This window comes from Pandoraea sp. (genome assembly GCF_041919235.1).
Classification (GTDB): domain Bacteria; phylum Pseudomonadota; class Gammaproteobacteria; order Burkholderiales; family Burkholderiaceae; genus Pandoraea.
In genome coordinates, this window is sequence record NZ_JAYRUC010000003.1 from 81,745 (window position 1) to 137,581 (window position 55,837).

The 55,837-nt window shown below is 63.9% G+C and carries 52 protein-coding genes (1 of these 52 cut by a window edge); 33 read left to right on the top strand and 19 right to left on the bottom strand.

Translation table 11 applies throughout. The annotated features are described in order from the left end of the window. Window positions 1-98: 98 nt before the first annotated feature. Complete coding sequence (rsgA, locus tag ACE3UG_RS03175; protein WP_374619516.1) at window positions 99-1,040, bottom strand: ribosome small subunit-dependent GTPase A; 942 nt, start codon at window positions 1,038-1,040, stop codon at window positions 99-101. Continuing rightward, complete coding sequence (locus ACE3UG_RS03180) at window positions 1,037-2,284, bottom strand: M48 family metallopeptidase (protein ID WP_374619519.1); 1,248 nt, start codon at window positions 2,282-2,284, stop codon at window positions 1,037-1,039. Before ACE3UG_RS03180 ends, rsgA begins: the two co-directional genes overlap by 4 nt. 102 nt (window positions 2,285-2,386) lie before the next feature. On the opposite strand from ACE3UG_RS03180, the gene orn reads away from it, so the two are divergent. Then, window positions 2,387-3,025, top strand: coding sequence for an oligoribonuclease (gene orn / locus ACE3UG_RS03185; protein WP_374619521.1), 639 nt, complete (start codon window positions 2,387-2,389; stop codon window positions 3,023-3,025). A gap of 111 nt (window positions 3,026-3,136) precedes the next feature. Here orn and mog read toward each other — a convergent pair whose 3' ends face one another. Further along, window positions 3,137-3,757, bottom strand: a complete 621-nt coding sequence (gene mog / locus ACE3UG_RS03190; protein ID WP_374619524.1) for a molybdopterin adenylyltransferase — start codon at window positions 3,755-3,757, stop codon at window positions 3,137-3,139. After that, entirely contained in the window at window positions 3,757-4,362 is a 606-nt protein-coding gene (gene yjgA, locus ACE3UG_RS03195; RefSeq protein WP_374619527.1) for a ribosome biogenesis factor YjgA, read from the bottom strand. The genes mog and yjgA overlap by 1 nt, the downstream gene beginning before the upstream one ends. A gap of 114 nt (window positions 4,363-4,476) precedes the next feature. Here yjgA and pmbA point away from each other — a divergent pair, with 114 nt between their 5' ends. The 6 genes from pmbA to ACE3UG_RS03225 all read left to right on the top strand — a co-directional run bounded on the left by pmbA (window position 4,477) and on the right by ACE3UG_RS03225 (window position 10,635). Next, entirely contained in the window at window positions 4,477-5,835 is a 1,359-nt protein-coding gene (pmbA, locus tag ACE3UG_RS03200) for a metalloprotease PmbA (protein ID WP_374619530.1), read from the top strand. 218 nt (window positions 5,836-6,053) lie between these two features. Continuing rightward, window positions 6,054-7,205 (top strand): ABC transporter substrate-binding protein, encoded by a 1,152-nt coding sequence (locus ACE3UG_RS03205; RefSeq protein ID WP_374619533.1) that lies wholly within the window; start codon window positions 6,054-6,056, stop codon window positions 7,203-7,205. A 130-nt stretch (window positions 7,206-7,335) separates the two neighbouring features. After that, window positions 7,336-8,217, top strand: a complete 882-nt coding sequence (locus ACE3UG_RS03210) for a branched-chain amino acid ABC transporter permease (protein WP_374619536.1) — start codon at window positions 7,336-7,338, stop codon at window positions 8,215-8,217. Between the two features lie 13 nt (window positions 8,218-8,230). Then, window positions 8,231-9,106 carry a branched-chain amino acid ABC transporter permease gene (locus ACE3UG_RS03215; protein WP_374619539.1) on the top strand — a complete coding sequence of 292 codons (876 nt, stop codon included), beginning with the start codon at window positions 8,231-8,233 and terminating at the stop codon, window positions 9,104-9,106. An 18-nt stretch (window positions 9,107-9,124) separates the two neighbouring features. Beyond that, a complete protein-coding gene (locus ACE3UG_RS03220) occupies window positions 9,125-9,925 on the top strand; it encodes an ABC transporter ATP-binding protein (protein WP_374619542.1) in 801 nt (266 codons plus the stop codon). Next, complete coding sequence (locus ACE3UG_RS03225; protein ID WP_374619545.1) at window positions 9,922-10,635, top strand: ABC transporter ATP-binding protein; 714 nt, start codon at window positions 9,922-9,924, stop codon at window positions 10,633-10,635. Before ACE3UG_RS03220 ends, ACE3UG_RS03225 begins: the two co-directional genes overlap by 4 nt. Before the next feature lie 195 nt (window positions 10,636-10,830). Here ACE3UG_RS03225 and ACE3UG_RS03230 read toward each other — a convergent pair whose 3' ends face one another. From ACE3UG_RS03230 to ACE3UG_RS03240, 3 genes are all read right to left on the bottom strand, one after another. After that, window positions 10,831-11,319, bottom strand: coding sequence for a dihydrofolate reductase (locus ACE3UG_RS03230; RefSeq protein ID WP_374619548.1), 489 nt, complete (start codon window positions 11,317-11,319; stop codon window positions 10,831-10,833). After that, the gene (locus ACE3UG_RS03235; protein WP_374619550.1) at window positions 11,316-12,110 is read right to left on the bottom strand and encodes a thymidylate synthase; all 795 of its coding nucleotides are present in this window, start codon (window positions 12,108-12,110) and stop codon (window positions 11,316-11,318) included. Before ACE3UG_RS03235 ends, ACE3UG_RS03230 begins: the two co-directional genes overlap by 4 nt. 71 nt (window positions 12,111-12,181) lie before the next feature. Continuing rightward, window positions 12,182-13,345 carry an ABC transporter ATP-binding protein gene (locus ACE3UG_RS03240; RefSeq protein ID WP_374619553.1) on the bottom strand — a complete coding sequence of 388 codons (1,164 nt, stop codon included), beginning with the start codon at window positions 13,343-13,345 and terminating at the stop codon, window positions 12,182-12,184. Window positions 13,346-13,688: 343 nt separating this feature from the next. Between ACE3UG_RS03240 and ACE3UG_RS03245 the strand changes: the two genes are divergently transcribed. The 10 genes from ACE3UG_RS03245 to ACE3UG_RS03290 all read left to right on the top strand — a co-directional run bounded on the left by ACE3UG_RS03245 (window position 13,689) and on the right by ACE3UG_RS03290 (window position 25,480). Further along, entirely contained in the window at window positions 13,689-15,515 is a 1,827-nt protein-coding gene (locus tag ACE3UG_RS03245) for an ABC transporter permease (protein ID WP_374619556.1), read from the top strand. A 137-nt stretch (window positions 15,516-15,652) separates the two neighbouring features. Further along, window positions 15,653-15,781, top strand: coding sequence for a hypothetical protein (locus ACE3UG_RS03250; protein ID WP_374619559.1), 129 nt, complete (start codon window positions 15,653-15,655; stop codon window positions 15,779-15,781). 195 nt (window positions 15,782-15,976) lie between these two features. Continuing rightward, window positions 15,977-16,900: a LysR substrate-binding domain-containing protein gene (locus tag ACE3UG_RS03255; protein WP_374619562.1), complete on the top strand. Its 924-nt coding sequence runs from the start codon at window positions 15,977-15,979 to the stop codon at window positions 16,898-16,900. Between the two features lie 167 nt (window positions 16,901-17,067). Further along, window positions 17,068-18,144 carry an ABC transporter substrate-binding protein gene (locus tag ACE3UG_RS03260; protein ID WP_374619565.1) on the top strand — a complete coding sequence of 359 codons (1,077 nt, stop codon included), beginning with the start codon at window positions 17,068-17,070 and terminating at the stop codon, window positions 18,142-18,144. A 128-nt stretch (window positions 18,145-18,272) separates the two neighbouring features. After that, window positions 18,273-20,300, top strand: coding sequence for an aconitase family protein (locus ACE3UG_RS03265; protein WP_374619568.1), 2,028 nt, complete (start codon window positions 18,273-18,275; stop codon window positions 20,298-20,300). 3 nt (window positions 20,301-20,303) lie between these two features. Continuing rightward, window positions 20,304-21,587, top strand: a complete 1,284-nt coding sequence (locus ACE3UG_RS03270; protein WP_374619571.1) for a CaiB/BaiF CoA transferase family protein — start codon at window positions 20,304-20,306, stop codon at window positions 21,585-21,587. Between the two features lie 103 nt (window positions 21,588-21,690). Beyond that, entirely contained in the window at window positions 21,691-22,764 is a 1,074-nt protein-coding gene (locus ACE3UG_RS03275) for a CaiB/BaiF CoA transferase family protein (RefSeq protein ID WP_374619573.1), read from the top strand. 262 nt (window positions 22,765-23,026) lie between these two features. Then, window positions 23,027-23,716, top strand: a complete 690-nt coding sequence (locus tag ACE3UG_RS03280; RefSeq protein WP_374619947.1) for a hypothetical protein — start codon at window positions 23,027-23,029, stop codon at window positions 23,714-23,716. 71 nt (window positions 23,717-23,787) lie between these two features. Then, window positions 23,788-24,918, top strand: coding sequence for a DNA polymerase IV (gene dinB / locus ACE3UG_RS03285; protein WP_374619576.1), 1,131 nt, complete (start codon window positions 23,788-23,790; stop codon window positions 24,916-24,918). A 25-nt stretch (window positions 24,919-24,943) separates the two neighbouring features. Beyond that, on the top strand, window positions 24,944-25,480 hold the full coding sequence (locus ACE3UG_RS03290) for an MgtC/SapB family protein (protein WP_374619579.1): 537 nt from the start codon (window positions 24,944-24,946) through the stop codon (window positions 25,478-25,480). 251 nt (window positions 25,481-25,731) lie between these two features. Here the strand turns inward: ACE3UG_RS03290 and ACE3UG_RS03295 are convergent, their stop codons facing one another. Beyond that, complete coding sequence (locus ACE3UG_RS03295) at window positions 25,732-26,187, bottom strand: hypothetical protein (RefSeq protein ID WP_374619582.1); 456 nt, start codon at window positions 26,185-26,187, stop codon at window positions 25,732-25,734. A gap of 100 nt (window positions 26,188-26,287) precedes the next feature. On the opposite strand from ACE3UG_RS03295, the gene ACE3UG_RS03300 reads away from it, so the two are divergent. Further along, complete coding sequence (locus ACE3UG_RS03300) at window positions 26,288-27,805, top strand: deoxyribodipyrimidine photo-lyase (RefSeq protein ID WP_374619585.1); 1,518 nt, start codon at window positions 26,288-26,290, stop codon at window positions 27,803-27,805. On the opposite strand, the gene ACE3UG_RS03305 is transcribed toward ACE3UG_RS03300, so the two are convergent. The 3 genes from ACE3UG_RS03305 to ACE3UG_RS03315 form a co-directional block, all read right to left on the bottom strand. Beyond that, window positions 27,732-28,733 (bottom strand): urea transporter, encoded by a 1,002-nt coding sequence (locus ACE3UG_RS03305; protein ID WP_374619588.1) that lies wholly within the window; start codon window positions 28,731-28,733, stop codon window positions 27,732-27,734. The two genes, ACE3UG_RS03300 and ACE3UG_RS03305, sit on opposite strands and share 74 nt — an antisense overlap. 256 nt (window positions 28,734-28,989) lie before the next feature. Further along, complete coding sequence (locus tag ACE3UG_RS03310) at window positions 28,990-30,708, bottom strand: glutamine--tRNA ligase/YqeY domain fusion protein (RefSeq protein WP_374619590.1); 1,719 nt, start codon at window positions 30,706-30,708, stop codon at window positions 28,990-28,992. Between the two features lie 109 nt (window positions 30,709-30,817). Beyond that, a complete protein-coding gene (locus tag ACE3UG_RS03315; protein ID WP_374619593.1) occupies window positions 30,818-31,015 on the bottom strand; it encodes a hypothetical protein in 198 nt (65 codons plus the stop codon). 148 nt (window positions 31,016-31,163) lie between these two features. Here ACE3UG_RS03315 and ACE3UG_RS03320 point away from each other — a divergent pair, with 148 nt between their 5' ends. From ACE3UG_RS03320 to ACE3UG_RS03360, 9 genes are all read left to right on the top strand, one after another. Next, window positions 31,164-31,679, top strand: a complete 516-nt coding sequence (locus tag ACE3UG_RS03320) for a hypothetical protein (RefSeq protein ID WP_374619596.1) — start codon at window positions 31,164-31,166, stop codon at window positions 31,677-31,679. A 556-nt stretch (window positions 31,680-32,235) separates the two neighbouring features. Then, entirely contained in the window at window positions 32,236-32,469 is a 234-nt protein-coding gene (locus ACE3UG_RS03325; RefSeq protein ID WP_374619599.1) for a hypothetical protein, read from the top strand. Window positions 32,470-32,569: 100 nt separating this feature from the next. Beyond that, window positions 32,570-33,037 carry a GNAT family N-acetyltransferase gene (locus ACE3UG_RS03330; protein WP_374619602.1) on the top strand — a complete coding sequence of 156 codons (468 nt, stop codon included), beginning with the start codon at window positions 32,570-32,572 and terminating at the stop codon, window positions 33,035-33,037. A 93-nt stretch (window positions 33,038-33,130) separates the two neighbouring features. Next, complete coding sequence (locus tag ACE3UG_RS03335; RefSeq protein ID WP_374619605.1) at window positions 33,131-35,062, top strand: ATP-binding cassette domain-containing protein; 1,932 nt, start codon at window positions 33,131-33,133, stop codon at window positions 35,060-35,062. A gap of 318 nt (window positions 35,063-35,380) precedes the next feature. After that, window positions 35,381-37,360 carry a DNA topoisomerase IV subunit B gene (locus ACE3UG_RS03340; RefSeq protein WP_374619609.1) on the top strand — a complete coding sequence of 660 codons (1,980 nt, stop codon included), beginning with the start codon at window positions 35,381-35,383 and terminating at the stop codon, window positions 37,358-37,360. Window positions 37,361-37,468: 108 nt separating this feature from the next. Further along, on the top strand, window positions 37,469-37,891 hold the full coding sequence (locus tag ACE3UG_RS03345) for a DUF4399 domain-containing protein (protein WP_374619612.1): 423 nt from the start codon (window positions 37,469-37,471) through the stop codon (window positions 37,889-37,891). A gap of 7 nt (window positions 37,892-37,898) precedes the next feature. Then, on the top strand, window positions 37,899-38,798 hold the full coding sequence (locus ACE3UG_RS03350; RefSeq protein ID WP_374619615.1) for a lytic transglycosylase domain-containing protein: 900 nt from the start codon (window positions 37,899-37,901) through the stop codon (window positions 38,796-38,798). 262 nt (window positions 38,799-39,060) lie between these two features. Then, window positions 39,061-41,397 carry a DNA topoisomerase IV subunit A gene (gene parC / locus ACE3UG_RS03355; protein WP_374619618.1) on the top strand — a complete coding sequence of 779 codons (2,337 nt, stop codon included), beginning with the start codon at window positions 39,061-39,063 and terminating at the stop codon, window positions 41,395-41,397. 12 nt (window positions 41,398-41,409) lie between these two features. Further along, on the top strand, window positions 41,410-41,862 hold the full coding sequence (locus ACE3UG_RS03360) for a CopD family protein (RefSeq protein ID WP_374619620.1): 453 nt from the start codon (window positions 41,410-41,412) through the stop codon (window positions 41,860-41,862). Between the two features lie 19 nt (window positions 41,863-41,881). On the opposite strand, the gene ACE3UG_RS03365 is transcribed toward ACE3UG_RS03360, so the two are convergent. Continuing rightward, window positions 41,882-42,805 (bottom strand): LysR substrate-binding domain-containing protein, encoded by a 924-nt coding sequence (locus ACE3UG_RS03365; protein ID WP_374619622.1) that lies wholly within the window; start codon window positions 42,803-42,805, stop codon window positions 41,882-41,884. 131 nt (window positions 42,806-42,936) lie between these two features. Between ACE3UG_RS03365 and ACE3UG_RS03370 the strand changes: the two genes are divergently transcribed. After that, window positions 42,937-44,205 (top strand): MFS transporter, encoded by a 1,269-nt coding sequence (locus tag ACE3UG_RS03370; RefSeq protein WP_374619623.1) that lies wholly within the window; start codon window positions 42,937-42,939, stop codon window positions 44,203-44,205. Here the strand turns inward: ACE3UG_RS03370 and ACE3UG_RS03375 are convergent. Both ACE3UG_RS03375 and ACE3UG_RS03380 read right to left on the bottom strand, forming a co-directional pair. After that, a complete protein-coding gene (locus tag ACE3UG_RS03375; protein ID WP_374619626.1) occupies window positions 44,181-44,387 on the bottom strand; it encodes a hypothetical protein in 207 nt (68 codons plus the stop codon). The genes ACE3UG_RS03370 and ACE3UG_RS03375 overlap by 25 nt on opposite strands. 26 nt (window positions 44,388-44,413) lie before the next feature. Next, window positions 44,414-45,358, bottom strand: a complete 945-nt coding sequence (locus tag ACE3UG_RS03380) for a LysR family transcriptional regulator (RefSeq protein WP_374619629.1) — start codon at window positions 45,356-45,358, stop codon at window positions 44,414-44,416. A 138-nt stretch (window positions 45,359-45,496) separates the two neighbouring features. Here ACE3UG_RS03380 and ACE3UG_RS03385 point away from each other — a divergent pair, with 138 nt between their 5' ends. Both ACE3UG_RS03385 and ACE3UG_RS03390 read left to right on the top strand, forming a co-directional pair. After that, window positions 45,497-46,261 carry an SDR family oxidoreductase gene (locus tag ACE3UG_RS03385; protein ID WP_374619632.1) on the top strand — a complete coding sequence of 255 codons (765 nt, stop codon included), beginning with the start codon at window positions 45,497-45,499 and terminating at the stop codon, window positions 46,259-46,261. 75 nt (window positions 46,262-46,336) lie between these two features. Next, on the top strand, window positions 46,337-47,128 hold the full coding sequence (locus ACE3UG_RS03390) for an SDR family NAD(P)-dependent oxidoreductase (RefSeq protein WP_374619635.1): 792 nt from the start codon (window positions 46,337-46,339) through the stop codon (window positions 47,126-47,128). A 169-nt stretch (window positions 47,129-47,297) separates the two neighbouring features. On the opposite strand, the gene ACE3UG_RS03395 is transcribed toward ACE3UG_RS03390, so the two are convergent. The 5 genes from ACE3UG_RS03395 to ACE3UG_RS03415 form a co-directional block, all read right to left on the bottom strand. Then, on the bottom strand, window positions 47,298-47,753 hold the full coding sequence (locus ACE3UG_RS03395) for a RidA family protein (protein ID WP_374619638.1): 456 nt from the start codon (window positions 47,751-47,753) through the stop codon (window positions 47,298-47,300). Between the two features lie 141 nt (window positions 47,754-47,894). After that, on the bottom strand, window positions 47,895-49,085 hold the full coding sequence (locus tag ACE3UG_RS03400; protein WP_374619640.1) for a PLP-dependent aminotransferase family protein: 1,191 nt from the start codon (window positions 49,083-49,085) through the stop codon (window positions 47,895-47,897). Window positions 49,086-49,226: 141 nt separating this feature from the next. After that, window positions 49,227-50,123 (bottom strand): DMT family transporter, encoded by an 897-nt coding sequence (locus ACE3UG_RS03405; RefSeq protein ID WP_374619643.1) that lies wholly within the window; start codon window positions 50,121-50,123, stop codon window positions 49,227-49,229. Between the two features lie 77 nt (window positions 50,124-50,200). Next, window positions 50,201-50,893, bottom strand: coding sequence for a VOC family protein (locus tag ACE3UG_RS03410; RefSeq protein ID WP_374619646.1), 693 nt, complete (start codon window positions 50,891-50,893; stop codon window positions 50,201-50,203). A gap of 54 nt (window positions 50,894-50,947) precedes the next feature. After that, complete coding sequence (locus ACE3UG_RS03415; protein ID WP_374619649.1) at window positions 50,948-51,301, bottom strand: DUF2917 domain-containing protein; 354 nt, start codon at window positions 51,299-51,301, stop codon at window positions 50,948-50,950. A gap of 191 nt (window positions 51,302-51,492) precedes the next feature. Here ACE3UG_RS03415 and ACE3UG_RS03420 point away from each other — a divergent pair, with 191 nt between their 5' ends. The 3 genes from ACE3UG_RS03420 to ACE3UG_RS03430 form a co-directional block, all read left to right on the top strand. Next, on the top strand, window positions 51,493-52,938 hold the full coding sequence (locus tag ACE3UG_RS03420; RefSeq protein ID WP_374619652.1) for a PLP-dependent aminotransferase family protein: 1,446 nt from the start codon (window positions 51,493-51,495) through the stop codon (window positions 52,936-52,938). A gap of 321 nt (window positions 52,939-53,259) precedes the next feature. Continuing rightward, window positions 53,260-55,146 (top strand): molecular chaperone HtpG, encoded by a 1,887-nt coding sequence (gene htpG / locus ACE3UG_RS03425; RefSeq protein ID WP_374619655.1) that lies wholly within the window; start codon window positions 53,260-53,262, stop codon window positions 55,144-55,146. Between the two features lie 218 nt (window positions 55,147-55,364). Beyond that, a protein-coding gene (locus ACE3UG_RS03430; RefSeq protein WP_374619658.1) for a chorismate lyase crosses the window boundary here: on the top strand, window positions 55,365-55,837 show its 5' portion. It continues 136 nt past the right edge of the window; the window shows 473 of its 609 coding nt (coding positions 1-473); it begins with the start codon at window positions 55,365-55,367; its stop codon lies off the right edge, out of view.

Here is a 55,837-nt window from a genome sequence, read left to right on the forward strand (position 1 = left end):
CGACAGGACGTCTGGGCAGGAACGCAGCAGCACGTAGAAAAAACCCCGCAGAGAAGACCAATGCGGGGTTTTTTTATCGATGCGCTTTGGCCGAGGCGTCAGTAGGGGATCTGTTGCTCCGACTCGTGGACGAGTTGTGCATAGAGCGTGTGGCGTTGCTGCGAGATCTGCCCATCGGCGACGGCTTCGAGAATCGCGCAGCCGGGTTCTTTCAGGTGATGGCAATTATAGAAGCGGCACCCGGTGAGTCGCGGGCGAAACTCGGGGAAGGCGCGCTCCAGCGCCCCCTCCTTGAGGTGATGCAGACCAAACTCCTGAAAGCCCGGTGAATCGATGAGGAGTCCGCCTTCGGGCAGGTGGAAGATTCGCGTGAAGGTCGTCGTGTGCTTGCCGGAGTTCAACACCGTGGAGATCTCGCGCGTTGCGGCATCGGCATCGGGTACAAGCAGGTTCACGAGGCTGGACTTGCCCATGCCCGACTGCCCAAGCAGCAGCGACGCCTGATGCGCCAGGCGCGGTAGCAACAATGCCTTCGCGGCTTGCGCGTCCGCGCGCACGGAAAGCTCCAGCACTTCATAGCCCAGCGCGCGATAGGGGGCCAGACGCTCGCGCGCGACGGGCAGGGCATCGACCACATCGGTCTTGTTGAGCACGATCAGCGGGCGCAGCCCATTGGCCTCGGACGCGACGAGCGCCCGGCCGAGCAGATCTTCGCTGAAGTACGGCTCGGTCGCCAACATGATGACCAATTGATCGATGTTTGCGGCGAAGAGCTTGCTCTTGAACTGGTCCGACCGGTAGAGCAAATTGCGCCGCGGCAGGATTTCCTCGATCACCCCCTGGTCGCCGGTACGCGCCCAGGCCACTTCATCCCCGACCGCGATTTCGCTCTTCTTGCCACGGGGAAAACACAGCACCGTTTCGCCATCGTCCGCTTCCACCACGTAGTGACGGCCGTGCGCCGCCGCCACACGGCCATGGCGTCGTTCCAGCGCGGTCGTCTCGACCGGCGCCGCCTTCCCCTTGCTGCTGTGCTTCATGCGTGCCCCATCAGGCGGTCGATACGTTCAGACGCAGGCGGATGCGAATAGTAGAACGCCGTGTAGATCGGGTCGGGCGTGAGCGTCGACGCGTTGTCCTGGTAGAGCTTCACGAGTGCATTGACCAGATCGCTCGCTTGCGTCTGGCCGGCCGCGAACGCATCGGCCTCGAATTCGTGTTTGCGCGAGGTCAGGCTGTTCAGCGGACTGGCGAAAAAGCCGAACACCGGCAGCACCAGGAAGAACAGCACCAACGCCAATGCGTTGTTGCTGCCGGTCATCGACGGCATCACGCCAAGTTCCGCGTAGAACCACGTGCGACCGGCCAGCCATCCGAGCAGGGCAAGGAATGCCAGCGACAACGCGAAAGCGACAACCAATCGCTTGGTGATGTGGCGGCGCTTGAAGTGCCCCAGCTCGTGGGCCAGCACCGCTTCGATTTCGGCGGGGGAGAGCCGCGCGATCAGCGTGTCGAAAAACACAATGCGCTTGGTGCGGCCGAAGCCACTGAAGTACGCATTGCCATGCGCCGAGCGTCTCGAGCCGTCCATCACGAAAAGCCCACGCGTCGCAAAGCCGCAGCGCTGCATCAGCGCCTCGATGCGATGCGCCAGCGACGGGTCCGAGAGCGGCTCGAACTTGTTGAACATCGGCGCAATGACATGCGGGAAGATGAATTGCACGAACAGATTGAACGCGACCCAGACAAGCCACGTGTACAGCCACCACAGCGGCCCCGCGCGCTCCATCAGCCACAGCACGACGAACAAGAGCGGCAGCCCTAGCACGACGCCGATCGCGGTGCCTTTGAGCAGATCGGCGATGAACAGCCCAAGCGACATTCGGTTGAAGCCGAATCGCTGTTCGATGACGAATTGCCGCACATAAGTGAAGGGCAGGTCGACGATGGCGGAAATCAGCAAGACTGCTGCGATCAGTGCGATCTGGCCCAAATAGCCTTCGCCGAGCCACGCAGAAATGCCGACGTGCAACAGATTCAAGCCGCCAAGCAGCGTGAAAGCGACAAGCAGCACCGCCTGAGCGAAGATCTCGGCCATGCCCAGACGCGTGCGGGCGACCGTGTAATCGGCCGCGCGCTGGTGGTCGGTCAACGTGATCGTGTCGGCGAATCGCTCGGGAACGGCTGCGCGATGGGCGAGCACGTGGCGGACCTGCCGGGCGGCCAGCCAGAGCTTGGTCATGACCATCGCCAGCAGAAAGACCACGAAGAGATAAGTGAACATGCGCTTTAGGAGATTCCGAAGTATGCGAGAATTATAAGTTCTTTCGACCGGCCAGGCGCCGTCCCGGTCGCCTACCGACGTGTTTTCCAGAGTCTTCCGACCATGTCTGTCATCCCATCCCAAAATCCCACGTCCGTCGATGCCGAGAAGCCGCTCGCGCGGGCCGAGTTCAATTTGGTCTGGCTCGATATGGAAATGACCGGCTTGCAGCCGGACAGCGACCGGATCATCGAGGTGGCGGTCGTCGTCACGGACTCTGCACTGACGCGTCGTATCGAGGGGCCGGTGTTCGCGATTCATCAGTCGGATGCCGTACTCGACGGGATGGACGACTGGAACAAATCGACGCATGGCCGCTCCGGGCTGATCGATCGCGTGAAGGCGTCGACGGTCGACGAAGCGACGGCTGAAGCGCAATTGATCGAGTTCCTGTCCCAGTACGTGCCGCCCAGCAAGTCGCCGATGTGCGGTAACTCGATCTGTCAGGATCGTCGTTTCATGGCGCGATATATGCCCAGGCTCGAAGCGTTCTTCCACTACCGGAATCTGGACGTCAGCACGCTCAAGGAGTTGTGCCGCCGCTGGGAGCCCACGGTGTACAAGGGCTTTTCCAAGCGTGCCGCGCATACGGCGCTGGCCGACATCCACGAGTCCATCGACGAACTGGTGTACTACCGCGAGCATTTCCTGAAGACGGCCGTGCCTGGCGCACCCGACCCGTCGACATCAACGCCCGTCTGACGCCCCTGCTGCACACGCCGTCGAGCGCTGGCGAAATCGCTGGCGTTCGGGGGATGTTCCAGCCCGTTCGGCCGGGATTGCCCGAGCGTTCAGGAAGAATTCGCTGAGCGTTCAGACAGGATTCGCGGCGCGAATTGCATTCTTGGGGCGAAATGCCTTGCAAACGGCTTCGTTCGTTTCGACGTAAGGTCCGCCGATCAGGTCGATGCAGTATGGCACGGCGGCAAAAATGCCCTGCACGACCGATTTTCCGTCGGCGTCGCGCAGCCCCTCCAGCGTTTCCTTGATCGACTTGGGCTGACCGGGCAGGTTGATAATGAGGGCGGCTCGCGCGGCCGTCTCGCGGATCACGGCCACCTGACGCGACAGAATCGCCGTCGGCACAAAGCGCAGGCTGATCTGACGCATCTGCTCCCCAAAGCCCGGCATCTCTTTCGTACCCGCTCGCAGCGTGGCCTCCGGCGTGACGTCGCGCCTCGCGGGGCCGGTGCCACCGGTCGTCAGCACCAGATCGCACTGCATCGTGTCGACCAGTTCGATCAGCGTGGCCGTAATGCCATCGGCATCGTCGGGAATCAGGCGTGTTTCGGCGACCCACGCAGAAGTGAGCGCACTGCCCAGCCAAGCCTTTAGTGCGGGGATACCTTGATCGTCATACGTGCCCTGGCTCGCCCGATCGCTGATCGAGACGAGGCCTACGCGAAGTTCGTCCGGATGTGCACGCGTGACCATCAGTCTTCCTCGCGGGTTGGGAATTCCGGTAGTTCGTGATCGGCGTCGTCCGAAGATTCGGCGCGCGACGCACCGGTGCCGAGCAAGTCCTTGAGCGCTTGGAACAGCTCGCGAAAGGCCTTGGGCGGCCTTTGAGCGGCCTGCTCGCGGCGGGCGTTACGAATCAGGGTGCGCAGTTGCTGAGCGTCGGCGTTCGGGTGCTGGGCGAGCAACTCGGTGAGCGCCTCGTCCTTGGTCAGCAGGCGTTCGCGCCAGCGCTCAAGCGCATGCAGCTTGGCGGTTTCTGCCTTCGAAACGCCGTTGATGACGTCCAGCGCGCGGCGAATCGCCTCGACTTCGGACTCGTGCAGCGTGCGCATTTGCTTGCCCACGTACTGCATTTGACGCCGACGGCCTTCGTGCGCGGTGATCTTGCGGCAGTCCCGCACGGCCTGCTCGAGGTTGTCGGGCATCGGCACGCGCGCGAGCGCGTCCTTGGCCAGGTTGACCAGTTCTTCACCCAGGTCCTGCAAGGCGTGCGACTCGCGCTTGCGCTGGGATTTGCTCGGGCCTTCGTCGGAAAGCTCGCTATGGGCGATATTGTTAAAGCGTTGAATGTGCGTCATGGGCGCTATTGTAACGCGGCGCGCGGTGTCCAAATAGTTGCCGGCCATCGCACGGTGGTGCGCAAGTCGCGCTAAGATGGCGGTTCCTATTCAGCCACTGACCGAATCGCGCCGATGTCCCAAGCGACCCAGCATTTCACGCATACCCAGGATCAACTCAAGGAAATCGTCAGCGACGTACTGCAATACGCCCGTTCGCTCGGCGCAACCGACGCGGCGGCCGAAATCTCCGAGGGCGACGGTCTGTCCGTTTCGGTGCGGCGCGGCAAGGTCGAAACCATCGAGCGCAACCGAGACAAGCTGGTGGGCGTAACGGTCTTCATCGGCCAGCGTCGCGGTAATGCCAGCACGTCGGACTTCTCGCGCAAAGCGCTGCACGACACGGTCGAGGCCGCGTACAACATCGCGCGCTTCACTGCGGAAGACGATTGCGCGGGGCTGGCCGAGTCCGAACTGCTGGAGATGCATCCGCAGGATCTGTCGCTTTTCCACCCATGGCGCATTGCTGCCGACGACGCGGTCGAGCTGGCGCGGCGCGCGGAGAAGGCTGCGCTCGACGTCAGCCCGCTCATCCGAAATTCCGAAGGCGCGAGCGTTTCCGCCCAGCACTCGCAGTTCATGCTGGGCACGACCGGCGGTTTTCTCTCGGGATATCCCTATTCGCGCCACTATCTGTCGGTCTCGCCGATCGCCGGCGCCGGCAGCCATATGCAGCGCGACGACTGGTATTCGTCCAAACGTGCCGCCGAAGACCTGGCCTCGCCCGAGGCGGTCGGCCGTTACGCAGCGGAGCGCGCGCTGGCCCGCCTGCATGCGCGCAAGCTCTCCACGCGCAAGTGCGCAGTGCTGTTCGAGGCGCCGCTCGCGGCCGGGTTGCTGGGCGCTTTCGTGCAGGGCGTGAGCGGCGGCGCACTGTATCGCAAGGCCACGTTCCTGGTTGACACGCTCGGCAAGCCAGTGTTTGCCGATCATGTGGGCATTCATGAAGATCCGCATGTGCCGCGCGCCATGGGCAGCGCCCCGTACGACGAGGAAGGCGTGAGAACCCGCGCCCGCGATGTCGTGAGCGACGGCGTCGTGCAAGGCTACTTCCTCTCGACGTATTCGGCCCGAAAGCTCGGCATGCAGACGACCGGCAACGCGGGGGGCTCGCATAACCTGCGCATGTTCAGCAAGCACACCGCACCGACCGACGACTTCCGTGGGATGTTGCGCAAGCTGGGTACCGGCCTGCTCGTCACCGAACTGATGGGGCAGGGCGTGAACTATGTGACGGGCGACTATTCGCGCGGCGCCTCGGGCTTCTGGGTCGAGAACGGCGAGATTCAGTACCCGGTCGAGGAAATCACGCTGGCGGGTAACCTGAACGACATGTTCCGCCAGATCGTCGCCATCGGGGCCGACGCGCTGGTGCGTGGCACCAAGGAAGTCGGGTCAATCCTGATTGAACAAATGACCATTGCCGGTCATTGATGCTGCAAAACACCGTGATGGCGCCATAAACGCGTTGGATTTATGTGCCGTCACGGAGCAAAAACCCATTCGTCGTGTCAGCCACAGTCAGTTTGCGTTATGCTTAGGAGTTTTCTTAAGCCGTGGCTTAAGAACGGACACGGTAGTTAGGGTAATGGGCGCGCTCATAAGGCGCGCTTTCTCATAACTAGAGACTAGGAATTGGAGGAAGAGGACTCATGAAAAGCACCATGACCAAGTTGCTGAGCGCAATTGTCGCCACGGGGATGGTGGCTGCGGCCCACGCAGCCGATCTGAAGATCGGCGTGGCCGAGGCACTGTCGGGCGGCGCTGCCCAATACGGCGCAGCCATCAAGAACGGTTTCCAGCTCGCGGCTGACGAAATCAACGCCGCCGGCGGCGTCAATGGCAACAAGCTTGTGCTCCAGGTCGAAGACGAGCAGGGCAAGAAGGAAGAGGCGATCAACGTCTTCAAGAAGTTGATTTTCCAGGACAAGGTGCTCATGGTGTTCGGCCCGACGCTGTCGAACTCGGCACAGGCGGCCGATCCGATCGCACAAGCCGGCAAGACGGTGGCGTTCGGTACCTCGAACACGGCTGACGGCATCACGTCCATCGGCGACTTCATCTTCCGCAACTCGGTGACCGAAGCCGACGTGCTGCCCGAGACCATCAAGGTCGCGACCAAGCACACCGGCATCAAGAAGGTCGCGGTGCTGTACGGCAACGACGACGTGTTCACCAAGAGCGGGTATGACAACTTCAAGAAAGCGCTCGCCGATCTGAAGATCCCGGTCATGACGACCGAGACGTTCGCCAAGGGCGACGTCGACTTCAAGGCGCAGCTCACGAAGATCAAGGCGAGCAACCCGGACGCCATCGTGCTGTCGGCACTGATTGCCGAAGGCGCGCCGATCATGGTGCAAGCCCGTCAGTTGGGTATCAACGTGCCGTTCATCGGTGGCAACGGCATGAACTCGGTCAAGGTCTTCGATCTGGCCAAGGGCAGCTCGGACGGCCTGTGGGTGGGCAGCCCGTGGTCGATCGAGAACAACACGCCGGCCAACACGAAGTTCATCAGCGCCTACAAGGCGAAGTACAACGTGGCCCCGGACCAGTTCGCGGCACAGGCGTATGACGCAATGTACATTGCCGCCAGTGCGATCAAGAACGTGAAGCTCTGGGGTAACCTGGAAGCCGATCGCAAGGCACTGCGCGATGCGTTGCCGAAGGTCACGTACGACGGCGCCACGGGCAAGTTCGCGTTCCGTCAGGCCATGGGCAGGAACGGCAAGCCGGCAGGCTACGATGCACAGCAGGCGCCTATCGTCAGCGTGACGAAGGGCACGAAGTACGTCATCGAGAAGTAAGCAGCCCGGCAGTACTTGAAGAAGTCCGCATGGGCGTAGGGCTGAAAGGCGCTACGCCCATCGGCGTTTCTGGCGCACGCCGTGCCCCCTTGCGGCGCGCGTCACCGTCCCTCAGGCTGGAATACACACCATGCTGGAACAGCAACTCGTCAACGCGCTCTCCCTCGGGTGCGTGTACGCCTTGTTCGCGCTCGGGTTCACACTCGTGTTCGGCATCCTCGGCGTCATCAATCTTTCGCACGGCGCGGTCTTCATGATCGGTGCCTATGCAGCGCTGCAAGCCGTTGTGCGCCTTCATCTGCCGCTGTGGGCAGCCATCGTCACGGCGTTTGTCGTTGCCGGCCTGCTCGGCGTGCTCATCGACGTGCTGGTGCTCAAGCCGCTGCGCAATCGCGGCGCACCTCACCTGATTCCGATGATCGCCACCATTGGCGTGGGCATCTTGCTCAACAACGGTGTGCAGGGCATCTTCGGCGCTGAAAATCTGCGTTTTCCCTACGACCTCATACCGCAGGACACCCTTACGGTGGCCGGCGTGCACATGACGGTGCTCGAACTCGCGATCATCTTCATCTCGTTTGCGCTCATGGCGGTGCTCATCGCCACCATCAAGAAGACGCAACTCGGCCGCGCGCTGCGCGCCATCGCCGAGTCGCCGAAGGCGGCCTACCTGCTCGGCATCAACGTCGAGGGTCTCTTCCTGGCGACGTCGTTCGCTGCCGCCGGACTGGGCGGCATGGCCGGTGTGTTGATCGGGCTGTACTCCAACGCGGTGTTCCCATTGATGGGCCAACCGATGCTGCACAAGGGGATCGCGGTCATCATTCTGGGCGGCATGGGCGACATTCGTGGCGCGATGATCGGTGGCCTGTTCCTTGGTTTTGCGGAAGTGCTCTCGGTCGCCTACATCGGCTCGAACATGCGCGACGCCGTGGCATTCGGCCTGTTGTTCCTGATCCTGCTGGTGCGTCCGCAGGGGTTGTTCGGCAAAGTGCTCGAACGCAAAGCATAATCACGGGGGCACAATGGACTGGTTCAATAATTTCTGGGCGGTATACAGCAATCTGGTGCTGACTCTCGGCACCAACGCGCTGCTGGCCCTGTCGATTTACCTGACGCTCTCGTGCGGCATGCTGGCCATGGCCAACGCGGCGTTCATGGGCATTGGCGCGTACACCGCCGCATTGCTCACCATGAACTACGGCACACCGTTTGCGGTGTCGCTGGCGGGCGGTATGGCGGCACCGGCACTCATCGCGTTCATCATCGGCAAGCCCACGCTGCGTCTGTCGGGGGTGTATCTGGCGATGGCCACGCTTGGCTTCGGCGAGGTCGTGCGAGTGCTGATTCTCAACACGGAAGATCTGACCGGCGGCGCGCTCGGTTTGAACGGCATTCCGCAGCTCACGCAGTGGTGGCATGTCGCGTGCGCCGTCGTCATCGCGCTCGCCGTGCTGTGGCGTCTGCGCCGCTCCAAGGTGGGCCGCGCGTTCGAAGCCATCAAGGAAGACGAGACGGCTGCGGGCCTCATGGGCATCAATGTCACGGGCTACAAGATGCTGGCGTTCGTGCTGGGCGCGGTGCTGGCCGGACTGGCTGGGGCGCTCAATGCGCATCTGACGTTCTTCATCGGGCCGAACGAATTCGGCTTCGACCGTGGTGTCGAGATCCTGACGATGGCGATTCTCGGCGGCATCAACGGTCTGGTGGGCCCGGTGCTCGGCAGCACGATTCTCACGCTGTTGCCTGAGATGCTGCGCGCGTTCAACGACTTCCGTCTTGTGGTGAACGGCCTGATCCTGGTGCTGATCGTGCTGTTCCTGCCGAAGGGCATTTGGGATCCGGTGCGTTTTCGCCGTTGGTTCCGTGCCGGCAAGACGCGTTCGGCCTCATCCACGTAAGCGGACGAGGAATACGACATGCTCAAGCTTTCCAATATTTCCAAGCGATTCGGTGGCCTTCATGTTCTGCAGGACGTGAACATCGAGGTGCCGCAAGGCACGATTTTCGGCCTGATCGGCCCGAATGGGGCGGGTAAGACGACCGTCTTCAACCTGATCACCGGACTGCTGCAGCCGACTGGCGGCAGCATCACGTTCGGTGGTGAAAGTCTGGTGGGGCAAAAGCCGCACAAGATCACACAGCGTGGCATTGCCCGCACGTTCCAGAACATCCGCATCTTCAAGGAGATGACGTTGATCGAGAACGTGGTGGTCGGCATGCACCGCCATCTCTCATATGGCCCGGCGGGCCTGCTGCTGTCGCTGCCGGGTTTTCGCGAGATGGAGAAGCGCTCGCGCGAGCGTGCCCATGAACTGCTCTCGTGGGTGAAGCTCGATCACAAGGCATACGACATTGCCGATAACCTTTCGTACGGCGATCAGCGCAAGCTCGAACTGGCTCGCGCGCTCGCGACCGAGCCCAAGGTGTTGCTGCTCGACGAGCCGGTTGCCGGCATGAACACGGGCGAGAAGGTCGATCTCATGGGCGAGATCGAGAATATCAAGGCGCGCGGTTACACGATCTTCATGATCGAGCACGACATGCGCTTCGTGATGGGCCTGTGCGAACGCATTGCCGTGCTGAACTTCGGCCGCATCATTGCCGAAGGCAACCCCGAAGAGATCAAGCACAACCCGCAGGTCATCGAGGCCTATCTCGGACGCGATGACGACGATGACATGGATGCGCTGGCGGCGCGTGCGGAGGACAAGGCATGAGCGTGCTGCTCGAAGTGAAGGGCCTGAAGGTGGCCTACGGACATATCGAAGCCGTGAAGGGTGTCGATTTCTCGTTGCGCGAGCACGAGATCACCTCGCTCGTGGGGGCCAACGGCGCGGGCAAGTCGACGACGCTGCTCGCCCTGTCCGGTCTCATCAAGAAGCAAGGCGGCACGATTCTCTTCGAAGGGGAGGAGATCGGCGCGCTGGCGCCGAACAAGATCGTGCAGCGCGGGCTGGTGCAGGTGGCCGAAGGGCGCGCCACGCTCACGACGATGTCCGTGCGCGAGAACCTGGAACTCGGCGCTTATACACGTCGCGACAAGCAGAATGTGAAGCCGGATATGAACAAGGTGCTGGAGCGATTCCCGCGTCTGGCCGAGCGTCTTGACCAGATGGCGGGGAACCTGTCGGGCGGCGAACAGCAGATGTTGGCGATTGGCCGTGCCCTGATGGCACGTCCGCGTCTGCTGCTGCTCGACGAACCGTCGATGGGACTCGCGCCGATCATCGTGCAGGGCATTTTCAATACCCTCAAGGAGATCAACGCCGACGGCCTGACCATTTTCCTGGTGGAGCAGAACGTGCGTCAGGCGCTCAAGATCGCTCAACACGGCTACGTACTGGAGACCGGCAAGGTGGTGCTCGAAGATACGGGGCGCAATCTGCTGGGCAATCCCCGCGTGCTGGAGGCCTATCTGGGCGGTTGAAGTCGTTGCACCGAAGGATGCCTGCCCATGGAAGGGCGGGCATTTTTCGATGCCTTCGCCTTCACGTGCGGCGACATCTGCAATCTGGAATCCGGAGAAGATACTTCGCGCGTTTTTGCGAGGCATTCCCAAGGTGCGCCTTGCGCACGACCGGCATCATGCGAGGCGAGCCGCGCGCGAGTCCGCGTCGCGGTGTCAAATCCGCTCGTAGGTCACGAACGCATAGTCGAAGTCGTTCGGCGCCGGTGAGTGATGTGTCTCGCGGGCCGTCTCTCGCCATTGGGCCGAGGGGAGATCCGGGAAATGCGCGTCGCCTTCGAACGCCTTGGCAATTTCCGTGACGATCACCTTGTCGGCGCTCGCCAGCGCTTCGGCATACAACTGCGCGCCTCCGATCAGACAGATCTCGTCGACACCCGTGCACAACCGCATGGCGTCGACGAGCGAGCCGGCCACGTCGCAGCCCTCGAGGGTGAGATCCGGATTGCGGGACACCACGATATTGCGGCGGCCCGGCAGCGGCCGCCCGATCGAGTCGTAGGTCTTGCGTCCCATCACGACCGGTTTGCCAAGCGTGGTTCGCTTGAAGTGGGCGAGATCTTCCGGCAGACGCCACGGCAATTGATTGTCGCGCCCGATCACGCCGTTCGCGGCGCGGGCGACCACCAGCGTGAGTATCGTCATACGGCCACCGGCGCCTTGATATGCGGATGGGCTTCGTACCCGACGATGTGGAAGTCCTCGAAACGGTAATCGAAGATCGAATCGGGCTTGCGCGCGATTTCAAGCCTCGGTAGCGGGAACGGCTCGCGCGCAAGCTGCGTGCGCACCTGATCGAGGTGGTTGTTGTACAAGTGGCAGTCGCCCCCGGTCCAGATAAAGTCGCCCGCCTCGAGGCCGGTCTGCTGCGCCACCATATGCGTGAGCAGTGCGTAGCTCGCGATGTTGAACGGCACGCCGAGGAAGATGTCCGCGCTGCGCTGATAGAGCTGACACGACAACTTGCCGTCGGCGACGTAGAACTGGAAGAACGCGTGACACGGCGGCAGCGCCATGCGCGGAATCTCGCCGACGTTCCAGGCGGAGACGATCAGGCGGCGCGAGTCGGGCGTCGTGCGGATCTGGTCGACGATCTGCGTGATCTGGTCGATATGTCCGCCGTCGGGCGTCGGCCACGAGCGCCATTGCGCCCCGTAGACCGGGCCGAGCTCACCCTCCGCGTCGGCCCATTCGTTCCAGATGGACACGCCGTTTTCCTGCAGGTATCGCACGTTCGTGCTGCCCTGCAAGAACCAGAGCAGTTCGTGCACGATGGACTTGATGTGCACTTTCTTGGTCGTGACGAGCGGGAATCCTTCCTGCAGGTCGAAGCGCATCTGGTAGCCGAACACCGAGCGTGTGCCCGTGCCCGTGCGATCGGTCTTGTCTGTGCCATGTTCGAGTACATGGCGCATGAAGTCGAGGTACTGTTTCATAGGCCCATCCGTTTTGCCGGATTTTACCAGTCTCCGGGTGACGGCGTGCTGCCAGCGCGTCGGACGGCGCGTCAGACGGCAGCGACACTCGCCGGGAAAGCCACCGGATGCCGGACCGTCAGACGCAGACCCACGGGCTCGCCGGTCTCGTGAGAAAGATCGCCGTCCACGCGGGCGATCACCTCGCGACCCGACGCCAGACGCAGCGTATAGAGCTGATCGGCGCCGCGGAAGGCGCGCCTCACGAGCGTGCCTTCGAACGGACTGGCCGGGTCGTGCGCAATGTCGTCCGCGCGCAGCAGCACGTCGACGCTCACCGGATGCGCGTCGTCGACAGCGCTGCGCAACAGCGTGTCGGCCAGCACCGGTGCGACGGCGATTTCGCCGAGTTCGAGCGAGATGCCGCCACCGCCCGAATTGCCCCGGAAGACGCCCGGAATCAATGCGCCGCGTCCGATGAAATCTGCGACCACACGATTGGCGGGCGTGCGCCACAACTCGCGCGCGGGCGACCATTGGGCGATCGCGCCCGCGTGCATCACACCGATACGGTCGGCCATCGCAAAGGCTTCGTGTTGATCGTGGGTGACGAGCATCGCCGTCGCACCGCTCGCACGGATGATCTCGCGCACTTCCACGGCCAGACGTTCGCGCAGATCGAGATCGAGGTTCGAGAACGGTTCGTCGAGCAGCAGCAGGGCGGGGGCGGGGGCCAAGGCCCGCGCAAGCGCCACGCGCTGTTGCTGACCGCCCGAGAGTTCGTGCGGGTACTTCCGTAACACTGCGGCGAGACCGACGCGTTCGGCGAGCCTGTCCACCCGGGCCTGACGTTCGCCGCGCGCCATGCGCCCGAGACCGAAGCCGATGTTCTCGGCGACGTTCAGATGCGGGAACAGCGCGTAATCCTGAAACACCACGCCGACGTGACGACGCTCGGGCGGCTCGCTCGACTGCGCGTTGGCGACTTCGCGACCGTCAAGCACGATGCGCCCGCCAGCCAACGGTTCGAACCCGCACACGGCGCGCAGCACCGTTGTCTTGCCGCAGCCGGACGGGCCGAGCAGACAGCCGATCTCGCCGCGCGCGAGCGAGAGCGACAGGTCGCGTACTGCCGTGTGGACGTGGCCGGCGGCCTCGTAATTCACGCGAATGTGATCGAGCAGCAGATAAGGTTCAGGCGGCGCAGGGGGCGCAGGGGGCGTAGGGGGTGTCGCGGGTGTAGGGGGCAGTGGCATCGGTGTAGAGGCGGTTGCCGACGCAAGTCTGCCGACGTCGACAGGGTCAGCGCAGGTGGGTCAACGCGATCGAGCCGGAGGCTTTGCGCGTGAGCCGGGCACTTATCGTGTTCGGTCGGGTCAGAGTCGCAATCGAGAATGCGTATAAGAATGCGTATAATTTACAACACTTTAGACCGGCAACCCGCCGCCGGTTCCCAAAGGCGACGCCCGACACACGACAGCATGACGGCATGACGGCATGACGGCACCACAGCGCTACGGCGCTCGGGCGTCGCCAGCGTGTCTTCCTGTCGCTGGCTCGCTCGTCCAACCCACGCTCCCGACCTGTCACGATTTGCCGATGTCATCGACGCCTCCGTCGCGCGCCGCCGCCGATCCCGTTTCCACCGATTTGCCGCCCAGTTCTGCGGATCCGGCTGAGGCGCTGCCCCCCTGTTCGACGTTGTCCGCGATGTCGGCGGGTGCCCCTTTGTCCCTATCGTCCCCACCGTCCCCACCGTCCCCCTCGTTCGGTCGTGCGCCTGGCGGGGCGCGGCGTGGGCGCGCCCCGCGTCTGTGCGGCACATGGGCGTGGCGGCTGGCGGCGTGGATTCCCGCGCTGATCGTGCTCGTGCCGATGTTCGGCATTCTGGCGGCGCTCGGCGCGGGCGACGCGGGCACGCGTGCCGTCCTCACCCATATGCTCGAGACGGTGCTGCCCGAGTACGCGCTCAATTCACTGCGTATCTCGATCGCCGTGAGCGCCGGGGTGCTGGCGATGGGCGTGGCGAGTGCGTGGCTTGTCGTGCACTATGCTTTTCCCGGACGCCGCGTGCTCGAATGGGCGCTGATTTTGCCGCTTGCGATGCCGGCATACGTCACCGCTTACGCGTACACCGATTTCCTGCAGTTCGCGGGGCCGGTGCAGAGCGCGTTGCGCTCGCTGCTCGCGCTCGATCGTCTCGCCTGGTTTCCTGAAATTCGCTCATGGTATGGCGCGGCGTGGGTCTTTGCCGGGGCGTTTTATCCCTACGTCTATCTCTTGGCGCGTACGGCATTCCTGGAACATAGCCCGCGGTGCCTCGAAGCGGCGCGCACGCTGGGCTGCACGCCCACGCAGGCGTTCGTGCGCGTGGCGTTGCCGCTGGCGAGACCCGCATTGATCGCGGGCCTGGCGCTCGTGCTCATGGAGACGCTCGCCGACTACGGTGCGGTGGCGTACTTCGGGGTGCCGACGTTCACGACCGGCATTTACCGTGCGTGGCTGTCGATGGGCGATCGGGTGGCGGCGGCACAGCTCTCGGCGTGCCTGTTGTTGGCCGTACTCGTCTTGCTGATCGCGGAAGCGCGCAGCCGGGCGCGGCTGCGTTACTACGCCCCGGGGCGAGCGCCCGCGACGTTGCGGCGAACCCGTCTTCACGGGGGCGCTGCCGCCCTGGCGATGCTCGGGTGTGCGATGCCGCTCATCGTCGGCTTTGTGCTGCCCGCACTCATCATGCTGCGGCTGGCGGTCTCGGAACTGGATCAGGTGCCCTGGCATCGCTATGGCGGGTGGGTCTACAACACGGTGCGCCTTGCTGCGGTGGCGGCCCTGGTCGCGAGCGTCGTTGCCGTCGTACTCGGTTACGCGCAGCGGCTGGCGCCGGGTCGCGTCACGCGCCTCGCCATACGGCTTGTGGGCGTGGGCTACGCGATCCCCGGCGCGGTCATCGCCTTGGGCATTCTCACGCCGGTGCTCAATCTCGACACGGCGCTGGGCAACGTCTTCGGGGCCGACGGTCTGGTGCTCGCCGGCACCGGCGGCGTGCTGATCTACGCGTATCTCGTGCGATTCCTGCCAGCGGCGCTCCAAAGCGTGGATGCCGGCTTCGCCCGTATCCCACCAAATCTCGACGCCAGTGCCCGCAGCCTTGGCGTAGGCGGCTGGGCGATGCTGCGCCGGGTGCATCTGCCGCTGCTGCGCGGCAGTGTGCTCACGGCCGCCCTGTTGGTGTTCGTCGATGTCATGAAGGAACTCCCTGCCACGCTCGCGCTGCGGCCATTCAACATGGACACGCTCGCGGTCGTCACCAGCCATCTGGCCGCGGACGAACGACTTGCCGAGGCGGCGGTTCCCGCGTTGACGCTCGTGCTCGTGGGCTTGCTGCCGGTGCTGGTGCTGGCCCGCGCCATCGCGCGCCGCCCCTGAGCACGCCGCCTGCGGGCGTCGGCACCGACGGCTTTTTTGCGATCGCTTGAAGTGATTGGTGGTTGCCCCTCCGATAGTGCCGCACTATAGTCAAAGCAGACCCGGCAACCACACCGGGATGATCGAGCGTCAACAAAATGATTGCGATCGTCATTTGCAAATGTTGGCTGTTCATGGCCTTGGCGTCGGCACCGCCGCCCGAGGCACCGCTCAACACGGCAGACGGCGGCTGGAGCGCCGTTCTGCTGACGGGAGCGATGCGCTAGCGGGTGTGTTGGGCGCGGGGCCGGCACAGGCACTTCGAGACGGATGCAAGACGTCCGGTGGCGGCTTGTAACTCGCGAGCGCATGTGTGGGCGGTTCGATGTCGGATTCCTGTGTCGTCAGAGGCGGCGGACCGTGGCGTTTTTGCCACACGCGCCGCAACATCGCTATCAATGCAGTGCCTTCGGGAGACAGGCATGGCGCTATGGCGGATCGATCTTGTCTCGTTGCGACTGTTCGTCGCCGTTTGCGAAGAAAGCAGCATTGCGCGCGCGGCGGAGCGCGAGTTCATTGCGCCCTCGGCCGTCAGCAAGCGTATCAACGATCTGGAGTCATTGGTCGGTTCGGCGCTTCTCCAGCGTCACAAGTGGGGCGTGCGGACCACCCCGGCAGGCGAAGCGCTACTGCACCACGCACGCAACGTGCTGCGCAGCCTCGAGAAGATGCAGGGCGATCTGTCCGAGTACACCAGCGGCGTGCGCGGCCACATCCGCATCTTCGCCAACGTTTCCTCGATCGTCGAGACATTGCCCGATGAACTCGGCGCATTTCTGCGTCGACATGACGGTGTGAAAGTCGATCTGGAAGACCACACGAGCGCGCAGGTCGTGCGTGGCGTGGTGGACGGCGCCACGGATATCGGCATCTGCTGGGACGCCGTCGACACCCGTGAAGTCGAGGTCTTTCCCTATCGTTACGACCAGATCGTGACCGTGCTGCACCGCGATCATCCGCTGGCAGCCAGCGAGCAGCTCGCGTTTGTCGATACGCTCGATTTCGATCACGTTGGCGTGCATCCCGATAGCGCGATGTATACCGTGCTGCGGCGTCTGGCGGCCGAGCAGGGCAAGACGGTCAAGTTTCGCATTCATGTCTCGACGTTCGAGGCCGTGTGCCGCATGGTGCGCGCCAATCTCGGGTTGGCTGTCGCGCCGCGCGAGGCCGTCAGCAGCTATTCCCAGGCGACAGACGCGCAGGCGCTGCGCATCGTGCCGCTGACCGACGCCTGGGCGCAGCGTCGGCTGATCGTGTGCGTTCGACGTTACGACGCGCTGCCGGTGGCTTCACGCTTGCTGGTCGACCATCTCTGCGCACGTGATGCGAAGGCGAGCGACACATGACACGACGCGCGGTGCCGTTGCACGCATCGTGAACGGCGATGTCTGGCATGCCGAAACACAACTTGTCGCTGCGTTGGGTGCAGCGGATGCTGCTGTGAGCCGATAGCGATTCCGGCCGACGAGCCGGAGCGCGCCTGTATCCCGCATAGGGCGGGAGGAGACACGCGATGACACATACCGAAGCGCGCCGCGTGCGCGATGCCTTGCGGCACTGGATGCTCGTGCTGCTGTCGATGGCGCTGTGGCTCGTGGCATGGAGCCTGAGCGCGGGGGCGTTTGCCGCGCCCGCACAACCGCTCGAAAAGCCGAAGCTCACGATTGCCGTGGGCGGAAAGCCGGCGCTCTACTATCTGCCATTGACCATCGCGGAGCAGCTCGGTTACTTCAGGGACGAGGGGCTCGATCTCACCATCGAGGACTTTGCGGGCGGCTCCAAAGCCTTGCAGGCGGTCGTGGGTGGCAGCGCCGACGTGGGGGCCGGAGCCTTTGAGCATACGTTGCTCATGCAAACCAAGGGGTTGAGCTACCAAGCGTTCGTCGTGCTTGGCGCGGCGCCTCAACTGGTGTTGGCCGTGGTCAAGGCGAAAGCCGACGAGGTGAAGTCGGTCAAGGATCTCAAGGGCATGCGCATCGGCGTGAGTGCGCCGGGGTCGAGCACGCACATGCTGGTGAACGTGGCGCTCGCGAAAGCCGGACTCAAGCCGAGCGATGTGTCCATCGTGGGCGTCGGGAGCAACGCGACGGTGGTCGCGGCCGCGCGCGGCGGACAGATCGACGCGGTTTCCAACGTCGATCCGATGATGACGCTGTTGCAGGAGTCGGGCGATGTCAAGGTGCTGGTCGACACGCGCACCCAGGCAGGCACGCGCGCCATGTTCGGCGGGCCGATGCCCGCAGCCGTGCTGTACGCGTCTCAGAGCTTCATTCAGAAAAATCCCCGCACGGTGCAGGCGCTGGCCAATGCCATTGTGCGTGCGGACAAATGGCTCCAGCGTGCGTCGGCCGCCGATCTGCTCAAGACCGTGCCTGAGGCCTATCTGCTGGGCGACAAAACGCTCTATCTGAAAGCCTTTGCCAACTGCCGCGAGGCGTTTTCTCCCGACGGCATGATGCCTGCCGGCGGCCCGGCCACGGCGTTGAAGGCGCTTGCGTCGTTCACGCCCGAGGTCAAGCCCTCGCAGATCAGGCTGGGCGATACGTGGACCAACGCGTTCGCCGTGCGGGCGAATCGGCAGTATCCCTGAAGAATCTCTGACGAACGCACGTTTGGACACGATGACGCCAAGTCCTCCTCGCAACCGCACGCAGCGTTGGCGCAGCCCTTGCGATCGGAATGCGTGAACTCATGCGGGAGCCGTCGAGGAGCGATCTCATGCAGGCCAGTGTGCGGCTGAATGGACGTGTGCTCTGGTTGAGCGAGCGTGCCGATGTCATGACCCGGCAATTGGCGGGCGAATCGCTTACGCGGGCGCAAGCCGGCCCGTTGCGCGACCAGATTTCCACCGACGAGATGACGCCCGCTTGGGCGTGCCTGGCGTTCGACGAAACGCTGGGCGATTACGTCTATGTCGGGTTGCGATGCAGCGAGGACGTGGCCGATCCGGCGGGTGTCTTTCCGGTCAAACCGAAGGCCGTGCGGGAGGGAGGCTTTGGATTGTCGGTCGCCGGGCTGCGCCGTGGCAAGGGGTCGTCGCGCGAGGCCAGTCCGTTCGCGGAGTGGTGCGCCGGCATTCGGATCGTGGTGGCGGAGAGTTTCGAGCGCATCTACGCGCAGAACTGTCAGAACCTCGGGCTGTTGATGTCGACCGATGTAGCGATCGCGGAGCGTCTGCAGGCCGGGGAGACGGTCCCGATCGAAGCGTTTCTGGAAGACTGCGATCCATTGGGTGCAGACATCGTGCGCAGCGGGGGGCTCTTTGGCTATACGCAGCGGCGGTTGGCCGGGGAGGTGCTACCCCCGTATCCCGTCCATGCGCCGGGACCGATGACCTACGGCGAGAAGATTATTGCGAAGGCGCTGGGCGTGCCTCGCGTGCGGGCGGGCGACGCGGTGTTCGTGCCTGCCGACTGGCGCTTCTCGCATGAATACGTGACGCCGATGGCCGTGAGCTTTCTGCGTCACGCGTTCGGCGATGTCGTCCCCGAGTTGCACGATACGGCCTCCATGTTGTGCTTCGAGGATCACCTCACCCATCTCGATGCGGTCCGCACCGATGACGGCCGGCCCGCGCCATTGCTGAACGCGGCGCAGCGTCTGGGCGCGGTTCAGCGCGAATTCTGCGTGCGGCACGACGTGCGTCTGCATGGCCGCGCGCCGGGCGGGGGCTCGGAGGGCATCTGCCATGCGCTGATGCTCGAGCGCTATGCGTTGCCGGGGCAGGTGGTCGTGGGCACCGATTCGCACACGCCGCATTGCGGCGCAGTCGGTGCGTTTGCCTTCGGGGTGGGGGCGACGGAAATGGCGAACGCCTGGCTGACGGGCGACGCGCGGCTGGCGGTGCCGGGTACGTGCCTGGTGCATCTGGCCTCGCGCTTGCCCGTCGGCGTCGGCGCGAAGGATCTGGCGCTGCATCTGCTGCATCTGCCGTACATCCGGGACGGCCGCGCCATCGGGCAGATCATCGAATTCGCCGGTGAAGGAATTGCGCACCTGCCGACCGACGAGCGCGCGACGCTCACCAACATGGTGGCGGAGATCGGCGGACTAACGGGGTTGATCGCGCCCGATGCCGAGACGGTGGCCTATCTGCGCGAACGGCGCGGCATCGATTTTGCGCTGGCGCCGTGGATGACGAGCGATGCGCACGCCTCGTATGCCCATGTGATTGAGATCGATGGCGCGCGTCTCGGCCCGATGGTGGCGAGCCCTGGCGACCCGGGCAACGGTGTGGCGCTCGCCAGTCTTTCGTCGGCGGTGCGCATCGACATCGCTTATGGCGGATCGTGCACGGGCAGCAAGCGCGAGGACTTGCGCGCATGTCACGACGTGCTCGTGTGGGGGCTGTCGCAAGGGCATCGGGTGGCCGACGGCGTGCGCTTCTACTTGCAGTACGGCAGCAACGACGTGCAGGCGTGGTGCGAGGCTCAGGGTTACGCGGCCGTCTTCGAGGCAGCGGGCGTCACGATGCTCTCACCGGGTTGCGGCGCGTGCGTGAACGCCGGTCCCGGCGTGTCGCGCGTGCCCGGCGAGGTGGTCATCAGTGCGCAGAATCGGAATTTCCCTGGGCGTTCAGGACCGGGGCAGATGTGGCTGGGCAGTCCGGCCACGGTAGCGGCGAGCGCCTTGGCAGGGTACGTCGTCGGCTTCGATCAACTACGACGCGACGGCTTTGTTTCACCGGCCGCGAGCACGCCAGACCGGCGGTGCGGGGAAGCGTCACAAGCGGGTTCGGGAGGGTAGCCGATGCCGGATGTGTCCCGTGCGACGCCAAGGCCGCTGCAAGACATTCGCGTCGTCGAGTTTTCCCACATGGTCATGGGTCCGACCTGCGGCATGGTGCTTGGCGATCTGGGGGCCGATGTCATCAAGGTCGAACCGGTCGGTGGCGACCCCACACGGCGTCTGCTGGGCACGGGCGCGGGCTTCTTTCGCGCGTTCAACCGCAACAAGCGCAGTCTTGCCGTGGATGTCACGCGGCCCGAGGGGCGCGAGTTGATCCTGCGTCTGCTGAGCACTGCGGACGTGCTGGCCGAGAACTTCAAGCCGGGGCGCATGCGGCAGTTCGGGTTGGATTACGCGACGCTGTCTCGCTTGAATCCGACGCTCGTCTACGTCTCGCTCAAGGGCTTTTTGCCGGGGCCATACGCTGCACGCACGGCACTCGACGAAGTCGTGCAGATGATGGCCGGACTCGCATATATGACAGGACCGCCGGGGCAGCCGCTGCGCGCGGGCACATCGGTCAACGACATCATGGGCGGTGTGTTTGGCGCCCTTGCAGCACTGGCAGCGCTCTATGAGCGCAAGACCACCGGGCGCGGACAGGAAGTGCAGGGCGCACTTTTCGAGAACTGCGTGCTGCTTGCGGCACAGCACATGCAGCAGTATGCGGTGACGGGGGTGGCGCCTGACCCGATGCCCGCGCGCATGTCGGCCTGGGGCGTGTACGACGTGTTCACGGCGCGTGATGGCGTGCAGATTTTTCTCGCGGTCGTGAGCGACACCCAGTGGCGGACTTTCTGCGAGATGTTCGGGCGACAGGATCTGGCCGGTGATGCGAGGCTCGCGACGAACAACGACCGGGTGCTGGCGCGCGATTGGCTGCTGCCCCTGTTGCGCGAGATGATGCAGGGGTTCGACGCGCACTATCTGGCCAGCGCTTTCGAGCGTCACGGTTTGCCGTTTGCGCCGATTGCGACGCCACAGTCGCTGTTCGACGACCCGCATTTGCGTGCCAGCGGCGGTTTGGGCGATCTGGTGACGGAGGACGGCGGGCACACGCAGGTGCCGCTGCTGCCCATCGCGATGGCAGGACAGCGCCTGAGCGCGCGCCGGCCGTTGCCCGTCGCGGGCGAACATACGCATGAGATCTTGCGGGATCTGGGGTATCTCGACAGTCAGATCGCACGCCTTTTGAGCGACGGGGTGGTGGCCGGGCCAGCAGACGAAGGCGCCCCGGACGATGGGCAGGGTGACGGCGTACCCACGAGTCCCGTTTTGCGAGAAGACGGCCCCGCCCCCCGCTGAATTCGGCATTTTCCGAGTGAAGAAGGCGTGCTGTCCGCTTGCCGGCGGACGGCGTGGCGCGGTACGGTGTGGGCATCCACCGTCACCGCTTCGCACGCACGCCATGACCGAATCGCTCGCCTTGCCCAACGCACGTGAATCGACCGCATCTCCCGAAGCGCCGCTTGCCGGCGTAACCGTCCTGGATCTCACCCGTTTGCTGCCGGGGCCCCTCGCGGGGCTGCGTCTCGCGGAGATGGGGGCGCATGTCATCAAGATCGAGGACAAAGGCGCCGGCGATTATGCCCGCGAGATGATGCTCAACGAGGGGGAGCCGGCACCGAGTGCGTTCTGGCGCTTGCTCAATCGCGCAAAGGGGGTCGAGCGGCTCGATCTCAAGAGCGACAACGACCGTGCGGCATTTCTCGAGTGGGTGGCTCGCGCGGATGTCCTGCTCGAGGGGTTTCGCCCGGGCGTGATGGCGCGGCTCGGCTTCGATTACGAGACGCTGGCGCGCCTCAGGCCGTCGTTGGTGATGGCGTCGATTACCGGCTATGGGCAGCACGGGCCGATGGCGCAGGCGGCCGGGCACGACATCAATTACATTGGCTACGCGGGGGTGCTCGATCAACTGAGCGACGCGGGCGATGCCCCCATCGTGCCGAACTTCCAGATCGGCGACCTTTACGGCGGCGCTCAGGCAGCGGTGCAGGCGGTGCTGGCTGCGCTGGTCGCGGCTCAGCGCACCGGCCGGGGCCGATGGCTGGATATCTCGATGACCCACGAGGTGTTCCGCTCGAATCTTGTCCCGGCGGTTGCCTTGCATCGGCAGGGGCACGCGTCGCGGGCGGGGGCGGACTTGCTCAACGGGGGCGTGCCTTGCTATCAGGTCTATCGCACGCTAGATGGGCGATACATGGCCGTGGGCGCGCTCGAACTCAAATTCTGGCAGACCCTGTGCGAGGTACTCGGGCGCAGCGACTGGAAGACGCGGCACTGGTCGCTGGGGCAGGCAATTGGCGGCGACGATGCGCGCGCGCTTCAGGCCGAGCTCGCCGAGGTGTTTGCGAGCGCATCGCTTGTCGAATGGACGTCGCGTTTCGCCGACGCCGATTGCTGCGTGACGCCGGTGCTGCGGCTCGAAGAGGCGATGACGCACGCGCTATTCGAGCAAGTGCGCGGGGCGCTGCTGCCCTGACGCCAGGGTTGCATGGTGCCGAATGGCCCGAAATGGCGCTCAGTCGCATACAACGCCAAGCAGTGCCACGTTACCGAATGTCACAATATTTCAAGGGGAAGAGACGGGAAGTCCTGCGTTTGATCGCGTAGAGTCGTTGCTCACCGACGACGATACGGCCATGATCCGACGGCTTGCCTTGCTGCGACAACGAAACATAGCCCATAAGGGGCGCGGGCGATGGGTTGCCTTTGCCGTCGTCGGTGCAGTGGCCGGTGCGGCGATGTGTACCGGCTGCGTGTCGTATCAGGATACGCGCGCCGATCATGGCAAAGTCCGCTCGACCGCGATGACGACGGCCGACCTCGCGCAAACGGACATCAATCGCATGGCGACACTGGCGATGCGGGCCAATCTCGACAGCCTGTATCGGCTCGCCGACAAGCTCTACAAGCGGAACCCGCGCGAGTGGCGCAAGAGCGGCGCCGCGACGCAGGCGCAGGCGATGACGCAACTGCGTGCCGCCATCGAGGGGCAACGTGGCTTGGCCGAGTTGAAGGCACTGCGCGACGTCAAGGCGCTGTCCGCGTCGCTCGATCCGGCGTTCACCGGCGATCGCGTGGCCGCTTTCGTTTTCAGTCTCTCGGACACGATCATCGCTGCCCATGACGGCGCAACGGTCTTTTATCTGAGCGACGGCCTCGATGCGCAGCGTATCTACAACGCGGCACGCAACGTTGAAATCGCGGCCTGGCTACTGGCGAGTCGTCGTGACGCCGCGGGCAGGCCGCTGCTGTTGGCCAATGAAATCGCCGACGTGCGCAACGTGAGCTTCGAGCGTGAGTTCGGCAAGATCATCGGCCGGCTCGATCTGCTCGCAGAAATGCTCGACGAGAAGTACCGAAGGGCAGGCATCGGCTACGTTCAGAATTTGTTCGGCGCGCAGTTTCTCCAGTTCCTGCCGGTGCGATGACGAAGTGTCACAGTGGGATCACATGGATTGCGTGAATGCTGTATATTTGCACAGTGTTTTCGCCGCCCGCCATGTCATCCTCAACACGCAAGATCATTCACTGCGACGCCGACTGTTTCTACGCTTCCGTCGAGATGCGCGATGACCCGTCGTTGCGAGGTATTCCGTTGGCCGTCGGAGGGCAGCCCGACCAGCGGGGCGTGGTCGCGACGTGCAATTACGAGGCGCGCGCCTTTGGTGTGCGCTCGGCCATGCCCTCGGCGCAGGCATTGAAGCTCTGCCCTGAGCTGCGCATCGTTGCGCCGACGATGCGTCGCTATCAGGAGGCGTCGCAGCGCATCATGGCGATCTATCGCGATTACACCGATCTCGTCGAACCGCTTTCGCTGGACGAGGCATATCTCGACGTCACGCACAGCGAGCGTTGCGGCGGATCGGCGACGCTGATTGCGCGTGAGATTCGCGCACGGGTTGCCGCCGACGTCGGACTGACGGTTTCTGCAGGCGTTGCACCCAACAAGTTCATTGCCAAGATCGCCAGCGACTGGCGCAAGCCCGACGGCATGTTCGTTGTCAGGCCGGCAGAAGTCGACGCCTTTGTCGCGGCGCTTCCCGTTGAGCGTTTGTTTGGTGTGGGCAAGGTGACGGCGGAGAAACTTCGGGCGCTGGGCGTGCAGTCGTGCGGCGATCTGCGAAGCCATTCGATGACCGATCTCGCCGAGCGTTTCGGGGTGTTCGGTCAGCGACTGTTCGAGCGCTGCCGAGGCATCGATGCGCGCGAGGTCAGCCCGGATCGAGAGCGCAAATCGATCAGTGTCGAGACCACCTACACGCGCGATCTGCGCACGCTGGCCGAATGCGAGGTGGCGCTCGAGCCGTTGCTTCGTCAATTGTCCGAGCGCATCGAACGGGCGCGTCGCAACGAGCCGCTGGCCATCGCCAAGGTCTTCGTCAAGATTCGCTTCGCCGACTTTTCGCGCACCACTGCCGAAGCCGGGGCGCTGAGTGTCGATCCGTCGCAGTGCGGCGCGTTGCTGGCAGAGGCAGTGGGCCGCAAACGGCGGCCGGTACGGCTGATGGGCGTTGGCGTGCGCCTGCTTGAAGCACAGGCAGCGCGTCAGTTGCGGCTGTTCGACGACGAGGGCGATAGCCCTCGCATCACCCTGCTGGCGACGGGCGATAATGCAGGGTCAGGGGCGTAGATCGCACAGGCGAGCGAGGTGAGGGATGTCGGAGATCATCGAAGTCACATTGCGGCTGACGGCGGCACTGGTGCTTGGCGGACTCGTCGGGCTCAATCGAAATCTGCATCACAAGTCGGTCGGTTTGCGCACGCTGGCGATCGTGTCGTTCGGCTCGGCGCTGTTCGTGCTGGCGGTCGTGCCGTTTCCGGGGTCGGCGCTGGCCTATGACACTTCGTCGGTCAGCCGGGTGGTGCAGGGGATCGTGGCCGGCATCGGATTTCTCGGCGCGGGCTGTATCATTCGGCCGAACCAAAGCGCGTCGGTGCACGGATTCACCACAGCGGCCGCGCTCTGGAGTACGACGGGAATCGGCATCATTTGCGGTTTGGGCCGCTGGCACATTGCCCTGGCGGCGATGGTGCTGTTGCTTATCGTGCTGGCGATCGGCGGACGCATCGAAGACCTCGCGCACCGATGGCTGGGACACGACGTGCCGCCGGCTCCCCCTGCTCCCCCTGCCCCCCCGGTTCCCCCGGCTGATGCGGGCGCGCAGGCGCCGCATGAGCACGACGGCAAGTGACCTTCACCCAGCGTCTGCAGAAAATGCACATCGCGGCCTCCTTGCCCTTGGGCGGCTGGGAGCGTCTTGCGGATACCGAAGAAAAATGCCCGCCGAAGCGGGCAAATGACGTTGTCGCAGTGCCCCCAAAAGGACGTAAGAGGGCGATTGAATTTTGGCGAGCGATGGGTCGTTCGCCAATCGGGGCTTGCCCGATTAGGGAAAGCACGTCGGTGAGACTACGTAAGTTCGAGGCGCGGTGGGCGAGCCGGTCACCGCAGCGCACGCAATTCGGTGGCGCGAGCGCGCGCGACGCGCAGGCCGTCGGCTTGAAGCGTGAGTGTGGCGGCGTCGGCTTGCTGCGAGGCGTCGGTTGCTGAGGTGTACGTCACAATGGCCGCTTGTCGCTCACGGCGGAATCGCCCGGTGATCGGGGCGCATTCGGCCGCCGCTTCGTTTGCCAGCCGGACCGGATCGGGCACGAGATTGATATAGCGTGCCACGTGGCCGTAAAGACACGTGCGGTACTGCTGGGCAGCGGCGTCGGCGGCAGCCAGATGGCGCGCTCGCAGTGCGGCGGTGTCGGGCGCACCGGCGCGCGCTGTCTTGGGCACCTCATCGGGCTTCGACGAGGTGGCGCAGCCGGTGACGAGCAGGGCGGCAGCGACGCAGAGCAGGGCCGGCGCGACGATGCGCGAGCGGGCCAAAATCGGAAGCTTCCGAATCATGAGGTAACCGAGGCCGATGGCATAAAGTCCACGATCTCGCTATGGTACGGGAATTGACAGAACTGACAACGGCGCGCAGCCAGTGCTGCGCCGATTTGATATGAGCGAATTCAAAAAGGGACTGGTATGGCTGCGGCGCGACTTGCGCTGCACAGACAACGCGACGCTGGCCCATGCACTTGCGGTGTGTCGCGAGGTGTATGTCGTGTTCGTCTTCGATACGACGATTCTCGACGCCCTGCCGCGCGACGATCGTCGTGTCGCTTTCATTCACGACAGCCTGGGCGAGTTGGCGAAGACGCTCAAGGCGGCTGGCGGCGCGCTGATGGTTCGGCACGGGGATCCGACGGCCGAGATTGCGTCGCTGGCGACGTCGCTCGGGATACAGGCGGTCTTTGCCGGGCGTGATTACGAACCCGCTGCTGTCGTGCGAGATCGCGCGGTGGCGCGCTCGCTGACCGATCTCGGCATCGCGTTCGAGGTCGTCAAGGACCAGGTGATCTTCGAAGCCAATGAGATTCTCACCGCGCAGGGCGAGCCATACAGCGTGTTCACGCCGTATCAGCGCGCGTGGTTGAAGCAGGTTCGGCCGGTGGATCTGGCACCGCACGGACGCGAGACCGATCTTCAGCGTCTGGCTGCGCCACCGCGCGACGAGGGGGCGCTTGCGTCATTGACGTCGCTGGGTTTCGACGTGCCTGATGCTCGGCGGATGGCTATCCCTGCGGGGGAGTCCGGTGCACGGCAATTGCTGGACGATTTTTTGCCTCGTATGGGGCATTACCATGAGCGGCGCGACTATCCCGCAGTGCGGGGGCCGAGCTATCTGTCGGTGCATCTGCGTTTCGGCACGATCTCGATACGCACGCTCGCCCGCGAAGCGCACGCTGCGATGTTGCGCGGCGGCGATGCCGGTAGCGGCGCGCAAACGTGGCTTGGCGAGCTTATTTGGCGCGAGTTCTACTTCATGATTTTGCACCACCGTCCAGACGTCGTTGGGAAGGCGTTCAAACCTGCCTACGACGCCATTGAGTGGGCCCACGGCAAAGCGGCCGATGCGGATTTTCAGGCGTGGTGCGAGGGGCGGACGGGGTATCCACTCGTCGATGCCGCAATGCGCCAGCTCAACCAGACCGGGTATATGCACAATCGTTTGCGCATGGTGACGGCGAGCTTTCTGGTCAAGGACCTTGGCATCGATTGGCGACGCGGCGAAGCCTATTTCGCCCGCGCGCTCAACGACTTCGATCTCGCGGCGAACAACGGCGGTTGGCAATGGGCCGCATCCACCGGGTGTGACGCGCAACCGTACTTCCGCATTTTCAATCCGGTGACCCAGTCGGAGAAGTTCGATCCGCAAGGGCGGTTTATCCGGAAGTATGTGCCGGAGCTGGCCGGTTTGCCTGACAAGGCGCTGCACGCGCCCTGGCGGGCGGATGCGCAAGCGCTGCTCAACGCCAATGTGGAATTGGGGCGCGACTATCCGCAGCCGCGCGTTGCCCACGATGTCGCTCGCAAGCAGACGCTTGCGCGCTACGCGGTGGTCAAGACGCCTGCCGTTTCGGCCAAGGACGGAGAAGACGTGGTTGTCGGCGGTCGGCGGGCAGGCGGAGCATGATCCAGACCGCGAGATTGAACGGCAGCGTAAAGTAGGGCCAACCCCGGGGGCCGAGCATGGCGCCGAGGACGATGCACAGGAGGCTGGCCAGCGCGGCGCCCGCAAAGCGCTGGGCGGCGCTGCGTTCGAACATCCCCAGTCCGAAGGCGGCAAGAAACGCATTGATGCCGATCCCGCCGGCCTGTCCGGCCATCGCAGGCCACAACGCTGTCGTGGCTGCGAGGCTGGTCCAGACGAGGATGACAGCCGCCAGCGCCCACAAGGTGGCGCGGGCATTCCAGAGTGCCAGAACGTACCAGGTGAGCAATCCGAGCACCAGCGGGGCGATGAATACCACTTGGCCCACCGAACAGAAGACGAAGCCCGGCGTAGCCGTGTCGCACGCGAGGGCGCCGGGGGCGCGCGGTAGCAAACGTAGCCAGGGCTGCATGGCCCACGTGAGCGACATCGCACCGACGAACGGCAAGGTCAGAGCACGGTACCGGTAACGGGCAAGCGCTGCGGTCGTGATGACGGTCAGGCCAACACAGACCGCAAGCCAGGCGACGAACACGGCGTCGGGTCGCCATAGAGCGCCGAACGCAATGCCGGTGAGGGCTGCGTTGTATCCCAATCGCCCGTCGTGACGGGACTCGTGCCGCAGGCGCAGCGCCGTCGCCAGGCACGACGCGCCAGCGCTCGCCGCGAGGCCGGTGAGCGCAGCCGGCCAATCGGCGAGTGCGAGTACGGCGAGCAGCAGCCACCCGATACTCGCCGACGGAATGAAATAGATTTGTGCGACGTTTGCGCCCAGCGCGTGGAGCGCGTGCAACACGTCGATCAGCCAGCGGCTCCTGGCGTTTGCGTTGGCGTTTGTGTTGGTGTTTGCGTTGGCGTTGACCTTGACGTGTGGCGATACAGGCACACGCGCGGCGCGAAGCAGTGGCATGGGTGGCGGTTCCGGCTTGGGCGGTGAGCGTTGGGCAGTGGTGCGCTCACGGCGTGCGCTGCGTGACGCCCGATCGGACGGATCGGCCACCGGCAGGTGAGCGACGAAGGCGAGCTTACGCCGAACGCGCGCTTGCAGGCGCGGCGGATCGTTATAGTCGGTATGCGCTGCGACGCGGTGCCTGTCCGCCGCCCAGAAAACAAAACCCGCGCGAAAGGGCGCGGGTTCTGCTCAATGCTCCATGCCGCCGGACGGCTTACTTGCCGCCGCCCTTCGCCGGTTTGACGGCCCAACTGTCCTTGAGCGAGACGATGCGGTTGAACACTGGCTTGCCCGGCGTCGAATCGTGACGGTCGGCGACGAAGTAGCCGTGGCGCTCGAATTGCACACGGTCTTCCGGCGCGACGCTCATCAGTCCCGGCTCGACATACGCCTGCGTCACGCGCTTGGCGTTCGGATTGATGGCATCGAGAAAATTCTTCTCGCCCGCGTCCGGATTCGGATCGAGGAACAGGCGGTCGTAGATACGTACCTCCGCTGCGAGCGCATGCGGCGCGCTCACCCAGTGGATGTTGCCCTTGACCTTGTAATTGTCCGCCCCCGGTGTGCCCGAACGGCTGTCTTCGAAATAGTGGCAATGCACGGCGGTGACGTTGCCGTGCGCGTCGGTATCGAAGCCCGTGCACTCCACGACGTAACCGTAGCGCAAGCGCACCTTGTTGCCCGGGAACAGGCGGAAGAAGCCCTTGACCGGCTCAACCTGAAAGTCTTCGCGTTCGATCCACAGCTCGCGTGAGATGGGGAACGTGCGCATGCCGCGCTCCGGAAAGTGCGGATGCACGGGCGCCTGGCAGTCTTCCTGCTTGCCTTCCGGGTAGTTGTCGATGACCAGCTTGAGCGGATCGAGCACTGCCGTTGCGCGCGGGGCTTTCGGGTCGAGGTCGTCGCGCAGGGCTTGCTCGAGAATGCTCATGTCGATCCACGAGGCCGACTTGGCCACGCCGATGCGCTCGCAGAACAACTGCAGGCTCTCCGGCGAGAAGCCCCGGCGGCGCAGACCGACGAGGGTGGGCATGCGCGGGTCGTCCCAACCGTCGACGTGTTTTTCGTCGACCAGTTGGCGCAGCTTGCGCTTGCTCGTAATCGCGTAGGTCAGTTGCAGACGCGCAAATTCGATCTGTTGCGGTGTCGGACGAGCAAACATGCCGGCGTCGGCCAATTCGCCGAGCACCCAGTCGTAAAACGGCCGCTGATCTTCGAACTCCAGCGTGCACAGACTGTGCGTGATGTTCTCGATCGCGTCCTCGAGCGGGTGCGCGTAGGTGTACATCGGATAGATGCACCAGGCGTCGCCGGTACGATGGTGATGCGCGTGGCGGATACGATAGATGGCCGGGTCGCGCAGGTTGATGTTGGGCGAGGCCATGTCGATCTTGGCGCGCAGCACGTGCGTGCCGTCGGCGAATTCACCTGCGCGCATGCGACGGAACAAGTCGAGGTTCTCCTCGATCGTGCGGTTGCGGAACGGTGAATCCTTGCCCGGCTCCGTGAGCGTGCCACGGTGGGTACGCATGTCCTCGGCGCTCTGGCTGTCGACGTAAGCCTTGCCGCGCTGGATCAGAATCTCGGCACCCTGATAGAGCTGCTCGAAGTAGTCGCTCGCGAAATAGAGGTGTTCCTTTTGCGGCGTCTGATAGCTGAAGCCGAGCCACTTGACCATGTCGATGATCGAGTCGACGTATTCCGTTTCTTCCTTCTCGGGGTTGGTGTCGTCGAAGCGCAGGTGGCACACGCCATCGTAATCGCGCGCCACCCCAAAGTTCAGGCAGATGGCCTTGGCGTGACCGATGTGCAAATAACCGTTCGGCTCCGGCGGGAAGCGCGTTTCCACGCGCTGGCCCCATTTGCCGGAGCGATTGTCTTCGTCGATGATGTTGCGGATGAAGTTGGATGCCGCGTTCAGCTCTGTGCTCATGCCAGTCCAGTGTTCGGAGTTTGGCGAATATTCTACCGTACCGCACTGCACCACGGGCGAGCGTCAACGCACCATGCCGATGTATGAAGGTGACGTCGGTGCCCGGATGTCACCCTTGGCTGCCCTGGGCCGACGTGCGCTGGCCTGGCCAACTGGCGTACGACAGCAACCAGAGCGAAATGATGTTGACGACCGGAATGAAGGCCAGCACCGTGAACCAGGGCGACAGGCCGAGCCGGGTCAGAATGCGCCAGACGGGAACCCCAACGAGCACGATAGCGACGAGCAAGCCAATAAGACTGGACATACGATATCTCCCGAAAGTCCCGCCGGCGGCGGGGCGTGACGCCAAGTATACAGTGACGATCCACCGTCGCCGCGCGTGGATTGTTCTATCCTGAAAGCACTGCCGGTTCTGTCGGCGGCTCTGTGGGTAACCCTCAAGGGAGGACATCATGGAACTGCACCTCCACTCGCATCGCTACACGCATCGCTCGCCCGACTGGCCGGCCGCTGCCGTTGCAGGCTTTGTTGCCTGCGCTTTCTTCTCGGCCGTGGAAATGCTCATGGTGCTGCTGGTCTCGGGCCAGAGTCCGTGGGTGCCGTCTCGCATGGTGGCCGCCATCTTGCTGGGCCCGGGCGTTCTCGCGCAACCTGCCACGTTCGACGTGTCCATCGTGGCCATGGCGCTGGTCGTCCACTCGGCCATCGGCGTGGTGCTGGGCGTGGTGCTCGGTGCGATTGTCGCCCCCTTCCGGCTGGACTCGGATGTGATCACCGTGTCGATAGCGGGAGCGATCTTCGGGTTGGTCGTGTATGCCGTCAATTTTTACGTGATGACACAGTGGTTCCCGTGGTTCGTCGCGTCGCGTGGCTGGACGATGGTGGCGGGACATGTGATCTTCGGCGCGTTCGCGGGCTATATGTACTGGGTGCTTGCCCAAATTGACGATCGAGGCCGTGCACCGTAACCGCACTTCGGCACTGACCTGCTTTGGTGCGCGGACACGAATTTTCTGTTATTATTCGCTATCTGCACTCGTTTTTCCGCCAATTTCGGATTGAACGGGTAGCAGTCACCCGTGGCGCGCACTGCCGGGCAGGTTTCGAGCCTGACTGGACGCGGTCGACGTGTGGCACGATTATCACTACAGATGTGCCGCACGGCAGTACTACCGCATGCCGCCCTGAACGCTTGACGTGAACTACGCGTCCAACGTTCGTGCCGTCGCCCTCGACAGGGCGCCAGCGCATCGTTCCCCCGAAACTGGAAGTCGTACCGAACGCCCCCATTGCGCCTTGGTTCGCGCGATGTCGGTGTGAGCAAGTGGTCTCGTGCCACGTGCCGCGTTCACCCGTACCGCCTGTCATGTGTCAGTCATGCGAATGTCGCGTTTTTGTCACATTCGGCAGATAGGCTGCGAGCACTTCACGGAAACATTTGTGCAGATTTGCACTCACATCACCGTAAGCCGATTCGAGAGAAATATTTATCAGTCAAATTTTATGCAGCAAGAAGGATACAAAATGAAAACAACACAATTTCAAGAATTTCAGTACAGCGTGCGTGCCGTCGAGCGCGACAACGCCCGTTGGGACGCGTTCTACGAGATTCACCGCCCGACCCACCAAGGGTTGGAAAAAGTGGGCGCATATCAGGTTCAGACCGCCTACGGCTTTGCCACGCAAAGCTACGCGCTTGACGACGCCGAGCGTAACGCCCGTGCGGACATCGAGCAGGGCATCGTCTACTTCCAGTAACTCCGTTTCCCCATTCATTCCCTGTGTGCGATGCTGGCATCGTTGCTTGACGACGGTGCTATAGTCCCGCCTTTCGCAACGCAAGGCTGGAGAGTCGGCAATGGAATGGATGTGCAAGTCGTTCGATGCGCTGGGTAGCACATTGCTTTACCGTATTCTGGCCGCGAGAAATGCCGTATTCGTGGTTGAGCAACAGTGCCCGTATCAGGACATCGACGGACGTGACCCCCATAGCCTGCATCTCGTGGCACACGCGAGCGATGCGACGGACCCGCCACGGATTGCCGCCTACCTGCGGCTCCTGCCACCGGGTCTCGCCTATGAAGAAGCATCGATCGGGCGTGTGCTGACGGCGTCGTCGCATCGTGGCACCGGCCTCGGACGCGAATTGTTGGCGCGGGCGATTGCGATCGCCGACGTGCACTGGCCGGGCGCGGCGCTGCGCATCGGTGCGCAAGCGCATCTCGAGGCGTTTTATGGCGCGTTCGGGTTTGTCAAGGCCAGCGAACCGTATGACGAAGACGGCATCCTGCATATCGAAATGCTGCGCCCGCCAGCCGCCCAATAGTCGTGCATAGCAGTCATAGCAGTGCAATCGCAGCCGGGCCCTCACGCCCGGCACTACAATAGCCCCCATCGCAGTTCACGCATTCCCCGACACATGGCCTTGTATTCCATTTCGGGCGCCCAATTGGCGTTCGGTCACGTGGCATTGCTCGACAATGCCGATTTTTCGCTCGAAGCTGGCGAGCGCGTCGGGCTTATCGGGCGCAACGGCGCGGGTAAGTCGTCGCTGCTCAAGATCGTGGCGGGGCTGACCGTGCCCGACGACGGACTCGTCGCGCGGCAGGCCGGACTCCATACCGTCTACGTGCCCCAGGAACCCCAATTCGACGCCGATCAGACGGTGTTCGACGCCGTTGCACTCGGTCTCGGTGAGCTGCATGGCCTGCTCTGCGATTACGATGGCACGGTCGCCGCGCTTGCCGACGCGCCCGAGGGCGCCGAGCACGATGCGTTGCTCGCGCGTATGAACACGCTGCAGTCGTCGCTCGACGCCGCCGACGCGTGGCAGCTCAAGACACGGGTGGAGACGACCATTGCGCAGCTTGGCCTCGACGGCCACGCGCGCGTCGGCGCGCTCTCCGGCGGTATGCAAAAGCGTGTCTCGCTCGCGCAAGCCTGGGTCGCCAAGCCAGACGTGTTGCTGCTCGACGAGCCGACCAACCACCTCGATTTCGACGCGATTCGCTGGTTGGAAGACTTGCTGATCGGCTATCGCGGCGCACTGCTGTTCATCACCCACGACCGCAGCTTCCTCGACCGAGTCGCCACGCGTATCGTCGAACTCGATCGCGGCCGTCTGCTGTCGTACCCGGGCAACTTCACGCAGTATCAGGAACGCAAGGCCGCACAGCTCGAAGTCGAGCGCGTGGAGAACGACAAGTTCGACAAGCTGCTCGCCCAGGAAGAAGTCTGGATTCGCAAGGGCGTCGAAGCACGCCGCACGCGCAGCGTGTCGCGTATCGAGCGATTGAAGACGATGCGTAACGAGCGTGCCGCGCGCCGTGAGATTCAGGGCAATGTGCGCATGGATGTGGCGCAGACCGAGAAGTCCGGCAAGATCGTGGCCGAACTGACGCACGTGACGAAGTCGTATGGCGACCGTGTCATCGTGCGCGACTTTACGGCGACCCTCATGCGTGGCGACAAGGTCGGCCTCGTGGGGCCGAACGGCGTCGGCAAGACGACGATGCTCAAACTCATCCTTGGCGAGATCGCGCCGGACAGCGGACAGATTCGCGTCGGTACGAATCTCCAGGTCGCGTATTTCGATCAGATGCGGGCGCAACTCGATCCGGAGCGGAGTCTGCTCGATACGATCAGCCCCGGCAGCGACTGGATCGAAATCAATGGCGTGCGCAAGCATGTCATGAGCTATCTCGGTGACTTCCTGTTTTCGCCGGAGCGCGCCCGCTCGCCCGTGAAGTCCCTCTCGGGGGGCGAGCGAAACCGTCTGCTGCTCGCGCGGTTGTTCGCGCGTCCGGCCAATGTGCTGGTGCTCGACGAACCGACCAACGATCTGGATATCCCGACGCTCGAATTGCTCGAGGAGCTGCTTGAGGACTACAGCGGCACCGTGTTTCTGGTGAGCCACGATCGCACGTTCCTGGATAACGTGGTGACCTCGGTCATCGCGGCGGAAGGTGACGGCAATTGGCGCGAGTATGTCGGCGGGTTCACCGATTGGCAGGTGCAGAGCGATCGGTCTGCGGCGCTCGCTGCGCAGCGCGCTCCTGCCGAAGCCATCGCGAAGGACACGCCAAGTGCCACCAAGCGCGGCGCGAACCGCACCGTCAAGTTGAGCTACAAGGAACAGCGCGAGCTCGATAGTCTGCCTGCGCGCATCGCGGCATTGGAGACCGAGCAAAAGACGGCTACGGCGACCCTCGGCGACGGGACGATCTTTGCGAAAGATCCGGCCGCGGGTGCGGTGTTGTCCGAACGTGTCGAAGCGATTGAACTGGAGTTGCTCGAAGCGCTCGAACGGTGGGAAGTGCTCGAAGCCAAGCAGCGCGGCGAGAGCGCGTAACGTCCAGCGCAGGGTCGGCACAGGGGCCGCGCACCGACGGGCGGCCGGGTGACCGGCTGCGTTTCGTTGGCCGGTCGGCGTGGTCACTCGATCGAATCGCGAGTGACAGTACAATAGGCCGCGATTCATCGTGCACGGCGCGTATTCGAGGTATCCCACGCCGGGCGCTGCGCGTGCTCAGTGTGCCCATTATGTGGGCGCCGCAACTCAAGTCATTGATCCGGCGTCGCTTTTGTCATGTGTTAATGGGTTTTCCCCTTGGTTGTCCACAGGATATGTGGATAACCGCTGGGCGTCATACCCCAAATCAGTCACGCTATGTCGAAAAAAAATACGCCTGCCCAGTACAGCGAAGCGTCCATCAAGGTCCTGAAGGGTCTTGAGCCGGTCAAGCAGCGCCCGGGCATGTACACCCGCACCGAAAATCCGCTGCACATCATTCAGGAAGTCATCGACAACGCCTCGGACGAAGCGCTTGGCGGTTACGGCAAGCAGATTCTCGTCACGCTGAACAAGGATGGTTCGGTGAGCGTGGAAGACGATGGCCGGGGCATTCCCGTGGGCATCCACCCGGAAGAGGGTGTGCCGGTCGTCGAAATTGTTTTCACGCGTTTGCACGCAGGGGGCAAGTTCGACAAAGCGGCCGGCGGCGCCTACACGTTCTCGGGTGGCCTACATGGTGTCGGCGTGTCGGTGACGAACGCCCTGTCAACGCGGCTGGCGGTCACCGTGTGGCGCGACGGCCAGGTCTCCGACCTCGAATTTGCCGATGGCGGTAATGTCAACGTGGCGTTGCATTCTCGCGCCTCGCAACGCGGCGAAAAGAAGAGCGGCACACGCGTCACCGTCTGGCCGGATGCGAAGTACTTCGATAGCGCCACGCTGCCGGTGGGTGAGCTGCAACGCTTGCTGCGCTCGAAAGCGGTACTGCTGCCGGGCGTGCGCGTCACGCTGCGCCAGGAGAAAAGCGGCGACGAGCAGACCTGGTTCTATGAACACGGTTTGCGCGGCTACCTGGTCGAATCGCTGGGCGGCGCTGAGCCGCTGATTCCGCTCTTCGAAGGCGAGCGTTTTGCCGACGCCAACGAAGACAGTTTCGCGGAAGGCGAGGGCGCGGCGTGGGTCGTCGCGTGGACGGAAGATGGCGCGCCGGTGCGTGAGTCGTACGTCAACCTGATTCCGACGCCGGCGGGCGGCACCCATGAGTCGGGGCTGCGCGAAGGCTTGTTCCAGGCAGTGCGTGGCTTCATCGAGCTGCACAATCTGCAACCCAAGGGCGTGAAGCTGCTGCCGGAAGACGTCTTCTCGCGCGTGTCGTTCGTGCTGTCCGCAAAGGTGCTCGATCCGCAGTTCCAGGGGCAGATCAAGGAGCGTCTGAACAGCCGCGATGCGGTCCGTCTCGTGTCCTCCTTCACGCGTCCGGCGCTCGAGTTGTGGCTCAATCATCACGTTGAGCACGGCAAGAAGCTGGCCGAGCTGGTGATTCGTCAGGCGCAAGCGCGCACGCGTGCGGGCCAGAAGATCGAGAAGAAGAAAAGCTCCGGGGTGGCCGTGCTGCCGGGCAAGCTGACCGATTGCGAAACCGAGGACATCACGCGCAACGAACTGTTTCTGGTCGAGGGCGACTCGGCGGGCGGTTCGGCGAAGATGGGCCGCGACAAGGAGTTTCAGGCGATTCTGCCGTTGCGCGGCAAGGTTCTCAATACTTGGGAAACCGAACGCGACCGGCTTTTCGCGAATAACGAAGTGCACGACATCGCCGTGGCGATCGGCGTCGATCCGCACGGCGCGAACGACACGCCCGATCTGTCGAATCTGCGCTACGGCAAGATCTGCATCCTCTCGGACGCCGACGTCGACGGCTCCCATATTCAGGTATTGCTGCTGACGCTGTTCTTCCGCCACTTCCCCCAATTGATCGCGAAGGGACACGTGTTCGTGGCTCGCCCGCCGCTGTATCGTGTGGACGCGCCGGCACGGGGCAAGAAGCCCGCGCAGAAGCTCTACGCGCTCGACGAAGGCGAACTCGAAGCCATTCTCGACAAGCTGCGCAAGGACGGGGTGCGCGACAATGCATGGTCGATCAGCCGCTTCAAGGGACTGGGTGAGATGAGTGCCGCGCAGTTGTGGGAAACCACCATGAATCCCGATACCCGTCGGTTGAGCCCCGTAGCACTCGGCGGACTCGATTTCGAGGCGACGGTGGCGCGGATGAACATGCTCATGGGCAAGGGCGAGGCGGCGCAGCGCCGCAGCTGGCTCGAAGCCAAGGGCAACGAGGTGGAAGCCGACATCTGAGCGCAGGGCCGGCGCCAGCCCAACGATGGGGGCCCTCACGCACGGGAAACCAGCGTGAGCGCTCACATGGTGGGATAATCCTCCCTCCACCCCACCGGGAGTCGCGTTATGTTGCGTTCCATGCGTTGCATTTTCGTGCCGTTGCTGCTGGCCGGTGCCAGCGCCGTCGCGTTGGCACAGTCGGCCCAGCCGCGCGTCTTCTTCGTTGCCCCGACCAACGGTGCGACGGTATCCAACCCGGTGGTGGTTAAGTTCGGCGTCGAGGGAATGGCGATCAAACCGGCGGGCGATATGACGTCCAATACCGGTCATCACCATCTCATCATCGACGGCGATTCGATTCCGGCAGGTCAAGTCGTACCCACGGACGACACGCACCTGCACTTCGGCAAAGGACAGACCGAGACGAGCGTCAATCTGACGCCCGGTGATCACACGCTGACGATTCAGTTCGCCAACGGTGCGCACCAGTCGTACGGTCCGGCCATGAGCCAGACAATCAAGGTGCATGTCAAAGGTCGGCCACAATAACCCCTCGATGGCGGTTCGCATTCATGCGCTGCGCCGACGCTTCGCCGGCCCCGTGCTGGCCGCCGCGCTGCTTGCGTCGACGCCATTGGCGCACGCCGAACTCTACGGTTACGTCGACGAGAACGGCATCGCGCATCTGGCCGCGCGCAAGCTCGATGCGCATTACCGTCTAGTCGTGAGTTCTGGCGGCAACGCCGATTTGCGCGCGGCGCATGGCGGTGTTGCCAGCGGCGAAGACCGCGCGCGACTGTACGACGCCCTTGCGCGTCATCCCAATCTGAGAAAGCTGGCGCCTGTGATTGCGCAGGCCGCGCAGCGTTATCACGTCGATGCGGCGCTGCTCAAAGCCGTCATCGCAGCGGAGTCGGGGTTCGATAGCGCAGCGGTGTCGCCCAAAGGCGCCATCGGATTGATGCAGGTGCTTCCTGCCACCGGCGAGCGTTACGGCGTGCGTGCCGACGCGCGGCGCACGGTCGCCGACAAACTCGCCGATCCGCGCATCAATGTGCTGACAGGCGCCCGCTATCTGCGGGATCTACAGGCGCGTTATCCCGACCGTCTCGAGCTTGTCCTGGCGTCGTACAACGCGGGAGAGGGGGCGGTGGCGCGTCATGACGACCAGATTCCGCCTTATGCAGAGACCCGCGATTACGTAGCCGCCGTGCTCGAACTCTATCGACGCTTCAAGCCCGATGCGGCGGTCGCTGCGCTCGGAGGTGGGGTGATCCGTGCGAGCGGTCACGTTGCGCAAATGGGCGGTGCCCGGGTGAGCGGCTCGCGCGACGGCCGCATTCACGTCATTCTGGGGGCGCCGTCCGGCCTGCCCGTCGTGCCTGCTACCATGCCGAACGCGGTGGTACGCGAATCGGCGGCAGGGGCGCTGTCGTCGGCACCGGCAATCGACTGAATCGCGTCGGTGCGGCGTTCTCGGCGGGGGCGAGCGCGTGTCTTCCACGCGCTCGCAGGGTGATGCCGGCCGTCCACTGCTCGGATTTGCCTGAACGGAGAGCGGCCTCCTGCCGATTCCAGCCTCCTGCATTCCGAAATCACGTCCCGCTTTGCCGCGCCGACGTGTTTTTTGCCGAAAGGTGCCGACGAGCTTGGTATGATCTCGCGGTCAACCTCCACCCGAACTCTCATCGTACGTTCGCAGCAAACCCACAGGTTTTATGGAACAAGTAGAAGATCTCTTTACGCAACCGTCGGATGACGACACGCTGACGCTCGGCGCGTATGCCGAGCGCGCCTATCTCGACTACGCGATAAGCGTTGTCAAAGGTCGTGCACTGCCCGACGTATGCGATGGCCAGAAGCCGGTGCAGCGACGCATTCTGTTCGCGATGAACGAAATGGGCCTGGCGTCGGACGCCAAGCCGGTCAAGTCGGCGCGCGTGGTTGGCGACGTACTCGGCAAGTTCCATCCGCACGGCGACCAGTCTGCCTATGATGCGCTGGTACGTCTTGCACAGGACTTCTCGATGCGCTATCCGCTCATCGACGGTCAGGGCAATTTCGGCTCGCGCGATGGCGACGGTGCGGCGGCCATGCGCTACACCGAGGCGCGGCTGACACCGATCGCGAAGCTGTTGCTCGACGAAATCGACGCGGGCACGGTGGACTTCGTGCCGAACTACGATGGCTCGACCGAGGAGCCGCGCTTGTTGCCGGCGCGGCTGCCATTCGTGCTGCTCAACGGGGCCTCGGGGATCGCGGTGGGATTGGCGACGGAAATCCCGTCGCACAACTTGCGCGAAGTCGCGTCGGCGGCGGTTGCCCTGATCCGCAATCCGAAGCTCGACGACGCCGAATTGATGACGCTTGTGCAGGGGCCGGACTTCCCGGGCGGCGGCCAGTTGATTTCGAGTGCGGCGGAAATCCGCGCGGCCTACGAAAGCGGTCGAGGTAGTCTCAAGATGCGCGCGCGCTGGAAAATCGAAGAGATGGCGCGCGGTCAGTGGCAGGCGGTCGTGTATGAGTTGCCGCCGAACACGTCGGTTCAGAAGGTGCTCGAGGAAATCGAGGAAATCACCAATCCGAAGGTCAAACTCGGCAAGAAGTCGCTTACGCCCGAGCAGCAGAACCTCAAACAGTCGATGCTCGGCATGCTCGATGCGGTTCGCGACGAGTCGGGCCGGGACGCGCCGGTGCGGCTGGTGTTCGAGCCGAAGTCGAGCCGTATCGACCAGCAGGAATTCATCACGATGCTGCTCGCGCACACGAGCCTGGAATCGAGCGCGTCGGTCAACCTCGTGATGGTCGGCGCCGACGGTCGCCCGGCGCAGAAGTCGTTGCGCAGCATCGTCACCGAGTGGATCGGCTTCCGCTTCGAGACGGTTACGCGCCGCTCACGCCATCGTCTGGGCAAGGTCAACGACCGCATTCATATTCTCGAAGGACGGATGATCGTCTTCCTGAATATCGACGAGGTCATTCGCATCATCCGCGAGTCGGACGAGCCGAAGGCCGCGCTGATGAGCGCGTTCCGGTTGAGCGAGCGTCAGGCGGACGACATTCTGGAAATTCGCCTGCGTCAGTTGGCGCGACTCGAAGCGATCAAGATCGAACAGGAACTTGCGTCGTTGCGCGACGAGAAGTCGAAGCTGGAAGACCTGCTGTCCAACGACAGCGCAATGAAGCGTCTGATCATCAAGGAAATCGAAGCCGACGCGAAGCAGTTCGGCGACGAACGCCGCACGCTGATTCAAGAGGAAAAGCGCGCCGTGGCCGAGGCGCGTGTGGTCGACGAGCCCGTCACCGTCGTGGTGTCATCCAAGGGGTGGGTGCGTGCGCTCAAGGGCCATGGTCTGGATGCGCAAAGCTTCTCGTTCAAGCAGGGCGACGCGCTGTACGGCGCATTCGAGTGCCGCACCGTCGATCCGCTGATCGCTTGGGGCAGCAATGGCCGTGTCTATTCGGTGGCGGTCGCGCAGTTGCCGGGCGGACGCGGCGACGGCGTGCCGCTCACGTCGCTGATCGAACTGGAATCGGGGTCGCGCTTGCTGCACTACTACGCGGCATCGGGCGACCAGCCATTGTTGCTGGCAACGTCGGCGGGTTTCGGCTTCACGACGAAGCTTGGCGATATGGTCAGCCGCGTAAAGGCCGGCAAGTCGTTCATGACCATCGACGACGGTTCCGAGCCCCTGGCCCCGACACCGATTTGGCGCGGTGCGAGCGCGGTGGCGTGTCTGTCGAGCGACGGCCGCCTGCTCGTGTTCGGCATGGACGAGATGAAGTCGCTCACGGGGGGCGGGCGCGGTGTCACGCTGATCGGACTCGACGCGAAGCAGACCCTGGTGTCGGCGGTGCCGATCGGCGAAGCGGGCGTTACGGTGTATGGCGAAGTTCGCGGGGGCAAGCTGCAGTCCGAGACGCTCTCGGGCGCGTCGCTCGCGCCCAACATCGGCAAGCGCGCCCGCAAGGGCCGTTCCCCGGCAGTCAAGTTCGCGACGTTCAAGCCGCGTTCGCTCGAGCCGGTGTCGCCGGCCGTACCTTCGGCATCCTGACGGGAGTTATGCATGAACGTTTATGCCTTCAGCCTGTTCCTGCATCTGGTGAGCGTGGTCGTCTGGATCGGGGGGATGTTCTTTGCGCTGGCCTGCCTGCGTCCGGCGTCCTCCGAATTGTCGCCGCAGCAACGTCTGCCGTTATGGGAAGCGGCGCTCTCGCGCTTTTTCACGTGGGTGGGTGTGGCGATCGTTGTGATTCTGCTTTCCGGCGGACACATGATGCTCGAGATGGGCGGCATGCACGCCCGTTGGCCCGTGCATGCGATGGCCGGCATCGGCGTGGTGATGATGCTCGTCTTCGGTCACATTCGCTTTGCGCTGTTTCCGCGCTTGCAACGCGCGGTGCAGGCGCAGTCATGGCCGGACGGCGCTGCCGCAGTCAATGGGATTCGACGGCTCGTGATCCTGAATCTTGTGCTCGGCGTCGTCGTCATCGGTCTGGCGGCATCGCTGCGCGGCTGATCGCGGGCTTGGCGGAGCCTCATGCCCCTGGCGGCGGCGTCTCGTGAAGGTGGCCCGCCACTTCGCGGCAGATCTCGACGAACGCCTGTACTAACGGGCTTGTGTCGTCGCGACGCTTGGCCAACAGCAGGGGCGTGTGCGCGTCGGGCTCGCTGAGGTCCATGAAGCATGCGCCCTCGATCTGGATGCATCGCACGGCGGCCGGGAGTATTGCCACACCCAGCCCGCTCGCCGCGAGTGCGACGATGGTGGTCGACTCGCGTGCTTCCTGCACGACGTGCGGCGCAAATCCTGCACGCTCGCACATCCGCCGTATTTTTCCATCGATTGCCGTGCCCACATCGTGCGGATGCATGATAAACGCCTCGTTGGCCAGGTCGGCCATGGAAAGGCTTGCGCGCCCTGACAGCACATGACCCTGATGCAAGACCACGACCAGGGCTTCATCGATCAACGTCTCGAAACTAAGGCCCGCGATCGGCGGCGCATTGTCCGCCTGGCGCACCAGACCAATGTCCAACGTGCGCTCGGTGAGCGCGTCCCGTTGCCGCTCCGAAGGCGATTCGATCAACGTCAGTGTCACGCGTGGATATCGCAGGCGATAGCCGGTAAGAACCCGTTTCATCAGGTTCGTCATCGGTGCAGACGTCGTGAACGCGATGCGCAATTCCCCGGCGTCGAGTCCTGCAATCTGTTGCACCTCCTGACGGGCGGCTTCGGCGTCGGCGAGGATCTGACGCGCCCGCACGAGGAACGCCCGCCCGGCGGTGGTCAGGAAGACGCGTCGCTGTGAGCGCTCGAAGAGTGCCACGCCCAATTCGTCCTCCAGCGCGCGGATCTGCATGGAGAGCGGCGGCTGGCCGATATTGAGCTTTTGCGCCGCACGGCTGAAATGCAACGCTTCAGCGACGGCCACGAAGTAGCGCAGATGACGCAGTTCCATCCCTCAGTCCTCGATTGATCTGTTTTATATATGGAAATATCGTTTAAATATATATTGGACGCAGGGTAACGGCAAACCTATGATTCGTTGTATACATTTCCCCCCAGACTCGCGTGAGCCGGTCCAGCGTCATGGCATCAACGAATTCCCTTCCTCTTCCCAACGGCGTCCCCGCAGGCGTCGGTACACCGGCATCCAAGCTTCCAGCCGGCGTCGCGCGCGGCACTCGTGAATACGCCGTCATCAGCCGGGCGCTCTTTTTCGGCGGGTTTTCGACGTTTGCCCAGTTGTACTGCATGCAGTCGCTGTTGCCGCTGCTGACCACGACATTCGGTATCTCACCGGCACAGGCGAGTTGGTCGGTCTCGGCAGCCACGATGATGATGGCGCTAGGTCTGCTCGTGACCTGTGTCGCTGCGGATCGTGTGAGCCGCAAGCGGATGATGACCATCGCGCTGCTCAGTTCCTCGGTGCTCACGTTCGCGAGTGCGTTCTCGAGCAACTTCGAGACGATTGTCATTCTCAGCGCGCTCAAGGGGCTAGCGCTTTCCGGATTGCCGGCCATCGCGATGGCGTATCTGAGCGAGGAAATCGATCCGCGCTCACTCGGCATGTCCATGGGGCTGTATATCGGCGGCAACATTCTCGGTGGCATGGCCGGACGCGTGCTGTCCGCGTTCATCGCCGACCTGTTCTCGTGGCGCGTGTCGGTGGCGGTGATCGGGCTGGTCTGTCTGGCGATGGGGCTGGAGTTTGCCCGTAGTCTGCCGCATTCGCGTCGTTTTTCGCCACGTGACATGACGGTGCGCGAAGCGATCGGACATGCGCGCCGCCACCTCGGTGATCCCGCGCTGCTTGGCCTGTACCTGTTCGCCGGCCTGATGATGGGCAGCTTCGTGAGCGTCTACAACTATCTGGGCTTTCACCTGTCGGCGCCGCCGTTCCATCTGCCGCACGCCGCCATTGGGGCGATCTTTGCGATGTATCTGATCGGCGTGATCGGCTCGTTCATCGCGGGGCCTCTGTCGGATCGCGTTGGACGCCCCCGCCTGCTGTGGGTGCTGGTGGCGTTGGCGTTGGTGGGACTTGTGAGCCTGCTGGCGTCGCAGGTGCTGGGCGTGGTGATCGGTCTCGCGATCTTTACCTTCGGCTTCTTTGGGGCGCACACCGTCGCCAGCAGTTGGGTGGGACGCCGCGCGACCGAGGGGCGGGCGATCGCCTCGGCGCTGTACCTGTTTTTCTACTACATGGGCTCCAGCCTGCTCGGCAGCTACTCGGGCGTCATGCTCAAGTCGCATGGCTGGCACGGCGTGATTGCCCTGCTCGCGGTGGCGGTCGTGCTGTCGCTCGCTGTCGCGATAGCCATGCGTCGTGCTTACGGCAGCGGCAAGCCGCGCTGATCGTCACCCGCAACGCGCGGCAAGGCGCAGGACGATCCCCCGGTCTCGGTCTCGGTCCCGGTCCCGGTCCGGGAACCGGAACCGGAACCGGAACTGGAACATCCGAGCACGCCGAGCACGCCGAGCACGCCGAGCACGCTGAGCACGCTGAGCACGCTGAGCACGCTGAGCACGCTGAGCACGCCGAACACATGGGCCGTACGGGCTTTCAGCGCGTCGCCGGCCCAACGTCCATCCCGTCTGCGTCACCCCGATCCCATGGCGGCACGCCGCCGAACGCATCGACCAGGAAATCGATCATGACGCGTACGCGCGCGCTGAGGTGTCGGCGACTCGGGTACATGGCGAGTATGTCGATCTCAGGCAGGCGATAGTCGGGCAGCACCTGAACGAGCTTGCCCGCGCGCAGATCGTTGCCGATCAGGAACGTGGGTTGCCAGATGACGCCTTGCCCGGCAAGCGCCGCCGCGCGCGCCGTATCGCCGTTATTGGTATGCATGTGGCAGTCGACCCGCACGGCGTGGGTCTTGCCGCCACCGTCGATCAGTTGCCACTCGTCGCCGGTGGCCGCATACGTGTATCCGATGCAGCGATGTGCGATCAGATCCGCCGGCACGGTTGGATGTCCGAAGCGCGCCAGGTAGGCCGGCGACGCACACAGGATGTTTTGCGATGTGGCCAGTTTGCGGGCGGCGTGGCTGGTCGATCCGGCGCGCGAGATGCGGATCGCCAGATCATAGCCTTCGTCGACGATATCGACGACGCGGTCGATCAGCGCAACGTCGAGTTCGATCCCGGGATAGGTCTGCGTGAACCGAGGCCATAGCGGTGCGAGATACTGAATACCAAAGCTCACGGGCGCATTGATGCGCAGTCGTCCACGGGGTTCGACCGCCGCGGAGGTCACAAGCCCTTCGGTCTCCGCGACATCGTCAAGGATGGACTTGCAGCGCGCATAGAGCGTCTCGCCGCCGTCGGTGAGCGACAGCGTGCGCGACGTACGATTCAGCAGGCGCGCGCCCAAATGCGCTTCCAGTTCGTTCACATAGCGAGTGACGTTTGCGGGCGACGTGCCGAGCGCCTCCGCCGCGCGCGCAAAGCCACCCCGGCTTACCACGGTCACGAAAACCTCAAAGGCGCGAAGACGGTCCATATCCCTCCGCAATCATTCATAAAAGATGAATGATTCGAGCATGTTTTATGCCTTTTTGCAATCAAATATGAAGCATATAGTCGCTTCACGGGCCAAGGCATACCGCACTGGCCGACACAGTGCTTCAGGAGATTGAACATGCAACGCTTGACAGGGAAAGTCGCCATCGTCACGGGGGCCAGTTCTGGTATTGGCCGCGCCACCGCAAAGCTGTTCGCGAAGGAAGGTGCCAAGGTGGTCGTGGCGGCACGCCGCGCGGCGGAACTGGAAACGCTCGCGGCGGAGATCGTCAGCGAAGGCGGCGAAGCCGCGTATCTGGCCGGCGACGTACAATCGGAGGACTTTGCGAAGGCGTTGGTCGCGCTTGCCGTAAGCCGCTTCGGCCGTCTGGATATCGCCTACAACAACGCTGGCACGCTCGGTGAGATGGGACCGACCACCGGCATTTCCGAAGCGGGCTGGAACGCTGCGCTGGCGACGAACCTGACCAGTGCCTTCCTGGGCGCGAAGTCCCAGATTCCCGAAATGCTGAAGCACGGTGGTGGGTCGATCATCTTCACGTCGACGTTCGTCGGATACTCGTTCGCGTTTCCCGGCACGGCAGCCTACGCGGCGAGCAAGGCCGGGCTGATCGGGTTGACGCAGGCGCTTGCCGCCGAGTACGGTGCGCAAGGTGTGCGCGTCAACGCCGTGTTGCCCGGTGCCGTGGACACGGAGATGTATCGCGACATGAACGACACCGACGCATCGCAGGCATTCGTGACTGGGCTGCATGCGCTCAAGCGCGTCGCGAAGCCGGAAGAACTGGCGCGTTCGGTCCTCTATCTTGCGTCGGACGATTCGTCTTTCGTGACCGGTACGGCGTCGCTGGTGGATGGTGGCGCCTCGATCACCCGCACGTGAACCTGTTGGCGACTTCCCGTTGCTTAAGACGGGACGTCGCCATCTCAATGAATTTCACTGAAAAGGAAGTCACTCATGGACCTGCATTTGAAGGGCAAACTCGCGCTGGTCAGCGGAAGCACGGCCGGCATTGGTCTCGCCATTGCCCGCACGTTGGCGCAGGAAGGCGCGCGCGTGATCGTCAATGGTCGCGCCCAGTCATCGGTCGACGACATCGTTGCGCAACTCAAAGCGGACACCGGTGGCGAGGTGTACGGATTTGCGGGGGATCTGAGTACGGCTGCGTCGGCGGACGAACTCGCGCGACGCTATCCGAACGTGGAGATTCTGGTCAATAACCTGGGCATCTTCGAGCCCAAGCCGTTTGAAGCCATTCCCGACGAGGACTGGCAGCGTTTCTTCGACGTCAACGTGCTGAGTGGCGTCCGTCTGGCTCGTCTGTTTCTGCCGGCGATGAGGCAGGCCAACTGGGGGCGCATTATCTTCATTTCGAGCGAAAGCGCCGTGCAGATTCCCGCTGAAATGATTCACTACGGGATGACGAAGACCGCGCAGCTTGCGGTCTCGCGTGGGCTCGCAGAAGCGGTTGCCGGCACGGGCATTACCGTCAACAGCGTGCTGCCGGGGCCGACCAAATCGCGGGGAGTGGGGGAATTCGTGGAGACCCTCGCAAAGGCCGACGGCAAATCGTTCGAAGCGTTCGAAAAGGAATTCTTCGAAACGGTACGCCCCACATCGCTCATCAAGCGATTCGGTTCGCCGCAGGAAATTGCGTCCCTCGTGGCCTATGTCGCCAGTCCGCTGTCGTCGGCGACGACAGGCGCTGCGTTGCGAGCCGATGGGGGCGTGATCAAGAGCGCCTTCTAGGCCCACACGAGCCTGGGGCCAGCGGTGCGGTGCCCGGCATTGCCTCGGTGAGGGGGCGGTGCGTGGCCGTTGCGTGGCCGTTGCGGTAGGGGGAGGGAGACGACCGCAAGGCGGCACGCCTCCCATCACGACGTCATTCGGCGAGCGTCGGACGGCCGTCGGACGATCGTCAGGCGAGTTCCGCGATCAGCTCGATCTCGACGCACGCGCCCAGCGGAATCTGAGCGACGCCAAAGGCCGAGCGCGCGTGCTTGCCGGCCTCGCCGAACACTTCCGCGATCAGCTCCGACGCGCCGTTCGTCACCAGATGCTGGTCGGTGAATTCCTGCGTCGAGTTGACGAGGCTCATGAGTTTCACAACGCGCTTGACCTTGTTCAGGTCGCCCGTATGCGCGTGCAGCGTGGCGATCAGTTCGATGGCCACGGCACGCGCCGCAGCCTTGCCCTCGTCGACGCTTACGTCGGCGCCGAGCTTGCCGGTCCAGACCTTGCCGTCTTTCTTCGGCAGGTGGCCCGAGAGGAATACGGTGTTGCCGGTTTGTGCGCTCATCACGTAGGCGGCAGCGGGAGCGCCAGCGCTCGGCAGTTCGATACCCAGTTGCTTCAGTTTGTCGTAGACGGACATGTACGGCTTCCTTGCAGATGCATTGCGTCGGACCGAACGATCGGTCCGACAGGTTGGATGGGAGGCGGATGCAGCGACGTGTGCCGGTCCCGTCGAGCGCCGGTCCGAACGCCGTTCAGACCGGCGAGTGCGACCGGCGAATCATGCTGCGCGGCGTGTGAGCGCGTCGGCCACAAGGGCGCCGAGACGAGCAACACCTGCCTCGATCTTCTCGGGCGACACGGTAACGAACGATAGCCTGAGCGTATTCGATTGCGGCGTGCCGACATAGAACGGCGCGCCGGGCACGAACGCCACATTCTGCGCAATCGCTTTTTCCAGCAACTGCATGGTGTCGATGCCGGCGGGCAATGTCAACCAGATGAACATGCCGCCTGCCGGCGTGGTCCACGTCGTGTCGGCCGGCATGTGCTTCGCCAGCGACGCGAGCATTGCCTTGGCCTGCGCAGCGTAGAGTGTGCGGATCGACGGAATATGCGTATCGAGGAAGCCGTCCTTCACGACCTCGTAGGCAATGCGCTGCGTGAGGCTCGGCGTGTGCAGATCGGCGGCCTGCTTGGCCTGCACGAGCTTGGCGATCACCGCCTGCGGGCCGATGACGAAGCCCAGCCGCAGTCCCGGCGCGAGCACCTTCGAGAACGAGCCCATGTAGAGCACGTGCTCCGGCGCGAGCGACATGAGGCTGGGCAGACGTTGGCCTTCGTAGTCGAGCTCGCCGTAGGGATCATCTTCGATGATCGCCAACCCGGCGCGCTTGGCAAGGGCGGCCAGTGCCTCGCGGCGCGCCATTGGCAGTCGGCGTCCGGTCGGGTTCTGGAAATTCGGCATGGCATACAGAAAGCGTGCGCCATTCACCCGTTCGGGCGTGAGCGCTTCCGGGAGCAGGCCGTGGTCGTCGGTCGGCACCGGCACATACGTCGGCGAGAACAGCGAGAACGACTGGAGAGCACCCAGATAGCTCGGGGCTTCGACAAGTACGCGGCTGCCCTCGTCGATGAAGATCTTGCCGATCAGATCGAGGCCCTGTTGCGAACCGGTGGTGATCAACACATTCTCGGGGGAGAGCGTCAGGCCGTCGCGCGAGTAGCGCTTCGCAATCCATTCGCGCAGTGGCGCATAGCCCTCGGTCGCGCTGTACTGCAGCGCAGCCTGCGGCGATTCGGTCAATACGCGCTCGGCGGCGGCGCGCATGGACTTGACGGGAAAGGTCGCAGGCGCGGGCAGGCCGCCGGCAAACGAGATGACGTCGGGGCGCTCCGTGACCTTGAGAATTTCGCGAATCGCCGAGCTGGTCAATTTACGGGCACGTTCGGAATATTGCCAATCATGCATGAGGGGCTCGCTATGAGAGTGCGGCCGTTCTGAGCGGTCGCGAGTATCGGGCATTGCGGGTGCCGAGCGCGTTGGGGGCAGACGCAATGCCAGGGGGCAGACATGTGACGGCGCGGGGATCGCGCGCGCCGTCACATGTCCTCAGACCGGTTTGCCCGTGAGTCGCGAGGCGCCGATCTTCATGTGCTTGCCGAGTGCGATGGTCAGGACAACGCCCGCCGCGAACAGCCACGTCGCGACGTCGACCTGTTCGCCGAAAAAGAGGGCTGACAGCGCAATCGTGAAGAAAATCTGAAGCAATTGTACTTGGCCCACGCGTGCGATGCCGCCCATGGCGAGGCCGGCGTACCATGCGAAAAAGCCAATGAACTGCGAGAACAGGGTGACATAGGCGAACGCGCCCCAGACTTTGCCGCTCACGGGCCACGGCTGGTGCCAGGCAAGCCAGCCCACCGGCAGCAGCAGCACCGGCGCTGACACCACGAGTGCCCAGCAGATCACCTGCCAGCCGCCCATCTCGCGGGCAAGCTTGCCGCCTTCGGCATAGCCGAGCGCACCGATCACCACGGCGAGCAGCATCAGGCCGTCGGCCGCGTGCAGACTGCCGCCCCCGGCGCGCAGCGCGAAGGCGATCACCAGTACGCTGCCGGCCAGCGCACATACCCAGAACCCGCGCGACGGACGTTCACCGCCGAGCCAATACGCATAAATCGCGACAAAGAAGGGCTGCAAGCCGTTGACGACGGCGCCATGCGACGCCGGAATCGTCTTCATCGCCCACGCGGAGAAGACCGGGAACGCGATGATCACGCCCAGCGACGTGATCGCGAGGCTCTTGAGCTGCGCCCGCGTGGGCCATGCCTCGCGGCGCCACCAGAGCAGGGCACCCGCGAACACCGAGGCGACCAGCGCGCGGCCCAGCCCGTTGAGCAGCGGATTGACCTCCGCCACGACGATGCGGGTCATGGGCAACGTGAGACTGAAGATCAGCACGCCGATCAGACCGATCAGCATGCCCCGGGATTCGCGCGAATTCATGGTGTCGCCTCGTGTGTCTCGTGTTGGGGTGATCCGCCCGCCATGCGTTGTGCCGGGCATTCGGTACTGCCAGGGTTCTAGCGCAGCGTGCGCACGCCCTCGGGTGTTTCGATTTCGGCGGCAAGCGACGGCTCGACCAGCGTTGCTTCGACATTGACAAGGGCGTCGGCCCCAAGCCACTGCAATTGTTCGTTGATCGCACCCGCCTGCGGATGAAAGCCACGCAATGCTGTGACGGCACAATCTGCGGATGGCAGGGTGTCGCTCGGATGCTCCGGCGAATCCCACTGGATCAGCGTGGGCAGCAGGCCTTGTCCGGCGCCTTGCCATGCGGGCAGGCTACCGTCGTCGGGCACACCGATCTGCCAGGTCAATGCACCGCGCTGCATCGCGACGACAGGGGCCAGCCGCTGCGGATACTGGGCCTGCCAGCGTGGCAGCGAGCGCGGACGGTCCACGCGCGCCACCCAATGCGCGAGGTATGGCCCACGGGCCAGACGGGCCTGAACGGCGGCGTCGTCGAGCCCGAACCAGCGTGGCCGGCTCGGAGGTGGTGCGTCCGGATCGATGGCGATGATCTCGAGATACACGCCGCCCCACAGTCCGAGCAAACTGTTGTGCGTGCCCATGCGTGCGTGTCGACCGCCGCGCTGCGGCACAACATCGGTGAGACCGAGTTGCTCGATGACATGGGCCTCACCTGCCTCGAGCGTTGGCGCGGCAACGACGAGATGATCGAGTTTCAGGTTCAGGGCTTGGGGTGCGGTCATGGCGGCTTCAGGCGGTAAAAGCGATAGCTTACTCCGCCTCGTTCCTTGGTCGATTCATCCGCGCGAGAGCGGATTCGCCGCGCGCTGGGCCATGCGCGTGGCAATGTTGCGCCATACCATGCGCCAGCCGCCACGCAGGGGGCGCCGTGCAGCGAACGCCGAGCGCATTCTGGTCGGCTGGCTCACGCGCAGCCGCACGCCTTCGCGCCACGTGCCCAGCCAGATGCGCTGACCGGCGCGCATCTCGAAACTCTCGCCAGCGTGCAGCCAATGGTCGATGGGCTCACCTTCGACAGTCAGCCACAATACGCCTTGCAACACCTCAAGCGATTGCGGCAGATCGGCAGCCGGGCTCTGCCAGTAGACGGTCTGTCCCTGGTCCAGTTCGAAGAGTCGGATTTCACGCATGGCGGTCTCCAGTTGAGAGGACACTTTATCGGTTAACGCCAGTACAGTACCGGTACAAATAATGACGAAACTTTCGGTACAGTTCGGGATTGACAGGGAATTTGGCTGGCGTAGAGTGGCGATCCATGAGCGATAGTGGGCAGACACTTCGACAACGAGGGGCTGGTCAGCCGCACTGAGGTGGACAGACGATGACGACAACGAACCGCATTTCTCCGTTGGTACTGGCGGACAACGCCGCGCTCGACACGGCACGCATGACGCTCGTCGATCAACTCGTGCACTGGGCGAGCCTGCGCATCGAGGAGCGCGTTTTCCTGCCCGGTATGCGTATGCCTTCGATTCGCTCGCTGGCGGAGGACAAACGCGTGTCGCGCTTTTCCGTCGTCGAGGCCTACGAGCGTCTGGTCGCGCAGGGGTATCTCGAGGCGCGCCGTGGTTCGGGCTTCTATGTGCGCGAGCGGCCCGTGATGCCACCGCAGAACGCCGCCGCGCCGATGGTCGCGCAAGGTCCCATCGATGTGGCCTGGCTGGTGCGCAGCATGCTTCACTCGGTCGCTCCGGAGCGTGGTCCGGGCATGGGCTATCTGCCGCCGAGCTGGCTCGATGCCGACATGATGACGTCCGCGATGCGCTCGATGAGCCGTCAGTCGAGCGGGCATCTGCTCCAGACCGGTCACCCGCACGGCTTCTTGCCGCTGCGCATTCAACTTCAGACGCAACTCGCGGAGCTTGAAATTGGCGCGCGGCCCGAGCAGATCGTGCTGACGTCAGGCATTACCCAGGCGGTGGACTTTTTGCTGCGCTTGTACGTGCGTGCGGGCGATACGGTACTCGTGGGGGATCCGGCGTGGTTCGTGATGTTCGGGCGCATCGCGTCGCAAGGTGCGCACACCGTGGGCGTGCCGTACACGCCCGACGGGTTGGACATGCAGGCCCTGGAGCGTTTGGTGCAGCAGCATCGCCCCAAGTTGCTCATCCTCAATTCGATTCTGCAGAATCCGACCGGAACCTCGCTGACCCCGGCGCGTGCCTTCCAGATCCTGCGTCTGGCCGAGCAGTACGACTTTATGGTGCTCGAAGACGATATTTACTGCGACCTGTGTCCGCCGCACCAGCCGGTGGCGCGTCTGGCGAGTCTCGATCAGCTCAAGCGCGTGATCTACATGGGCAGTTTCTCGAAGACGCTCGCCGCAAATCTGCGCGTCGCGTTCGTGGCCTGTTCGCCCGCACTGGCGAAGACCTTCGTCGATCACAAGATGCTGTCGGGTTCGACAACGCCGGAGATCAACGAACGGATCGTCTACAAGGCGCTCACCGAGGGGCATTACCGGCGTCACGTGGAGCGGTTGCGCGCGCGCCTCGACGAGGCGCGTGATCGCACGCGCCACCATCTGGAGCGCATTGGCGTGCGCATGTTCGGCGATCCGGCGTCGGGCATGTTCCTGTGGGTCGACACCGGTGTCGATACGAGCGCGGTGGCGGCCGCCGGGCACGAAGCAGGCTTCCTGTTTGCGCCGGGCGCATTGTTCTCGCCGCGTCAGGCGCCGAGTACGTGGATGCGCATGAACATCGCCTGTTCCAGCGATCCCGCCATGCTGACCTTCCTCTCGCGGCAGCTCGAGCGGGCGGCCTGAACGAGCGAGCGCCCGCCGGGTGACGGGCGAGGGGTGACGAGCGACGGGTGACGGGTGACGGGTGACGGGTGACGGGTGACGGGTGACGGGTGACGGGTGACGGGCGCGGGCGGGGTCGGTTTTTCGCCGGGGTTCGGTCGCGATTTTTCGTGGCGCTGCACGCCCCGCAGCAAAATAACCCTCCCGGTGGCCTTGAAATGCCGGCTGCCCATCCCTATGTTTGCCCTGTACCGCCGTTCCGGCAGCGCGCGCGCAAGTGCGCCGGGCTGCGGTTCGAGTCGAAATTCCATCCATCTCACCGATTCACGAGGGTTGCCGACCATGGCGCAAGAAACCATGAGCTTTCAGGCAGAAGTCAAACAGCTTCTGCAACTGATGATTCATTCGCTGTACAGCAATAAGGAAATCTTCCTGCGCGAACTGATCTCCAACGCCTCGGACGCCGCCGACAAGCTGCGTTTCGAAGCCATCAACAACGCCGCGCTGTACGAGCAGGATCCGGAACTCAAGATTCGCGTGTCGTTCGACAAGGACGCCCGCACCGTCACCATCGAGGACAACGGCATCGGCATGAGCCGCGAGGAGGCGATCTCGCATCTCGGCACGATCGCCAAGTCCGGCACCAAGGAGTTCTTCTCGCGCCTGTCGGGCGATCAGCAGAAGGACGCCGCACTCATCGGCCAGTTCGGCGTGGGCTTTTACTCCGGCTTCATCGTGGCCGACCGCATGACGGTCGAATCGCGTCGCGCCGGTCTGCCGGCATCGGAAGGCGTACGCTGGTCGTCGACGGGCGAGGGCGACTTCTCGGTCGAGACCATCGAGCGCGCCCCGCGCGGCACGGCCATCACGCTGCATTTGCGCGACGGCGAGGACGAACTGCTTTCGTCGTGGCAACTCCAGTCGATCATTCGTAAGTACTCGGACCACATTTCGCTGCCGATCGTCATGCGCGGCGAGACCTGGGACGAAGAGAAAAAGGCCATGGTGCCGGCCGAAACCGACGAGACCGTCAACCAGGCAAGCGCGCTGTGGACCCGCAGCAAGAGCGAGATCACCGACGAGCAGTACACACAGTTCTACGCGCACATCGCCCACGATATGCAGGCGCCGCTGGCCTGGACGCACAATCGCGTGGAAGGGCGCAGTGAATACACGCAACTGCTGTACGTGCCGGGCCATGCACCGTACGATCTTTGGGACCGTAATTCGCAGGGCGGGTTGAAGCTGTACGTCAAGCGCGTGTTCATCATGGACGACGCGGAACAACTGCTGCCGAACTACCTGCGTTTCGTGCGCGGCGTGGTCGACTCTGCCGATCTGCCGCTGAACGTTTCGCGTGAAATTCTGCAGGAAAGCCGCGATGTGAAGGCGATTCGGGAAGGGTGTGCCAAGCGCGTACTCGGGTTGCTCGAAGAGCTGGCCGAGAACCAGCCGGAGAAGTACAAGCAGTTCTGGGGCGCGTTCGGCCAGGTCCTCAAGGAGGGCACGGGCGAGGATCACGCGAACCGCGAGCGCATTGCCAAGCTGCTTCGCTTCGCGAGCACGCACAGCGATTCGGCCGAGCAGAGCGTGTCGCTGGCCGACTATGTCGGCCGGATGAAGGACGGACAGGACAAGATCTACTACGTCACCGCCGAGAATTGGGTGGCGGCAAGCCACAGCCCGCATCTGGAGGTCTTCCGCAAGAAGGGCGTGGAAGTGCTGCTGCTGACCGATCGTGTCGACGAGTGGATGCTCTCGTACGTGCACGACTTCGAGGGCAAGGCGCTCGTGAGCGTGGCGCGGGGCGATCTGGATCTGGGCGCGCTCGAAGATGCGAGTGAAAAGGCGGCGCAGGAGAAGACCAGCGACGAGCTCAAGCCGCTCGTCGAGAAGATGAAGGGCGTGCTCGGCGACAAGGCCAAGGACGTGCGCGTGACGTTCCGTCTCACCGACTCGCCGTCGTGCCTGGTCTCGGATGAGAACGACATGAGCGGTACGCTCCAGCGGTTGATGAAGGCGGCCGGGCAGGCGATGCCGACGTTCCGTCCGATTCTCGAAATCAACCCGGAGCATGCGTTGATCCAGCGTCTCACGGCCGAGAGCGCCGATCTGTCCGACTGGACGCAACTGCTGTTCGATCAGGCACTTCTTGCCGAAGGTGGCAGCCTTGAAGACCCTGCCGCTTACGTGAAGCGCACGAACGCGCTGCTACTCGCCGCCCGTTGAGGCGGTGGCGCAGCCAATGAGGCGCTGACCGCGTCGCTGAAAGGCCCCCGCGTCGAAATGTCGCGGGGGCCTTCCTATTGCGGGATTGGCGGGATTGGCGGGATTGGCGGGATTGGCGCGATTGGCGGGCGAGTCCGGCGAGTGGCGGGCCGCCCGCGCGCGTCGAGTGCGGCTGGGGGGCGGCATGCCGTCGGATTGCGCCTTTATAATGCCGAGCCATGACTTTTCGATTCGATGTAGGTGGGCGGCGCTGGCAGGCTGTCCCATCGCCGGCGCTCTCGCGTCGTCATAAGGATTGGTTGACCCGGGGCGGCGCGCTCACGCGCCATCTGTCGGCGCTTGGCCGCGTGACTGTGCGTGTCGTGGCAGAGCGGGTGATGCCCGCCGACGCGGATCAGTGTCGCGCCATCGGTGTGCCGTTGCGCACGCCGATGTGGGCGCGCGATGTCATCCTGCTGGTCGACGACGAGCCGGTGGTTGTGGCCCACAGCGTCACGCCGCTCACCCATAGCCGTTCGGTCTGGCAAGCCATGCGCCGTTTGCGCACGCGTCCGTTGGCCGATCTGCTCTATCACGATCCTACCGTGACGCGTTCCATTCTGGTGTCGAGCCCGCTCGCGCCGCGCCACCTGTTGCACGGCCGTGCACGTCACGACGCACGCGATCCGCTCGTCGGCATCCATCCGCGTGC

What these genes read in the sequence shown, in the direction of transcription:
- rsgA (WP_374619516.1), bottom strand. Translation starts at nt 1,040, where the DNA reads ATGAAGCACAGCAGCAAGGGGAAGGCGGCGCCGGTCGAGACGACCGCG.
- ACE3UG_RS03180 (WP_374619519.1), bottom strand. Translation starts at nt 2,284, where the DNA reads ATGTTCACTTATCTCTTCGTGGTCTTTCTGCTGGCGATGGTCATGACC.
- orn (WP_374619521.1), top strand. Translation starts at nt 2,387, where the DNA reads ATGTCTGTCATCCCATCCCAAAATCCCACGTCCGTCGATGCCGAGAAG.
- mog (WP_374619524.1), bottom strand. Translation starts at nt 3,757, where the DNA reads ATGGTCACGCGTGCACATCCGGACGAACTTCGCGTAGGCCTCGTCTCG.
- yjgA (WP_374619527.1), bottom strand. Translation starts at nt 4,362, where the DNA reads ATGACGCACATTCAACGCTTTAACAATATCGCCCATAGCGAGCTTTCC.
- pmbA (WP_374619530.1), top strand. Translation starts at nt 4,477, where the DNA reads ATGTCCCAAGCGACCCAGCATTTCACGCATACCCAGGATCAACTCAAG.
- ACE3UG_RS03205 (WP_374619533.1), top strand. Translation starts at nt 6,054, where the DNA reads ATGAAAAGCACCATGACCAAGTTGCTGAGCGCAATTGTCGCCACGGGG.
- ACE3UG_RS03210 (WP_374619536.1), top strand. Translation starts at nt 7,336, where the DNA reads ATGCTGGAACAGCAACTCGTCAACGCGCTCTCCCTCGGGTGCGTGTAC.
- ACE3UG_RS03215 (WP_374619539.1), top strand. Translation starts at nt 8,231, where the DNA reads ATGGACTGGTTCAATAATTTCTGGGCGGTATACAGCAATCTGGTGCTG.
- ACE3UG_RS03220 (WP_374619542.1), top strand. Translation starts at nt 9,125, where the DNA reads ATGCTCAAGCTTTCCAATATTTCCAAGCGATTCGGTGGCCTTCATGTT.
- ACE3UG_RS03225 (WP_374619545.1), top strand. Translation starts at nt 9,922, where the DNA reads ATGAGCGTGCTGCTCGAAGTGAAGGGCCTGAAGGTGGCCTACGGACAT.
- ACE3UG_RS03230 (WP_374619548.1), bottom strand. Translation starts at nt 11,319, where the DNA reads ATGACGATACTCACGCTGGTGGTCGCCCGCGCCGCGAACGGCGTGATC.
- ACE3UG_RS03235 (WP_374619550.1), bottom strand. Translation starts at nt 12,110, where the DNA reads ATGAAACAGTACCTCGACTTCATGCGCCATGTACTCGAACATGGCACA.
- ACE3UG_RS03240 (WP_374619553.1), bottom strand. Translation starts at nt 13,345, where the DNA reads ATGCCACTGCCCCCTACACCCGCGACACCCCCTACGCCCCCTGCGCCC.
- ACE3UG_RS03245 (WP_374619556.1), top strand. Translation starts at nt 13,689, where the DNA reads ATGTCATCGACGCCTCCGTCGCGCGCCGCCGCCGATCCCGTTTCCACC.
- ACE3UG_RS03250 (WP_374619559.1), top strand. Translation starts at nt 15,653, where the DNA reads ATGATTGCGATCGTCATTTGCAAATGTTGGCTGTTCATGGCCTTGGCG.
- ACE3UG_RS03255 (WP_374619562.1), top strand. Translation starts at nt 15,977, where the DNA reads ATGGCGCTATGGCGGATCGATCTTGTCTCGTTGCGACTGTTCGTCGCC.
- ACE3UG_RS03260 (WP_374619565.1), top strand. Translation starts at nt 17,068, where the DNA reads ATGACACATACCGAAGCGCGCCGCGTGCGCGATGCCTTGCGGCACTGG.
- ACE3UG_RS03265 (WP_374619568.1), top strand. Translation starts at nt 18,273, where the DNA reads ATGCAGGCCAGTGTGCGGCTGAATGGACGTGTGCTCTGGTTGAGCGAG.
- ACE3UG_RS03270 (WP_374619571.1), top strand. Translation starts at nt 20,304, where the DNA reads ATGCCGGATGTGTCCCGTGCGACGCCAAGGCCGCTGCAAGACATTCGC.
- ACE3UG_RS03275 (WP_374619573.1), top strand. Translation starts at nt 21,691, where the DNA reads ATGACCGAATCGCTCGCCTTGCCCAACGCACGTGAATCGACCGCATCT.
- ACE3UG_RS03280 (WP_374619947.1), top strand. Translation starts at nt 23,027, where the DNA reads ATGTGTACCGGCTGCGTGTCGTATCAGGATACGCGCGCCGATCATGGC.
- dinB (WP_374619576.1), top strand. Translation starts at nt 23,788, where the DNA reads ATGTCATCCTCAACACGCAAGATCATTCACTGCGACGCCGACTGTTTC.
- ACE3UG_RS03290 (WP_374619579.1), top strand. Translation starts at nt 24,944, where the DNA reads ATGTCGGAGATCATCGAAGTCACATTGCGGCTGACGGCGGCACTGGTG.
- ACE3UG_RS03295 (WP_374619582.1), bottom strand. Translation starts at nt 26,187, where the DNA reads ATGATTCGGAAGCTTCCGATTTTGGCCCGCTCGCGCATCGTCGCGCCG.
- ACE3UG_RS03300 (WP_374619585.1), top strand. Translation starts at nt 26,288, where the DNA reads ATGAGCGAATTCAAAAAGGGACTGGTATGGCTGCGGCGCGACTTGCGC.
- ACE3UG_RS03305 (WP_374619588.1), bottom strand. Translation starts at nt 28,733, where the DNA reads ATGCCACTGCTTCGCGCCGCGCGTGTGCCTGTATCGCCACACGTCAAG.
- ACE3UG_RS03310 (WP_374619590.1), bottom strand. Translation starts at nt 30,708, where the DNA reads ATGAGCACAGAGCTGAACGCGGCATCCAACTTCATCCGCAACATCATC.
- ACE3UG_RS03315 (WP_374619593.1), bottom strand. Translation starts at nt 31,015, where the DNA reads ATGTCCAGTCTTATTGGCTTGCTCGTCGCTATCGTGCTCGTTGGGGTT.
- ACE3UG_RS03320 (WP_374619596.1), top strand. Translation starts at nt 31,164, where the DNA reads ATGGAACTGCACCTCCACTCGCATCGCTACACGCATCGCTCGCCCGAC.
- ACE3UG_RS03325 (WP_374619599.1), top strand. Translation starts at nt 32,236, where the DNA reads ATGAAAACAACACAATTTCAAGAATTTCAGTACAGCGTGCGTGCCGTC.
- ACE3UG_RS03330 (WP_374619602.1), top strand. Translation starts at nt 32,570, where the DNA reads ATGGAATGGATGTGCAAGTCGTTCGATGCGCTGGGTAGCACATTGCTT.
- ACE3UG_RS03335 (WP_374619605.1), top strand. Translation starts at nt 33,131, where the DNA reads ATGGCCTTGTATTCCATTTCGGGCGCCCAATTGGCGTTCGGTCACGTG.
- ACE3UG_RS03340 (WP_374619609.1), top strand. Translation starts at nt 35,381, where the DNA reads ATGTCGAAAAAAAATACGCCTGCCCAGTACAGCGAAGCGTCCATCAAG.
- ACE3UG_RS03345 (WP_374619612.1), top strand. Translation starts at nt 37,469, where the DNA reads ATGTTGCGTTCCATGCGTTGCATTTTCGTGCCGTTGCTGCTGGCCGGT.
- ACE3UG_RS03350 (WP_374619615.1), top strand. Translation starts at nt 37,899, where the DNA reads ATGGCGGTTCGCATTCATGCGCTGCGCCGACGCTTCGCCGGCCCCGTG.
- parC (WP_374619618.1), top strand. Translation starts at nt 39,061, where the DNA reads ATGGAACAAGTAGAAGATCTCTTTACGCAACCGTCGGATGACGACACG.
- ACE3UG_RS03360 (WP_374619620.1), top strand. Translation starts at nt 41,410, where the DNA reads ATGAACGTTTATGCCTTCAGCCTGTTCCTGCATCTGGTGAGCGTGGTC.
- ACE3UG_RS03365 (WP_374619622.1), bottom strand. Translation starts at nt 42,805, where the DNA reads ATGGAACTGCGTCATCTGCGCTACTTCGTGGCCGTCGCTGAAGCGTTG.
- ACE3UG_RS03370 (WP_374619623.1), top strand. Translation starts at nt 42,937, where the DNA reads ATGGCATCAACGAATTCCCTTCCTCTTCCCAACGGCGTCCCCGCAGGC.
- ACE3UG_RS03380 (WP_374619629.1), bottom strand. Translation starts at nt 45,358, where the DNA reads ATGGACCGTCTTCGCGCCTTTGAGGTTTTCGTGACCGTGGTAAGCCGG.
- ACE3UG_RS03385 (WP_374619632.1), top strand. Translation starts at nt 45,497, where the DNA reads ATGCAACGCTTGACAGGGAAAGTCGCCATCGTCACGGGGGCCAGTTCT.
- ACE3UG_RS03390 (WP_374619635.1), top strand. Translation starts at nt 46,337, where the DNA reads ATGGACCTGCATTTGAAGGGCAAACTCGCGCTGGTCAGCGGAAGCACG.
- ACE3UG_RS03395 (WP_374619638.1), bottom strand. Translation starts at nt 47,753, where the DNA reads ATGTCCGTCTACGACAAACTGAAGCAACTGGGTATCGAACTGCCGAGC.
- ACE3UG_RS03400 (WP_374619640.1), bottom strand. Translation starts at nt 49,085, where the DNA reads ATGCATGATTGGCAATATTCCGAACGTGCCCGTAAATTGACCAGCTCG.
- ACE3UG_RS03405 (WP_374619643.1), bottom strand. Translation starts at nt 50,123, where the DNA reads ATGAATTCGCGCGAATCCCGGGGCATGCTGATCGGTCTGATCGGCGTG.
- ACE3UG_RS03410 (WP_374619646.1), bottom strand. Translation starts at nt 50,893, where the DNA reads ATGACCGCACCCCAAGCCCTGAACCTGAAACTCGATCATCTCGTCGTT.
- ACE3UG_RS03415 (WP_374619649.1), bottom strand. Translation starts at nt 51,301, where the DNA reads ATGCGTGAAATCCGACTCTTCGAACTGGACCAGGGACAGACCGTCTAC.
- ACE3UG_RS03420 (WP_374619652.1), top strand. Translation starts at nt 51,493, where the DNA reads ATGACGACAACGAACCGCATTTCTCCGTTGGTACTGGCGGACAACGCC.
- htpG (WP_374619655.1), top strand. Translation starts at nt 53,260, where the DNA reads ATGGCGCAAGAAACCATGAGCTTTCAGGCAGAAGTCAAACAGCTTCTG.